Consider the following 57,027-nt stretch of genomic DNA (forward strand, 5'->3'; position numbering starts at 1 on the left):
GAAGTGCCATCGGACTGCTCGATTGCCGTGGCATTGATTCGCGCGGGTATCGATGTGCCCCTTTCCTGCGAACAAGGCGTTTGCGGCATGTGCCAGACGCGTGTGCTTGATGGCATCCCGGATCACCGCGACGACGTGCTCACGGCAATGGAGCGCGCTGCTAACGACGTCATCCTGCCTTGTGTTTCACGTGCGAAATCCAACTTGCTGACGCTGGATCTATAGACCCGGCGGCATTCCTTACGACACACTCAGGAGAGACGATGAGACTTGCCATGTTTCGTGAAGGCGGCACAGACCGCATTGGCATCGTTGAGGCGGACACGATCATCGATGTCACCGCCGGATTGTCATCGCTGTCGCGAGAGCTTACCGACTGGTTGCCCGGGCTTTCCACCTCATGGCAGATCCTGGCGTTGCTTGCCCGCGAATCGCAGGTTCGATTTCCGCTGTCTGATGTTCGGTTGCTACCACCGGTACGACGCCCGTCGGCGTTTCTGGCCATTGGCGGCAACTATGCGTCGCATATCCGCGAGATTTCCCACTTGAACGTCAATGTCGGGGAGCATCAGATCTGGTTCAACAAGCAAGTCTCTTGCATCACCGGCCCGTTTGACGAACTCGTCATCCCGGCAGGAACTTCGACACTCGATTACGAAGTGGAGCTGGCGGTGATCATCGGGCGGCGCTGCCGCAATGTTTCTGCTAGGGACGCCATTGATTACATCGCGGGATACACGGTCTGCAACGATGCCAGTATTCGAGAGCGGCATACCCGAAGCCCCACCATCACACTCGCGAAATCGTTCGATTCGCTCGGTCCGCTCGGTCCATGGATGGTGACGGCCGACGAGATCGCCGATCCGCATGCGCTTCAGGTGCGCACATGGGTCAATGGCGAATTGCGGCAAGACGGTAATACGGCAGAAATGCGGTTCAACATCTTCGAGCAAATCGAGGAAGTCAGTCACGCTATGACCCTGGAGCCAGGTGATGTGTTGGCCACGGGCACCCCGGCCGGTATTGGCGCCGCGCGCCTACCCCCCATTTTCCTCTCACCCGGCGATGTCGTACGCATGCAGATTGAAGGGATTGGCGACATCGAAAACCGCGTGGCGGCGCACTCCGTGAGCCCCTGAGGGAGCTGCCGAGTCTTTGTCGTAGCTTAATCGCGGTAGGGAGAAACATATAAATTAGGAATATTAATTATGCTGTGCATTACATTTGACAATTTTGGCAGATCGTCCGGCGATTTGCTGCCGTGGCAGTGCCCTGCCGAGATTCCGCTGGTGGAGTGGGCTACCTACAATCAGATCGGTCTGGAGCTGGGGCATCCGCGCATCCTGAAACTTCTCGACGATCTGCAGATTCGCTGCACCTACTTCGCCGAAGGATACGCGGCAGTGCTCCACCCGGACGAGATGAGGACCTGGCATGCCGCCGGACATGAAATTGGGGTTCATGGCTGGAAACACGAGCATTGGTCAGGCATTGCCTCGCGTGACGAAGAGAACCACCTCATCGAGCTGGCCGTCACGAGCATTCAAGCGCTGACCGGGGAAGCGCCTGTGGGTTTTCGTCCCCCGGGATTGGCCATCAATTCGTGGACAGACGACGTGCTGGCGGCGCACGGCATCCGGTACGTCTCGCAAGCCGTTCCGGTAGTCAATGCCAAGACCCCAGGCACGTCTCGTGAGGACGGTGAGACGTCGCCGGTGGTGAGTCGACTCGCTGTGCTGTCGACTGATCCCACGCTGATCGACGGTGCGGTGATCCACCCGCGATTCGGCGGGATTTTCGGCACGCTCGATGCAACGGCGGCCTACGACAAGCTCTATCGACTCGCCGTGGCCCACGAGAGCACGCGCCCGGACGAGCCTTGGGTGCTGGTTGTGCATCCGTTCACGTCGGGTAATCGAGCGTGGTTCGCATTCGAGGACTTCATGAGACGGCTCGCGGGCGAGTTCGGTGAGTCGCGCTTCCTCCGGGCGAAAGACGTGACCTTTACTACGAACGCCTGACGTCAAACAAACGCCGTGCGCCGGCCCACTGAATCCCTCGCAAGGCGCTTTGCGCGCATTTGCGATGCAGGATGTATCAAAAAAACAAAACATGACACACAGGAGACATGGAGTGAAACGCATTGTTCTTATCGGAATTTTTCTCTGGGCAGTATCGCGTGGCACGATGGCTGCGCAAGGCGTGACGTACGGCGGCCCAGTCGGCGGCACCGACATACAGAATGCGTACTTGCCGCCGGAGTCGGGGCTGTATGGGACGTTCATTGGTGTGGGGGCGTACGGCGACAAGTTTTACGACAACTCGGGAAGAAGTCCCACAACCTCCGTCAGATTGCCGGGCGGGATTGCCGAGTTCGGTTTGCTCTACGTCTATCCGTTCAAGCTGTTCGGTGGGACGCTAGGGAGCTCTGTCGCCACAGGCTACGGATGGGGCAACATCACAGTCAATGGTCAGCGTCGGAATTTCAAGGGCATCAACGATCTCTATACCGATATCCTGACGTGGAGCAAACACCTCGGGTCGTTTGAGGCAGGCATGCCGCGAGGCCTGACGGTGAAGCTCGGCTACTCGATGATGATCCCGATCGGCAAATACAACACTACCGATCTGTATACGACAGGGCAGAACACCCTCTACTACATACCGAATGCAGCCCTGACCTATTTGACGGGACCCAACATGCTGGGCGATGGCACGGAATTCAGCGCGCACTTCTTCCTGGATGTTGCTGGCAGCAACGCCGCGACTAACTACAGAAACGGTCTGGTGGGTGATGTCGACGTCGCAATCAGTGAAGTGATTGGCAGATGGCAAGTGGGTGTGGCGGGCTACTACGCCCGGCAATTCACCGATGACAAAAGAAACGGTCAAACAGTGCCCGGCAATCGGTTTGCCAGTGCAGCCGTTGGCCCCGTTGTCGCGTACAACATCCCTCAATGCAAGTGCAGCGTGAAGCTCAAGGCACAGTTCTCAGTGCTTACGCGCAATTCGCTTGCTCCCAACGCCGCCTATCTGTTCATCAGCAAGGCGTTCAACTAGTCAGGAGGGCGGACGGGCGGCAGATCACGTCTCAACGCTCCGTCTTTCGGAGGACTGCGACGGGATTGTTCCACATCTACTGACCGTTGATATTTCACCGTAGGAGCTCAAAAAATGTGTTTGGCACGATTGCGAAGGCTTTATCCGGCCTCCGCAATCATGCCACTGGACCGGCCAGCCTTCCGCAGACATCTTCGAACCATAATTTATGGAAACCGAGGAGGTCAGTATGAGCGGCAAGCGGTACACCGATGAGTTCAAGATCGAAGCAGTCAAGCAAGTTACCGAGCGAGGCCATTCGGTAGCAGATGTGGCCCAGCGTTTAGGCATTACGACGCATAGCCTGTATGCCTGGCGAGCGAAGTTCGATAAGCCGGATGTCGAGCGGCAGACGGAATTGGACCAGAGCGCCGAGGTGCGGCGACTGAAGGCCGAACTCAAGCGGGTGACCGAGGAGCGCGACATTCTAAAAAAGGCCGCCGCGTACTTTGCAAAGGGATAACGGCAAGGTACGCGTTCGTGCGGGCGCATATCAACGAGCATTGTCTGCGCACGATTTGCCGCGTTCTCGACGTTCATCGCAGCGGCTATTACGTCTGGCAGCGTCAGTCGGGCAGTGCGCGCGAGCACGAGGATGAACGACTGCCGGGTCTGATCAGGCATATTGGCTGGCCAGCGGCGGCGTCTACGGTTACCGCAAAGTCACGTTGGATTCGCGTGAATCAGGCGAGACGTGCAGTCGTCACCGCGTGCTCCGGTTGATGCAGATCGGAGGTTTGCGCGCCGTGGTTGGCTACGGTAGCAAACCGCGATATCGCGGTGGTCCACTCGGCGTGGTTGGCAACGTATTGAACCGGGACTTCGCGCCTGACGCGCCAAACATGGCTTGGGTAACCGACACACCTACCTCCGGACCTGCGAGGGCTGGCTGTATCTGGCGGCGGTCATGGATCTGTACTCGCGACAGATCGTCGGCTGGGCGACCCGCTCCACGATGACCCGTGACCTGGTGTTGCAGGCTCTGTTGGCAGCGGTATGGAAACGCAAGCCGGAACCGGGCGTCGTGATTCATTCGGATCAAGACAGCCGGTTCACCAGCAATGACGAGCAATCGTTTCTGAAGGCCCGCCACATGGTGCCGAGCATGAGTCGTCGCGGTAACTGCCACGACGATGCCGTGGCGGAAAGCTTCTTCAGTGCGCTGAAAAAGGAACGAATCAAACGGCGAATTTATCCGACCAGGGCGACGGCAACCACAGATGTGTTCGATTACATTGAGATGTTCTACAACCCCATTCGCCGGCACGGTTTCGCTGGCAACCTGTTACCTGTAGAGTTTGAGCGGTGCTATGCGCTAAACGGCTCGTGAGTGACTATGAAATTCTGGCCGGTCCACCACGGAATCTTGGGAAATCCACAAGTGAGTATTTCAATGTCCACCTCAATTCTAAAAAGTAATAGATACATATTTGAGCCCGCTGGCCAAAATCTCATAGCCAAGTGCCCAGAGCCCGTGACTCGAGTTATTGTTGTTGGCGCTGGGTTTTCGGGAGTTGCGGCGGCCAATTCGTTGCAAACGAGTGGTGTGGAGGTCGTAGTTCTGGAGGGGCGCTCTGGTATTGGCGGGCGGACGCACACGGTGCCTATGCAAGGTGCCAGCGTGGAGGCGGGCGCCGCGTGGATTCACGCACCGATCGGCAACCCCTTGACCGAATTGGCTGACTTTCTTTCGCTCGGGCAGCGAGAGTTTGCGATCAGCGACATCTTTTCAGATATTCGACTGGTGGGCAAATGCGGAGACGTGCTGGGTACGCCTGAGCGTGATCGGGTAATGGGGTTGGCCGATGAGATCGAGACGGAGCTGATTGAATCTGCTGGCTCCTATGCGCCGACGCAGACCGTGGCCGAGTTGCTCGAAACCCGACTACTCTCAATCACCGATCCGGCCCTGCGGGAGTGGGTGCGTTTTGTCCTGTACACGGGATTTCAGGCGGATTTGGCTAGTCCGGCAGAAGATATTTCCATCGTAAACTATGCCGTGGATGCCGGATTCAGCGGGGGAGACAACTGCATTGTAGGAGGCTACGGCACGATGCTTTTTCGGCTTGCAGATGGATTGAAAATCCACTGCGACTGTCTCGTGAATGAGGTGCTGCAAGACGCCGAAGGCGTCACCGTATGCTGTACCAACGGCCGCGTTGAGCGGGGTTCGCATGTGGTGATGAGTGTGCCGCTGGGAGTTTTGAAGGCCGGTGATATCCGTTTCTCACCGGACTTGCCAGCGGTAAAGAAAACAGTCATCGAGCGCTTGGGTTTCGGGTCATTCGAGAAACTCATTCTCCAGTTTGAGCAAGCATTCTGGCACTCGGGGAATGCTTGTTCCCGCGGGGTGCTGATTCAGGATCACCCGGTCTTTCCGTACTGGATTGATGTGTCTCTCAGTGCCGGTCGTCCGACTTTGGCTGCGCACATCTCAGGGCCACCCGCCTTCGCGTTGGCTCGGTTGAGCCGTGATGCCGCCCTTGCGATGGCTTTGTCGGCACTCGCCAAAGCCTTTGGATGTGACATTCCGCACCCTACGGCCGTCCACCAGACCAACTGGCTTGGCGATCCGTGTAGTCGCGGCGGGTATACACATCTGCCTCCTAGTTCAGGGGTTCCGGATATACAGACACTCAGCGAACCCGTAGGGCGTCTGCTTTTCGCCGGCGAGGCTACTTCTACGCAACGCTTCGGCTATGTAGACGGGGCATTTGTCTCAGGCCTTCGTGAGGCCCAACGGCTGATCGGTGGCGCTCATGTGCAACTGTCGGCTACTTGCTACGATGCATAAGGAGATCGAGACCCGGACATTCGGACTTATTGGTGGCATGGGTTGGGAGTCCAGTGCCGACTATTACCGGATCATCAATCGAGAGGTACGCTTATCTCTGGGCCGTAAGCGCTCGATATGTACCGTCTGGTCATGAGAGTGATTTTAAAAATATGCCATTCGTCTACTTTATGCCAGGCATGAAAATAGAATGTGATCTCTCGATAATTCCAGATTTTCATCTGGAAAAACGTTAGCTTCCTATCCATGCGTAGCAATCGACATTGACCTGGGACGTTTCTTGTAGCCATTTTGCAAGTGAGTTCTCTTTTATCCTGGAGGCAAGGAGAACTCGATGAAGAAGCGATTTGCCGACGAGCAGGTCATCCGCATCTTGCGCGAGGCCGAGAGCAGGGACGAGCCGGTGAAGGATCTGTGCAAGCGCTACAACATCTAGGAACAGACGTTCTATCGTTGGCGCAACAAGTTCGGCGGCATGGATGTGGCCGACGCCCGCCGGCTCAAGGATCCGGAATCGGAGAACGAGCGGCTCGAGCGCCTGATCGCCGAGCAGATGCTGATGATCGACGGCCTGAAGGAATTCAGCCGAAAAAAATGAGTACCCCAACGGGCCGGCGCGAAGCGCTGGAAGTCCTGACTCGGTGGGGTCTCTCGCAACGCAAGGCATGTTGCTATCTGGGGCTGAGTCGCCGGGTGGCAACCTATACGCTCAAGCAACCGGAGAAGGATCGGAGCCTGGGTGCGCGACTGATTGCGGCCTTTCAGGAAGTGCCACGCTTCGGCTACCGGCGGATGTCGGCCTGGCTGGCGCTGGGCGAATCGCGTGTGCGGCGAATGTGGCGAGCCTTGCAGCTCAACACTTCGCGACGGTGTCCTCGCCGTCGTCGTTGTGGCAACGAGATTCGCCTGCCCGGTGCGACACGGCCGAATTCGGTATGGAGCTACGACTTCGTACACGACCAGTTGGTGGACGGGCGGGCGTTGAAGATGCTTTGCGTGATCGATGAATACGCCCGCGAGTGCCTGGCGATCGAAGTCGGCGCCAGCTTGCGGTCGCAGGATGTGATCTTGAAGCTGTCGCGACTGATGCGGCTGTACGGCAAGCCCGCATTCGTTCGGTCTGACAACGGCGCTGAATTTACTGCTGCCAAGGTCATGCAGCTGGCTGCGAGACGCCGCTATCGGTCCCGCCTTCATCGCGCCTGGCCAGCTCGCCTCGGGGCAATGGGTCGACACACTGTCGGGCTGGCGCAAGACGTTCGAGCCGTACTCCCTCGATTACCGGAGCCGTCGTCATGCGTCGCCCACGTTTGCGCTGCTGGTCGACGCGCTGTGCGACAGCGCCAGGTGCGCGCTACAGCGCCATGTCCTGCGCAATTTCCGCGATTTGCCGGCGCAGCCACCCGTGCGCCGGATCGTCGTGCGTGCGCTCGTGCCAGATCATCGTCAACGCGAAAGGGGCGACTTCGACCGGCAACGGCACCAGCGTGACCGGCATCGACAACGCGACGTGCTGCGCGAGACGGCGCGGCAGCACCACCGTCATGTCGCTTTTCGCGACGACCATCGGCGCCACCAGAAAATGCGGCAACCGCATCGCGATGCGCCGATGCAGCCCTTGCCGCGCGAGCGCCGCGTCGACGAGCTCGCCACCACGGCCGCCGATCGTCACCAGCACATGCGACAGCGCCGCGAAGCGCTTCGGCGTCAGTCGGGCGGATAGCGCCGGATGCCCGTTGCGCACGATGCAGACCAGACTGTCGTCGTAGAGTTTTCGACGATAGATACCGGCAGGCAGGGTGTCATCGTCGAACGCGCCGAGCGCGATACCGGCCGTGCCGTTCGCCACGAGTTCGACGTTGTTGCCGCGCGACGGCGGCATGTCGAGATCCATGCCCGGCGCGCGCTGTTCCAGCCGCGCAATCACGTCAGGCATCAGCGTCAGCGCCATGTGATCGAGGCTTGCGATCGAGAACTGCCCGCGCGTGGTGGCCGGATCGAATACGGCAGGCGCGACGATGCCGGCCGCTTCCGTCAGCACGCGCGACACGCGCAGCGCGAGCGATGCCGCGCGCGGCGTGAATTCCAGCCCCTTCGGCGTGCGCACGACGACGCGATCGTCGAGCAGCGTGCGCAGCCGGCCCAGCGCGCGGCTTGCCGCCGGCTGCGTCAGGCCGAGCCGCACACCGGCGCGCGTGACGCTGCGCTCCTTGAGCAACGCGTCGAGCAGCTTGAGCAGGTTGAGATCGACGTCACGCAAATCCACTTCGTGCATGCTGGACATGATCGGTATGCATTTGAGTTATGAGATGCCAGCGTACATCATCGAAGCCATCGCTCCAACGGGTGGAGCGGCTGTCGGGAGAACACATGTTCGTTGTTACGGGAGTCACCGGGCGCACGGGAGCCGTCGCGGCCCAGGCCCTGATCGATGCGGGCGTCGCGGTGCGCGTGGTCGTGCGCGATCGCGCGAAGGCGGCGCGTTTTGCCGCGCAGGGTGCGGAAGTGGCGGTCGCCGATCTGGCCGACGCCGACGCATTGACGCGTGCCTTTGCCGGCGCGCACGGCGCGTATCTGGTCAAGCCGCCCAACTATGCGCTGGAGAACCTGTTCGAACACGCAGACGTCACGGCGCGTGCCGTCGCCGAAGCAGTGCGTGCGGCGGGCTTGCCTAAACTCGTGCTGCTGTCGTCGGTAGGCGCCGACCGGCCGGACGGCACCGGCGTGATCGCGACCAACCGCACGGCCGAGCAACGTCTGGCGGAACTGGGCATTCCGGTCGTGTTCCTGCGCGCGGCGTACTTCATGGAGAACTGGGCGCGCGTCGTCGAGCCGGTCCGCACGCAAGGCATCCTGCCGAGCTTGCTCGTGCCGGTCGAGCGTGCCGTGCCGATGGTCGCGACCGAGGATATCGGCCGCATCGCGGCGGGCCTCCTGCGTGAAGAGTGGGCGGGCATCCGGAAGATCGGCCTGGCGGGGCCGATTGCGTATTCGCCCGGCGACATCGCGGCGATCTTTGCGCGCGCGCTGAATCGACCGGTGCGGCCGGTGGCGCTCGAGCCTTCCGCGTGGGCCGGGGTACTCGCGATGAATCCGTTCTCGACCGCGGCGATCGATGGCTTCATCGAAATGAATCGCGGGCTGAACAGCGGCCACATCGACTTCGGGAGCGACGACACGGTCGAGCTTCGACAAGGGCGCGTGCCGTTCGAACAGGTCGTCGAGGAGATCCTGCGGGCGTGACGCCGCGCATCGCCGCGGCATCGCGGCGTTCGTTGCCCGGATACGGGCGCCATCGCGTGTGTCGAACGGCCGCAACGGACCGAACGGCGTCACGCGCGATCCGGCTCCGCCGCGGCGCCGGTCATTTTCTCTTCGACCGCGACCTTTCCGGTCCACCCACCTGCGCGGCCGTGGCCAGCAGGCTGCGCAGGAACACCATGATCATGTGCCCGATCGGCACCTCGGACAGGATCGACTGCTGCAGCGACAGGCCCTGCGAGAGCCCCATGAACGAAATGGCCAGGACGGCCGGTGGTTCGGGCGGCACTTTCTTCAGCCGCGCGAAAATCTGTTCGATGCAATAGGCGAGGCCATCGCGGTGGGCGTCCAGCAATGCCTGCGACGCGATGGCAAAAGCGGGGTTGCGCCGCCCCTGAAGCTTGAACTCGACGCCCAGCACCGACCACTCGGGCTCGGCATCGACGGTTCGCGACCAGACATCCAGCGCATTCAATATGTCCTCCCCGGACGCGGACGGGTCGCTCAGTACCCGGGCGATGTCGGCCACTTGCGCCTTCGAACGCTCCCGCATCAGCTCGACGAACAACGCCTCCTTGCTCGCGAAATTCGAATAGAACGCGCCCTGCGTATAGCCGGCCTCGGCAGCGAGATCCCTGAGCGACGTGGCGCCGAACCCGCGGTCGACGAACAGCCGCTTCGCCGCGGCGAGCAAATGCGCGCGGGTCTGCAACCGGCTTTCTTCGCGGCTCAGCCGCGGGGGAAGGGGAACCATGTTCATGGCCGAAAGGATATCAGTTGATATTTGAGATAGATACCATTACGATCCGATTTCGGATATCACTCGATATGTGGAATGCGGCGCGCGATTGTGCACCTCATTGTCGGCAATGGGCAGGGATCACACGGACCAATGCCGGCCGCTTTGCCGCGGCAATCAAATGCGGTGGGTCGGCCGCACGGCGAAGCGCACCGCGCTTTTGGCCGGACGGGTATCGGTTGATATTTGAGATGGATGTCATTGTTATTGCATTTGCAATTATCGATTGGGCAATGAAACAGGCGGCGCGCTGGTGCGCCTGACTGTCCGCATCGGGCGGGGACCGGGCGGACGATCGTTCCGGTGTGGGGCGTCGATGCGGCGCCGGTACGCCAGGGATTCGCGCTTTTGCCGCATCGCGTGGCCGATGCGCGGAGCGCGTCGCCTGCCGATCAGGTAAAGGTCACGCCCACGGGACGTGATGAATCATTCTGTTAGTCATGCGAATCATGTGGATTCGTATGCGGATGCATGATGGGAAGCAGAAGATGAGCGTGAGCAAGACCTATGCGCAGCTCGTAGTCGAGCTGGCCGAACTGGACGAGGAAATCGAGCATGCACGTGCCCGCGAGCGCGTCGATGCGATCGAGAAGGTTCACTCGCTGATGGATACCTATGCGATCAAGCATCGCGACCTGGTCGGCCGCAACGGCAGCCGGGGTTCGTACATCGTGAAAGTCCTGCCGGCGCGCTATCGCGATCCGGCGAGTGGAAAGGAGTGGAGCGGGCGCGGCAATGCACCGCTCTGGATCAGGGGCAAGGATCGTCGTCAGTTCGTCATCGTCAAGCCGCTGGCCACCGGCAAGAAAACCAGGGCCGGCTGACAGAGGGCGCAGGGCCACGGCGGCGTATGACGCCGGCGGCGGCTGCACCACGAGCAGCGTGGCGCCTTCAGGCGACGGCGCCACGGTCGCATGCAGCCCGAACGGGATTCGGCGTCGCGCGCGCCTATCCCCGCCCGACGAACGGCATGGCCGTCGCCATGATCGTCATGTTCAGGATGTTCGTGTCGAGCGGCAGGTTCGCCATCTGGACGATCGCGTTCGCGACATGCGTGACGTCCATGCGCGCCTCGGGCGCGAGGCTGCCGTCGGCTTGCGGGACGCCTTGCGTCATCCGTTCCGTCAGCGACGTTGCTGCGTTGCCGATGTCGATCTGGCCGCACGCGATGTTGTACCGGCGGCCGTCGAGCGCCAGCGCCTTGGTGATTCCGGTCACCGCATGCTTGGTGGCCGTGTAAGCGATCGTATCGGGGCGCGGCGCATGTGCGGAGATCGAGCCGTTGTTGATGATTCGGCCGCCCTGCGGCGTTTGCGCTTTCATCAGGCGCCAGGCCGCCCGCGCACACAGAAAGACGCCGGTCAGGTTCGTCGCGACGACGCTGTTCCACAGGTCGAATTCATATTCGTCGAGGGAAACCGCAGGGGCGTTGCGGCCGGCATTGTTGAACAGCACGTCGAGCCGGCCGAACTGCTGCGCGATTTGCGCAAACGCGTGGTCGACCGATGCTTCGTCGGTGACGTCCGCAGGAAACACGTGCGCGTCGCCGCCGGCGGCGCGGATCGCGTCCTGCGTTTCGCGCAACGAGGCCTCCGTGCGCCCGAGCAGCGCGACGGTGAATCCCGCCTGGGCGAGCGCGACGGCCGCCGCGCGACCGATGCCGGCGCCGGCGCCCGTGACGGCTGCGAATTTCTTCGAGACTGACATGGCTTGATTTCCTGCTGGTTGAAAGAGGGCGAGGCGGCCGATGACCGGGATCATCGCCGCATCCGGCAATGTAGTCGAAATGCGCGGCGCGCATGTTCGAGCGACATCGTCAGGCACGCTCGATTGCGCGATGGCCGCGACTACTTCTTCCGGCCGGGCGTGGCCCTCCGTGCCCGCGTGCCGGTTTGCGCGAACAGATCGACCACCACGTCGCGCAGCCACCGGTTCCCTTCGTCCTGGTTGACGCGCGCATGCCAGAGCATGTGAATCGGCGTACCCGGCAGCGCGACGGGCAGCGCGCGCCAGCCCAGCGAAAACGGTGCGGCGAGCTGCTGCGCGAGATGCTCGGGCACCGTCGCGATCAGGTCGGTGCGCTGCAGGATGTAGCCGACGCTCATGAAATGCGGCACCGTGAGCCGCACCTGGCGCTTCACGCGGCGGCGCTTCAGCCATTCGTCCACCTGCCCGTGACCGGTGCCGGCCGACACCACGACCAGATGTTTGGCATTGCGCCACGCGTCGACCGTCAGCGGCGCGTCCTCGAGCGGATGCCCCCGACGGAACAGGCACACATAGCGCTGATCGAACAGCCGGCGCTGATAGAAGCCGCCCTGGAGCTGCGGCAGCAGGCCGATCGCGAGATCGACACGGCCGTCGGCCATTTCGTCGCCGAGATTGATGCTCGTGTTGCGCACAGTATTGAGCGCGATGCCCGGCGCCGCTCGCGACAGGTGTTCGAGCAGCGCGGGCAGGAACACGACTTCGCCGATGTCGGTCATGCCGATCGTCAGCGTGCGCGTGGCGCGCAGCGGATCGAAACCGGTCTCGGGATTGAGCGCGGCGTGCAGGGTCGCGAGCGCGTGCGACACGGGTTCCGCCAGGCGCAGCGCGAACGGTGTCGGCACCACGCCGCCCGGCCCGCGCACGAACAGCGGATCGCCGAGCCGGCGGCGTAGCTTCGCGAGCGCATTGCTCACGCCCGGCTGGCTCATGTTCATCTGCTCGGCAACGCTCGACACGCGCCGTTCCTGCATCAACCGCTGGAAAAGCAGCAGCAGGTTGAGGTCGACATCGCTCAATTCCATGGGTTTTGCCTCGCCGGGTTCATTGCATCCAGTGATGATGCAGATTCCTTTCATTTTATTGCGGGATGAAAGTCCGCTCCCGAGAATACCGATACGGCCCATGCAATCGACATGGCCGCTGCGCAAGCCGCAGACCCCACATCGGAACATCGGAGACACCTTCATCATGCAGACGAACCTGAAGATTGCGATCGTCGGCGCCGGGATCGGCGGCCTGACGCTCGCGCTTGCCCTGCGCGAGCACGGCATCGACGCGCAGCTCTACGAACAGACGGAGGTGTTGCGCGAAGTCGGCGCGGCCGTCGCGCTGTCGGCCAATGCGACGCGCTTCTACGAACGCATGGGCTTGCGTGCGGCCTTCGACGCGGTGTGCGCGGACATCCCGGGGCTCGTCTATCGCGACGGCCGCAGCGGTGCGGTGATCGGCCATCATCGCGGCGCGCCCGACTATCGCCGGCAATTCGGCGGCGCGTACTGGGGCGTGCACCGCGCGGATCTGCAGGCGGTGCTGTCGAAGGCGGTCGGCCTCGAATGCATCCATCTCGGCCATCGGTTGACCGATCTCGCGCAGCATGCCGATCGCGTCACGCTGGCGTTCGACAACGGTGTGCGCATCGACGCGGATCTCGTGATCGGCGCGGACGGGGCGCGCTCGATCACGCGGCGCTGGATGCTCGGCTACGACGATGCGCTGTATTCGGGCTGTTCGGGTTTTCGCGGCGTGGTGCCGGCTGCGCGGCTCAGCCTGTTGCCTGATCCCGAAACGCTTCAGTACTGGATCGGGCCGCACGGGCACCTGCTGCACTATCCGATCGGCGACGACGGCGACCAGAATTTCCTGCTGGTCGAGCGTCATCCGTCACCGTGGCCGTCGCGCGACTGGGTGATGCCGGCGGAAGAGGGCGAGCAACTGCGTGCGTTCAGGGGCTGGCATCCGGCGGTGGTGCAGATGATCACGGCGATGCCGATCAGCCAGCGCTGGGGGTTGTTCCATCGGCCGCCGCTCGGCCGCTGGAGCCGCGGGCGCGTGACGCTGATCGGCGACGCCGCGCATGCGCTGGTGCCGCACCACGGGCAGGGCGCGAATCAGTCGATCGAGGATGCGGTGGTGCTGGCGGCGCAACTGGCGCAGGCCGGGCCGGGCAACTGGCGTGAAGCGCAGGAAGCGTACGAGCGGCTGCGTCGCGGCCGCACGCGCAAGGTGCAGTACGCGTCGATCTCCGTGGCCGACGTGCTGCACCTGCCCGACGGGCCGGCCGCGCAGGCACGCAATGCGCGTCTGGCCGAGCGCGACAGCGTGCTGCATCACCTGGACTGGATTCACGATTTCGATGCGCTGGCCGGGGAGCCGAGCGAACGACAGGGCGGTACGTGGCTTTGAGCCGGGCATGCCGGAGGCGGCGATTTCCACGTGGACGTAGCTGGGTGAAGTCGGGCGGCAGTCCTTTGCAGCCCGGCACGCGCCCCCGGCGTATTGCTTCATGCGGCAGCATGGCTCAACCCAGCAACGGCGGCAGTTCTTCCTTCAGAAAATCGACCAGCGCGCGCACGGCCGGCATCATGCCGCGCCGCGTCGGGAACAGCAGCACGAGCCGTCCCTCCCGCGAGCGCCACGTCGGCAGAACAACCTGTAGCGCGCCGGACGCGATCTCGGCGCGGCATGCATAAAGCGGCAGGCTTGCGATCCCCAGCCCGGCCAGCGCCGCTTGCTTCAGCGTTGCGACATTGTCGCTCTGCACGCGCGGCCGGATCGTTCGCGTGACGACGTCGGCGTTGGCGCCGATCAGCCGGAGCGCGGCGGCCGGGTCGCCGATCGGCGCATGGATCAGGAAATCGTCTTCGGGGAGCGTGTCGGGCGTATCGATCGGACCGGTTGCGGCCAGATACGCGGGGCTCGCGATCAGCCCCCAGCGCGCGGTGCACAGCGGAACCTGGACGAGGCTCGACGATTCGACGTCGAAACCCATGCCCCGTACCACTACGTCGATGTGTTCGTCGACGAGATCGACTTGCCGATGGCTGGCCTGCAGCGCGAGCCGGACCTTCGGATAGCGCTGCATGAAACGGGGCAACAGGCCGGCCAGTACGATATCCGTGATCGCGATCGGCATGCTCGCGCGCACCAGCCCCGACGGCTCGGCGGTGCGGCGGCGCACGGCGTCCTCGCCGGCCAGCGCCTCGTCGATCATCGCGCGGCAATGCACGTAGAGTGCTTCGCCGGCGTCCGTCAGGCTGAGGCGGCGCGAGGTGCGCTGCAGCAGCCGGGTGCCGAGACGGGTCTCCAGATCGGTGATGCGCCGGGAAATATGCGACTTGCTGACGCCGAGCGCGTCGCCGGCCGCGGTGAAGCCGCGATGCTCGACGACCTTCGCGAACAGGTAGAGGTCGTTCAGATCGGAGGAAGCCGGATTCATTCGGGATTCGCCAGGGGAAAACGTCGACATATCGTTTCCACATGGAAACGATGGGTTGATTTGAAGTGTATTTATCGTTTGTCGTTGCGTAAATATCATTCTTTCCAACCGGCGCTGACAAGCACCGGGCGATTCGGCCGGCACATCGGTCCCGCCGATCCGTCACCCGACATCATCGTGAGGAAAGACATCATGAAACGCTTCTCCCTTCTGAAAGCCGCGGCTGCCGCCATCGCCATCGCCTTTGCCGGTACGGCCGGCACGGCTGCGCTGGCTGCTGAAGCCGCACCTGCAACCACGCCCGCGTCAGCACCCGTCGCCGTCGCACCGTCGGGCGCGCCGTATTCGCTGCTGTCGCGCGACAACACCGTGCTGCTGCTGGTCGATCACCAGGTCGGCCTGTTCACGGGCGTACGCGACATCGACGTCGGACAGCTTCGGCACAACGTGGTCGCGTTGGCGAAGGCCGCGAAGACGCTCGGCATCCCGGTCATCGTCACCGCGACGATGCCCGACGGCATGTGGGGGCCGACCATCCCCGAACTGAAGGCGGCGCTGCCCGGCGTGCCGGTGATCAGCCGCACGTCGATCAATGCGTGGGACGACCCGAACGTGCGGGCCGCGATCGAGAAGACGGGCCGCAAGCAGGTGGTCATCGCGGGTGTGTCGCTGGAGGTGTGCGCGACGTTCCCGGCACTGACGCTCAAGGCCGCCGGCTACGATCCGCGCGTGGTGCTCGACGCGTCAGGCACGTTCAGCGACGCGAAGCGCACGGCCGGGCTGCAGCGCCTCGCGGGCGCCGGCATCCCCGTGACCGACTACGCGACGGTCGGTGTCGAATTGCTGCACAGCAACGTCGATCCGAAGGCGCAGCAGGTGTATGCGGATCTCGACATGCCGTTCGCGAACCTGGTCTGGCAGCTCAAGAGCGCATCGGGCAAGTGACGGGGCAAGCGGTTTCGCGGGGCCGGCGAGGGCGCGTGCCGTCGTCGCCGGGCCATCGTGCAGGAAAAGGCTATCCAGCCAGGAGCACCACGATGAACGAATATGTGCGGATGTCGCGCGTCGTTACCGGTCGCGATCTGATCATCGGCGAATCATTCAGCGCCAGGAATTTCGACGAGGGCAGGTTCGGCGGGGCGATGGACCCGGTCATCATGCTCGATCACTTCGAGATGACGGCGCCGACCTTCGACCCGCACCCGCATGCGGGTATCTCGGCCGTGACGTACGTGTTCGAAGATGCAACGGGCGCGCATGTCAATTACGACTCGCTCGGCAACCACGGGCCGATCGAACCGGGCGCGCTGCACTGGTTTGCCGCCGGCCGCGGCGCCGTGCATACGGAGCAGCCGGAAGGCGACGGGCATCGTGTCCATGCGCTGCAGATTTTCGTGAACCTGCCGGCCGCGAAGAAGTACGACACGCCCTATGCCGTCCATGTCGAGCCGCATGACATCCCGGAGTTCGCGGCGCCCGGCGTGCGGGTGCGTGTCGTCACGGGCAGCAGCAACGGCGTGAGCGCGCCGGTCACGGAGAAACTGCCCGAGCCGTTCACGTTGCTGGACGGATTCCTGTCGCGTGCGTCGTCGTTCGACCATGTGTTGCCGCGCGGATGGAATGCGACGATCCATGCGGTTTCCGGGACGCTGCGCGTGGAAGTTGACTCGACCGCGAGCAGCCTGAAGGCCGGTGACGCGGTCGGCGTCATGTTCGACCGCGACGCGCCGGGCGACCGTGTGCGGATCCGCATCGTTGCCGACGACGATGCGCACTTCGTCGTGCTGTCCGGTGCCGCGTTACGGGAGCCGATCGCCAGGCACGGCCCGTTCGTGATGAATACGCGCGCGCAGCTCGACGAGCGGATCAGCGCCTATCAGAAAGGGGCATTCGGACAACTGGCCGCGCCGTTCGTCGCGCGGTGATCGGCGCAGGGCGGGACGGCATCGTCGTGCCGCGGGTTCCGTGCGTTGATGCCGGGAGACTGCTTGCGTCCGCACGACGGACGCAAGCAAGCGCGCGCCCGACCGGGGCGGCCATCACTTCACGCACTCGAGCGCGTACTTCAACCCCTGCCCGAGCAGCCCTCGCCATACGTCCCACGTATGCCCGCCGTCGACGATGCGCAGTTCGGCCGGGTTCTGCGCGCGGCGCAGGTGCGTGTACAGCACGCTCGATTCGGCCTGGATGGTCAGGTCGTCGTCGCCGGCCGCGATGAACATCGGGATCCGCCAGCTGCGCGCGAAATAGCCGCGCATCAGCGCCGGGTAGTTGAGCTCGTGCCACACGCGCGGGTCGAACTGCCGGTCGCCGAACACGCCGACGTAGCGCGCGGCGGAATTGAGCGGCGGCTCGTTTGCGTAGATCGCGGGGCTCAGCAGCATCGCGCCGCAGAACAGCCCGGGTTCGAGCAGCGAGAAGCGCAGCGCGCCGAAGCCGCCCATCGACACGCCGCCGATCGCGCGGCCCGCGCGCTGGTTCGACACCGCGAAGTGCGCTTCGACTTCGGGCAGCAGGTCGTTGAGGAACGCGCTCTGCATCTTCTCCTTGCGGTCGACGTACCAGTCGGTGCCGCCCTGCGGCATCACGATCACGACGGGCGGAATCTCGCGGCGCTCGATCAGCGTGTCGGCGGTGGCCTGCAGCCGGCCCTGCGTGACCCAGTCGTTCGCGTTGCCGGCATTGCCGTGCAGCAGGTACATCACCGGGTAGCGCGCGCCTTCCGGGTTGTAGCCGGGCGGCAGGTAGACCGTGTACGACCAGTCGCGCTTCAGCGAAGCCGACCGGAACGAGCGCAGCACGACGCTGCTGCCCGGATTGAGCGCGGGCTCCTGGGCGGCCGACGGGGTTGTCGCGGTCTGGAGGGCCGGCGGTGGCACGGGCGATACCGTCGGCGCGGCCGGCGTGGCGCGGGCGGTGGCGATGGAGCCGGCGATCAGGGCGATGGCGAACGGAAGGGCGAGTCGGCGCATGTCGAATCGTTTCAGGAGAGGCGCCGGCTATCGTAGCAGCGGCGCATGACGGCGCGGCATGTCATCGCCGCGATCGGAACGGCAGCCGCGCGACGAGCGGCCCGTAGAGTTTGGCGACGAGATACAGCAGGCCCATCGCGACGACGTCGGCGGTCAGCCCGAGCTTCACGTCGAGATAACCTTCGGTCGCCTGGTAAAGCAGCGAATCGACCGCGAGCGAGATGCCGGTGCCCGCGACGAAGCACAGCAGCCCCTGCCGGCCGATCGTGCCGATCCACGGCATCGCGTGCGCGACCTTCTTCATCCAGCCGAGGTGGACGAGCTTGGCCGCGAGCCACGCGATCGCGAGGAAGTTCGCGAGCCGCAGCGCGCCGAGGTTCTGCTTGATCGACGGATCGGTCGGGAACGGTTCGATGCGCAGCCGGTAATACGCGCCGGCCGCGACGATCGCGAGCGAGACGGCCGTCAGCAGCCAGCCTTGCGGCTTGGGCGCGAGCGTCTGGTAGACGGGCTGGCAGCGCGCGATCACGCCGAGCACGAACAGGAACTGCCACGCGAACGGATTGAAATCCCACGGCGCGCCTTCGACGGTCGGCAAGAAGCGCGCGACGTGCGGCGCCGCGACCCACAGCGAGCCGCTGAACGCGAGCAGCAGCCACGGCTGCGTGCGCGCGAGCGGCAGCGTGAGCGGGACGAGCAGCGCGAAGAACGCGTACATCGGCAGTACCGATGCGAGGTACGGCTGGCGGCGGAACAGCAGGATGTCGCGCAGCGCGGCGAGCGGCTTGTGGAGCAGGCCGTCGAGGTCGTTGGTCGGCATGTTCGGGCCGTCGATCGCGAACGCGTTCAGCGCGGCCGTGATCAGCAGCATCAAGCCGGCCGTCACGAGGAACGCGCGGTAGATCTCGAACGCGCGCCGGATGAAGCGCTGGCGCGCGGCGGCTTCGTCGTGCCGCTCGGCGAGCGAGTTGTACGCGATCGCGGTCGCGAAGCCGCCGAGGAACACGAACACCTCGGCCGCGTCGCACAGCGCGTACGCGTGCAGCGTCACGCGCGACAGGATGCTGCCGCCGATGTGGTCGACGACGATGACGAGCAGCACGAGGCCGCGGAAGAAATCGAGCTCGGCGTAGCGGCCGGCCCGGGCCGGTGCGGTCATCGGACCGCCTCCCGGCGCGGGCCGCGTGCGCGGCCGGCACGCGCCGCGCATGAATCGGGGTGAAGCATGACTTCGTGAAGAAATGACGAACGGATGCGCATTGTGCCACCGATGCGCCACCTCTCGGGTTTACGCGGATGGCGGGCCGTCCTGCCGCTGCCGATAAGCCGGGTCAGGCAGTCTGCGCGGCAGGGCAGTTGGACGAGCGCAACGTTTTGCGCCGGGTTCACATACCCCGATGGACGGACGGTTTGCGACGTGACACCATTTTGTCCTCACGCGGCCGCACACCGCGTCGTCCGCCCTGCGGGCCACACATACAACAGATCAAACATTCGCCGGGCGCTCGACCTGCCCGGCCCCGGCTCCGGAGATCCGTCATGAAGAAGCACGTCATTTTTACCGCCGCGCTGGCCGCTTTCGCCGCGCCGGTCTTCGCCCAGAACAGCGTGACGCTGTACGGTGTGATCGACGAAGGCTTCAATTACACGAACAACGTGAACGTCAATGGGGTCGGAAAATCGAATTACCAGCTCGCGAGCGGCTATGCGCAGGGCAGCCGCTGGGGCCTGAAGGGCAGCGAGGATCTCGGCGGCGGGCTGAAGGCGATCTTCACGCTGGAAAACGGTTTCGACGTGAACAACGGCCGGCTCGGTCAGGGTGGCCGCATGTTCGGCCGCCAGGCATTCGTCGGGCTCTCCGAGTCGCGCTTCGGCACGCTGACCTTCGGCCGCCAGTACGACTCGGTCGTCGACTATCTCGCGCCGCTCACGGCCAACGGCAACTGGGGCGGCACGCTGTTCTCGCACCCGTTCGACAACGACAACACGGACAACTCGTTCCGCGTCAACAACACGGTCAAGTATGCGAGCGCCGACTGGAACGGCCTGACGTTCGGCGGCACGTACAGCTTCAGCAACAGCACCGGCTTCTCGAACAACCGCCAGTACAGCCTCGGTGCGCAATATTCGCTGGCCGGGCTGCAGGTCGCGGCGGCGTACCTGCAGGCGAACAACCCGGGTGTCGGCAGCGCGGGGGCGATCGCGGCGGATGACGCGAACTTCATCGCCGACCGCCTGCGGATCTTCGGCGGCGGCGTCAACTACACGTTCGGCCCGGCCACGGTCGGTTTCGTCTACACGAAGACGGACGTGAAGAATCCGGTGTCGACCGTCTACCTGCCGGCATCGACGTTCGCCGGCCTCGGGCTGACCGCGACGAAGTTCCAGAACTTCGAGATCAACGGCAAGTACCAGCTCACGCCTGATTTCTATCTCGGCGCGCAATACGTGTACACGGACGGCAAGTTCGATGCCGCGGCCGGGTCGTTCAAGCCGAAATACCACACGGTCGGCCTGATGGCCGACTACAGCCTGTCGAAGCGCACTGACGTCTACCTGCAGGGCGCATGGCAGAAGGTTGCCGGCGACAAGACCGGCACGGCGGCCGATGGCGGCTACGTGGTCGGGACGGACGGCCCGTCGGCGTCGTCGAACCAGTTCGCGGTGCGTGCCGCGATCCGCCACAAGTTCTGATGTTCTGATCGGGTGGCGCCGGGGCCGCGTGCTTCGGCGCCGGCTGCCGTCACGTCGCCCAGGGCGTGGCGCCGAGCGTTTCCGCGAGCCAGTCGACGAAGATCCGCACGCGCGGCGCGAGATGCCGCCCGGTCGGAAACACCACCGACACCGGCAGCGGCTCGGCATTCCATTCCGGCAGTACCTCGACCAGCGAGCCGTCGGCCAGCAGCGGCGCGAGCCCTTCGCGCGGTACCTGGATCAGCCCGAGGCCCGCAAGACAGCACGCGAGATACGCCTGCGAGCTGTTGACCGATACGACGCTGCGCATCTTGACCGCGTGCAGCTCGCCCGAATCCATGTCCGCATATTCCCAGTCCAGCTCGCGGCCCGTGCGGCTCGAGACATAGCCGACCGCGACGTGGTCGGGCAGCTCGTCCGGCGAGCGCGGTGTGCCGTACCGTTCGAGATACGCGGGCGCCGCGCAGTTGACCTGCGCCAGTTCGCCGATGCGCCGCGCGACGAGCGACGTGTCGGACATCGCGCCGATTCGCACCGCGCAGTCGATCCCGTCGGCGACGAGATCGACGAAGCGGTCGGTCGTGCCGATCACGACGCGCAGGTCGGGGTAGCGCGCGTGGAAATCCGGTAGCGCCGGAATCATCTGGTTCACCGCGAAGCGCTCGGGCAGGTCGACGCGGATCGCGCCGCGCGGCGTCGTGCCGGCATCCTCGAACAGCGTTTCCGCGTCGTCGAGATCGGCCAGCAAGCGCATGCAGCGCTCGTAGTAGGTCGCGCCCTCGGTTGTCAGCGCGACGCGCCGCGTCGTGCGCTGCAGCAGGCGGACTTTCAGGTGTTTTTCCAGATACTGGACGGCGTTGCTGACCGTCGGGCGTGGCAGTTGCAGCTGCTCGGCCGCTTTCGTGAAGCTGCCGAGATGGGCGACGCGCGCGAAGATGCGCATTGCTTGCAGATGGTCCATGCGGGGCGGGTGCGTTGGCGGATGGGGCAGGCTCCATTGTTAATCAGCGTCGAATGGATTGGTTGAGTGTTTCGCATTTATCGTGCGCCGCGGTGCATCCAGAATCCGGCCTGTCGATTCATCACTCGAGGAAACGGACATGGATACGCGTGAACTGGGCCGTACCGGCCCGCGGGTGTCGGCGCTCGCGCTCGGCTGCATGGGGATGTCGGACTTCTACGGGCCGGCCGACCGCGACGAGAGCATCGCGACGCTGCACGCGGCACTCGACCACGGCATCACGATGCTCGACACCGGCGATTTCTACGGAATGGGCGACAACGAGATGCTGATTCGCGATGCGCTGCGCGGCCGCGCACGCGACCAAGTGCTGATCAGCGTGAAATTCGGCGCGCTGCGCGACCCGGCCGGCGGGTTTGCCGGCTACGACGCGCGGCCGGCGGCGATCCGCAACTTCGTCGCGTACTCGCTGAAACGGCTCGGCACCGACTACATCGACATCTATCGGCCGGCGCGCGTCGATCCGGCGGTGCCGATCGAGGAGACGATCGGTGCGATCGCCGATCTCGTGAAGGCCGGCTATGTGCGCCATATCGGCCTGTCGGAAGCCGGCGTCGACACGATCCGCCGCGCGGCGGCCGTCGCGCCGATCTCCGACCTGCAGATCGAGTATTCGCTGCTGTCGCGTGGTATCGAGGCCGGGATCCTGCCCGCGTGCCGCGAACTCGGGATCGGCGTGACGGCCTACGGCGTGCTGTCGCGCGGGCTGCTCGGCGGGGGCTGGAGCACGGCACGGCAGGGCGAGCGCGATTTCCGCGCGGCGAGCCCGCGCTTCCAGGGCGAGAACCTCGCGCACAACCTCGCACTCGTCGACGCGCTGCGCGCCATCGCCGACGAGAAGGGCAGCAATCCGGCGCAGGTCGCGATCGCGTGGGTGCTGTCGCGCGGCGGCGATATCGTGCCGCTGATCGGCGCGCGCAAGCGCACGCAGCTTCAGGACGCGCTGCAGGCGGCAGAGATGCAACTAACGGTCAAGGACATCGCCCACATCGAAGCGGCGGTTCCCGCCGGGGCGGCTGCCGGTGAGCGCTATCCGGCCGCACAGATGGCGCACCTCGACAGCGAGCAGGGGCGGGGGAGATCTCACGGGGACTGATCGGTTCAGATCGGCTTCTGTTTCGGAACGGGTGCGGCATTCGACTCGGAATCGGGTGCCGGGGCGGGGTTCGGCAACCCGGATGCATGGTCCGGCCTCGCCTGCCTTGACGCCGGCGGCGCGAGTTTCGCCGGCCCGTGGCCCGCGGCGCGACATCACATCGGCACAATCGCGCGACCGGCTCCGTCCGGCAAGCCCTAGCCAGCCTCAGGCAAAGCCAGATGGCGGGCGGCGCGATCGGGGTTCACCATCGGCGCCGTACTCAACCGGACGGAATGCCTTTCATGCACATTCATACGCTGACCATCATTGCGGTGGTGTTCCTGCTGGCCGGCGCGGTCAAGGGAATGATCGGGCTCGGCCTGCCGACCATCGCGATGGGGCTGCTGACGCTCGCGATGCCGCCGTCGGCCGCCGCGAGCCTGCTGCTCGTGCCGTCGTTCATCACCAATGTGTGGCAGTTGTGGCTCGGCCCGTCGTTCGGGCCGCTGTTGCGCCGCCTGTGGCCGCTGCTCGCCGGTCTGACGATCGGCACGCTGACGGGCGGGCTGCCCGCGCTCGCGGCCGGCAGCACCTGGACACACGCGGCGCTCGGCGTGGTGTTGATTCTCTACGGGCTGTGGGGGCTGGCCGCCATGCGATTGCCCGCGCCGGGGCGCCATGAAAAATGGCTGTCGGCCGTGGTCGGCTACCTGACCGGTGTCGTGACGGCCGCGACCGGTGTGTTCGTCGTGCCTGCCGTGCCGTACCTGCAGGCGCTGCGGCTGTCGAAGGACGACCTGATCCAGGCGCTCGGGCTGTCGTTCACCGCATCGACGATCGTGCTCGGCCTGCAGTTGCGCGTGACGGGGGCGCTGGAGACAGTCGATCTCGGCGTGTCGGCGCTCGCGCTCGTGCCCGCGCTGGCGGGTATGGCCGGCGGGCAATATGCGCGGCGCGTGATGAGCGAGAAGGCGTTCAAGCGCTGCTTCTTCGTCGGGCTGATCGCGCTCGGCGCGTATATGGCGGCTTCGGGGTGGCTGTGAGCGGGCATCGCCGGCGTGCGTGATGCCCGCTGTCCGTGACGATCCCGAAGCCGGTTTCGACAACCGGCTTCGGGTGCATTCACCGGACGTGGGTCACACCGCTCAGGCCGGGTCGGCGTACTTCAGCGTCCACCCGAACGTGCGGGTCGCGCCTGTGCCGAGTGCGAACGGCTTCGTCGTGCACGCGAAGTTCGAATGCAACTGGCCGATCGGCGTCGTCGACAGCGGATTCGTCGTGCCGTTCACCGTGTCGAAGGCGGACAGCGCGCAGTTGTCGAACCCGGACGCCGCATAGCCGGTCGCGGCGCTGTTCGCGTACGTGACCGACACGCCGTCGCCGTTGGCCTGCGTCGACGCGAAATCCGCGAACGACGTGAAGTCCGTCTCGACCGACAGGTTGCCGGTGAGCGTGCCCGTGCTCAGCGTATCGCTGCGTGAGACCGAGCCGTGCGCGAACGTCAGCACCGTGTGCACCTGCAGGTCGAGATCCGTCGTATACGCCGCGTTCTTCGATGCGAGCCGGAACTTCGCGGTATCGAACGACACGATCACCTGCCCGTTGCCTTGCTGGACATTCAGGTTCTTGTAGTACGTGACGGGAATGTAGGTCTTGCCGTTGTACGACACCTGCGGAATCAGCAGCGCGTAGCCGAGATCGGTCGTGCCGTAGGTCAGCTTGTCGGAGGAAGGCACCGGGTAGTACGGCGTGAACGAGTTGTAGTCGGGCGCCTGGCTGAGGTTCAGGTTGATCACGCGCCGGCCATCGCGCACGGTCACCAGCGCCGCGCTGTACGGATGCGCGGGATCGTTCGGCTGGTTGTACCAGGTGAGCGTGTAGTGCGGCAGCGCGTCGAGCCACGCGTTGTAGTCGGCATCGGCCATCGGCGCCTTGCCGCCGAAGCCGAGCTTGTTCCACCACGCGTTCACGTACAGGTACTGGTGCAGCAGGCTGAAGTTCTCGCCCATCACGCGCGGCTTGCCGCGATACGCGTCCGTGCCGCGGCCCTTGACCCACATGTTCACCGACGGCGTCGGCAGCGACGGGTCGTACCAGAACGTGTCGAAGCGATGCGCGGCCTTCGAGATGAACGTGTACGCGATCTGCTTCTCCTGATCGGACAGCACGCCGGCGTTGGCGGCCGCCGTCAGCACTTCCATGAACGCGGAATCGCCGTACGGGCCGATCGAGCGGCCGTAGTTGAAACCTTCGCCGTCGCCGTTCAGCTGCGGCAGGATCAGGTCGACGGACTTGCGCAGATACCCCTTCAGTTCCGGTGTGAGATTCGCTTCGTTGCCCATCTCGAGCGTGCGCTCGGTGACTTCGCCGATCAGCAGCGTGCTGTAGCGGTCGAAGCGCGCCTGGTCGTAATAGGTCGTGTGCGTGTTCGACGCTTCGTCCGAGAACCCGCCCGACGAATCGTTGCGGATGTGGTTCGTGAGCGTGTACAGCAGCGCGTCGCGCGCGCCCATCGTCGCGACCGACGGATCGGTCTTCGATGCGAACGAAGGGCTGCTCCAGCCGAGCTTCTGGCGCAATCCGGCGATTCCGTAGGACACCGCATAGTAGTTCTGCGCGGTGTTCAGCGACGCGATGTCGATCGGCGTGCCGGCGGCCGGGCACGTGTCAGTCTTGCCGCTCGCGTCGGGGCCGAACATGTCGCAGAACCGCAGCCGCTGCTGCAGCGTCGCGAGCATCGCGTCGCTGAAGACTTCGTTGAGCATCCCGTGCGCCTTCAGGTTGTTCAGCGCGACGAGGTAGTAGTACTCGCCCCAGGACGTATTCGCATACGTGTAGTTGCCGCCCGACTGCGCCATCATCGCGGTCGTGATCGTCTGGTACGTCGCGAGGTAGCTTGCGTATTGCGGATCGTTCTTCGACTTCATGTCGATCAGGATGTACGACAGGCCGAGCGCGAGCTTGCCGGGCAGGAATTTGTCGCCGGTGTTCGTGTCGAGCACGTGGACCGGCGTGCCGTCGCCGAGATCCATCACGACCTGCGTGAAGTCGGGCGACTTCCGGATCAGGTCGAACAGCGCGCGCATCTGGCCCATCATCGTGATCGGCGTATCGGTGCCGGCCGGCACGCTCGTGTCGGCCGCGCCGTAGACGAGCGCCTGCAGCGAGCTCGCCGCGAGCGTGGCGGCGGGCGGCGACGTCGGCGTCGAGCCGGACGGCGGGGACGACGAAGACGGCGGATCGGTGATGTCGTTGCCGCCGCAGGCACTGACGAACACGACGGAAAGGGCGCTGAGCGCGGCGCCGAGCGCGAATCTGCTGCGCGGATGCATTGTGTCTCCAGTTTGAATAGTGATGAGGAACGGGCGGGTGTGGCCGTTGCCGCGCTCGATGCCCGTGCCTGGTCTCCGTCTTGAACCCTGATCCCTGAAGACGGACGGCCTGAATCACCACTCGAGCGGGCAAGCGTTCTCCCTGCACGGGCCGTGACCGGCGTCGCGCGAATACATTGGAAAACGTTTTCCAAATTTAGGCATCGAGCGGCATGATGTCAATGAACTTTCACGCTGGATGCGCCGGGACAAACCCGGATGGTGGAAAGGAGGGAATGGCGCGCGAGCTTGGAATGTCGCGAAAATTACCGGGATTTTTTCCGGCTGAGACGAGATGCAGTGCGGGATGTTGACGCGGACGCGTCGAGCAGAAGGGTTATCCAGCGATGTGCGTTTGCCGGAATTTTAAAGAAAACGTTATCCATAAGGATCGAAGCGAATCGTGCGGTGCATCGCGACATCGACCGCGAACGGCGCGCGTCACTGCAGCGTGGTTTCGCCGGACAGGAACGCGACGAACTCCCGCGTGTATTTCGGCAACGCGTCGAACGACCGCGCGCACAGCGTCAGTCGGCGGTGACTCCACGGATCGGACAGCTCGACGAGTCGCACGTCCATCGTCTGCATCGCACGCTCGGCCGCATGGCGCGACACGATGCCGATGCCCACGCCGCTGGCGATCACGCGGCAGATCGCATCGAAGCTCTTCAGTTGCACGCGATAGCGGATCCGCTTGCCGAGCGCGCGCGACTGGTCGGCGAGATGCACCTGCAGCGCGCTGCCGTCGGTGAGGCCGATGAAGTCGGCATCGGCGATCGTGTCGAACGCGACCTTGTCATGCGACGCGAGCGGATGCGCGGCCGGCACGACGACGATCAGCCAGTCCTCGCGGAACGGCTTCTGTTCGAGCCCGCCGAGCCCGACCGAATCGGCGACGATCCCGACCTCGGCCGTCTTGTTGCGGATCGCATGCACGATCTCCTGGCTCGAGCGCTCCTCGACGCTGATCGACAGCTTCGGATGATGCGGCAGGTAATCGGCCAGCGCATCGGGCAGGTATTCGCTCAGCGACGCCGTGTTGCACAACAGCCGGATATGCCCGCGCAGCCCCTGGCCGTATTGCTGCAGTTCGCCGCGCATGTGGTCGATCTGTTGCAGCACGGTGCGCGCATGGTGTTCGAGCGCGCGGCCTGCGTCGGTTGCCTGCGCGCCCGACTTGGTCCGGTGCAGCAGCGGTACGCCGAGCTCGTCCTCCATGCCGCGGATGCGCTCGCTCGCGGCCTGCAGCGTGATGTGGGTCCGCTCGGCGCCGCTCGTGATCGTGCCGGCTTCGCAGATGTTCAGGAAGAGCCGCAGGTCGGTCAGGTCGAAGCGCATGATGGTTGGGGGCGATCGTATTGGAATGGCCGATAAGTTAGCAGGGAACCGCAACCGTGGTCTCAGGCGCAGCCTGAGGCCCGATTCGCCGGTTCCGCATTTTCGGGGCGCGATCGATGGCGGATCATGGCCGCACATCAACCGGGGAGCCTGTCATGCAGATCGATTCGTCGTGGGGCGTGTCGTTCAAGATCGCGCTGCACGTGCTGTTCCTGTGTATCGGCATCGCGTGGGCCTGCTCCGAACTCGCCGCGTGGCTGCGTTGAGCGTCGCGGCGGACGCGCGCCGCAGTGGGCGTGGGCGGTAATCGCACGCTTCGTGCCTATCGAAACAGATCCGCCATAGTTTCCTGAAACGAAAATTCTTCCGTTTTCGCGTAAAAGACCATCAAGTTTTTCTGGATCGGACCGTATTACCGGTAGCGAATGCCGGCCGGCATCCGGTTCGTGATCGTTTGTCATCATTGTTTGCATCCGGTTACACGTCGGCCGTTCCGTTTTTGAGATGCTTGAAAGATTGTCAAACCGGAGTCGGATCGTCCATGAAAACGCGCGAGATTCACCGTCACGCGGCGTGGCTGCCAGGCCTGGCAGCCGTGCTCGTCATGGCCGGTTGTGCAGGCACGCAGTCCGTTCCGCCGAGCGACACGCAGGCGGGACAGCCGTCGCCGTCGAGCCCGCTCGCCATTGCGCCGTCGGCCGCCACCCCGCCTCCGGCGCCGATTCTCGTCGCGCAGAAGTATGTCGTGAAGCGCGGCGACACGCTGACGGGCGTCGCGACCGCGAACGGCTGCAGCGTGGCCGACCTGCGCACCTGGAACAAGCTGGGCGCGAACGGCAGGCTGCGCATGGGGCAGGTGCTGCGTATCGTCAAGCAGCAGCCGTTGCCGCCGCCGGGCTCGGGCGGCACGCAGGTGGCCGCCTCGTCGGCCACGAGCAATGGCGCAGGGAGCAACCCGGCGTCGGCGCAGGCCACCGCGTCGACCGCGAACGACCGTCAGGTCGTCAAGGAGACGAAGCGGCATGCAGGCGGTGTCGCGCTCAAGTGGCCCGCCAGCGGCAAGATCGTCGACGGGTTTCGGCCGGGGCAGAACCGCGGCATCCAGATCGCCGGCCGGCCGGGCGACCCGGTCCGCGCCGCGGCCGACGGCCGCGTGATGTACGCCGGCACCGGCCTGAACGATTACGGCAGCCTGATCATCGTCCAGCACAACGCGGATTTCCTGACCGCGTATGCGCACAACCGCAAGCTGCTCGTGAAGACGGGCGATATCGTGCGCCAGGGCGACGAGATCGCCGAGATGGGCGATCTCGACAACTCGCGTGTCGCGCTGCTGTTCGAAGTGCGGCGCGACGGCAAGCCGGTCAATCCGATGCCGTATCTGCCTTCGTCACAAGGGTGAAGCAGGGCCGTTTCGCTGGAGCGTGGCGGCGGTCGCTGCTACGCTAGGGCCTGTTCATGCGAGTCCCGCGCGTCGCGGGGCCGACGGTCGTCTTTCGGGGATGCGCGGCGAATGCCGTCGCGGGCCGGCCGCCGGCGTGAACGGGTGCGCCGTTTCGACGCGCGCCCGCGTCGCTTCGTGCCACCGTTTCCGACAGAAGACAGAACCCACCTCATCCATGGAACACTCTCCGACACGCCGCTCGCTGTTGCTTGCCGCCGTAGCCGCGCCGTTCGTCGCCGCGTGCACGTCCGCGCCGGTCGCCGACCAGGGGCGCGCGCACACCGCCCAGGCCGAACTGACCGCGCTCGAGAAGGCCTCGAATGGCCGGCTCGGTGTCGCCGCGCTCGATACGTCGAACGGCGTGCGCATCGCTCACCATGCGCGCGAGCGCTTCCCGCTGTGCGGCACGTATGCCGTCGTCGCGGCCGCCGCGATGCTTGCGCGCGGCTCGCTCGACGCGTCGCTGCTGCCGCGCCGCATCCTTTACCGCCGCTATGAAATTGTGTCGGGCTCGCCGATCACGGAAAGCCACGTCGACACGGGCATGACGATCGAGCAGCTGTGCGTGGCGATGCTGCAATCGGGCGACAAGGGGGCCGGCAACCTGCTGATGGGCGTGCTGGGCGGCCCGCAGGCCGTCACGTCGTTCGCGCGCACGAGCGGTGACATGACGTTCCGCCTCGATCACTGGGAACCCGAACTGAACAACGCGGCGCCCGGCGACGAACGGGACACGTCGACACCGGTCGAGATGGTCGACACGCTGCAGCGGCTGCTGCTCGGCAACACGCTGCACGAACCGCAGCGTGCGCAACTGACGGAATGGATGGCCGGCGGCGCGCGTGGTGCGACCGGCATCGCGGCGGGCGTGCCGCCCGGCTGGCGCATCGCAGGCAAGGCCGGCACGGGCGGTTACGGCACGACGACCGACATCGCGGTGCTGTGGCCGCCGTCGCGCGCGCCGATCGTGATGGCCGTGTCGTTCACGCAGCCGCAGGCCGCCGCCGCGGCCCGCGCGGACGTCGTCGCTTCCGCGGCGCGTATCGTGGCGGGCGCGCTCACCGCGACGGCCTGAGCGCCTCGCGCCTCGCGCAAAACCGGCGTTTGGCTTATCGTGTCGGACAGCGCGCGCCGGGGTCGGCGCGCGGTCCTTCCGCGCCGTTTTTCCGTTTGCCTTCTTCATGCGCCGACTTCCGCCCCTGCACGCGCTGCAGATCTTCTCGATGGTGGCCCGCCACCGCAGCTTCACGCGCGCGGCCGAGCAGCTGTGCATCACGCAGGGCGCGGTGAGCCGGCAGATCCAGACGCTCGAGGCGCATTACGGTTTTCCGCTGTTCAAGCGGCATGCGAAGGGCCTCACGCTGACGGCGGAGGGCGAGCAGTTGCTGCCGGTCGTCAACGAGAGCTTCGCGCGGATCGAGGACATCTCGATGAAGCTCACGCGGCAGCGCACCGATCTCGCGCTGAAGGTGCCGACCTGCGTGATGCGCTGGATGCTGCCGCGCATCATGCGCTTCCAGGGCGAGCATCCCGATCTCCACGTGCAGATCACGACCGCGTGGCAGCACGTCGTCGATTTCTCGACCGAGCCGTTCGACGCGGCGATCGTCTACGGCACGCCGCCGGGCGCCGGCGTGTTCGCGCTGCCGCTGTTCGACGAGCGGCTGACACCCGTATGCGCGCCCGAATTGCGGCAGGCGTCGCCGCTCGACTCGGTCGGCGATCTTGCGCGCCATACGTTGCTGCATCCGACCCGCGACCATCGCGACTGGCGCGCCTGGCTTGATCACGCGGGCGAGCGTAGCGTCGATCCCGCACGCGGGCCGACGTTCGACACGCTCGATCTCGCGACGAACGCGGCGATGCAGGGCTTCGGCGTCGCGATCGGCGACGTGACGCTCGTCGACGACGACGTCAGCGCGCGCCGGCTCGAACGGCCGTTCGACATCGTGCTCGAGACGGGCGCGCGCTACTTCTTCGTCTATCCCGAGAACATCGGCAACCAGCAGAAGATCCGCGCGTTCAGCGACTGGATCGCACGCCATCGCGATTGACCGGCGAAGCGCACACGTGCGCCGAACCGGTCGCGGAACCCGTCGGGTGCCGCGTCGGCGAACGGCTTTACTGGTAGGTCACGACGGCGATCATCGGTGCCTGATTGTTGCCGGGACGGTTCGGTAAAACGATTGCGCGCGAGGCCTGAGTAAAGGTCGTGGTCTTGATGGCCTGCTGGCTCGCTGCGTCGACGAACGCGATCTGGCCGGTTGCCGGGCGCGGACAGTCGGCGCGCACGTGCCCACGGGCGAGATCGGTCGTATCGAGCGCGAACGAGCAGGGCGGCTCGACGATCATGCCGGAGAAGTGGATGACGCCGGACGCGCCGGCGGCAAAGGACGAGGAAGTGGCCAGAAGCGAGGCAGCCAGGGCGAACGAGGCGGCAATATGGCAATGCTTCATGACAGGCTCCAGAGAGGAAGCGCGTCGCAGCGGGGCCGCTCGGGTGGCAGTCCGTCAACGCTGCGATGCTGTATGCGTAAACGGCAAAACCATTGGACCTCTTGAATGAAAAAATCGAAATAATGGCTATAAGCAAACGATTGCGTATTGCTTAAACCAATGTAGGCCGAATCTGCGCAAGCGCAAGTCAGGGAAATGCCGGGTGGCATAAGATCGAAGGACGAACGGTCGTCATGACTGTTGTGTGGGCAACGGCCTTGTGCCGCCCGGAAAGCAAAACGGCCGCTCGTCTCGAGCGGCCGTTTTGCGTCGGAGCCGAAGGTGCGCGGTTCAGTTCATGCGCTTGCGTACCGCGCCGACGATCACGAGCAGCACGATCGCGCCGACGATCGACGCGATCCAGCCTGCGCCCTGGCCCGGCGCGTACCAGCCGGCGGCACGGCCGACGTAGCCGGCGAACAATGAGCCGACGATGCCGAGCACGATCGTCATCAGGATGCCCATCTTGTCGTCGCCGGGCTTGAGCGCGCGGGCGAGGAGGCCGACGATGAGCCCGACGACCAGGGTTTCGATGAATTGCAGCATGAACGCCTCCCTATTGCGGTTGAGCTGTTGACGAAAGCAAGTTGACCCGTGCGGCGCACAAGGGTTCCATGCAGCGGCAAGCCGGCGCGTGGCGTGGCGAGTATCGCATGGCGGCGCGACGTACAAATGTCACGCGGCCGGCGCGCCCGGTGCAGGCTCGAGACGACGATAGCCTTCGGTTGCGTTCAGCAGCGTGCGTGTGTAGTCGCGCGCAACCTGCCCGGCGCGCACGTCCTCGATCCGGAGCTGCTCGACGATCTCGCCGTGCTGCATCACCGCGACGCGCTGGCACAGGAAGCCGATCACCGCGAGGTTGTGGCTGACGAGGATCATCGTCAGGTTGCGTTCGCGATGCAGCCGGCGCAGCAGGTTCAGGATCTCGGCCTGCACCGACACGTCGAGCGCGGACGTCGGCTCGTCGAGCAGCAGCACGCGCGGCTCGACGATCAGCGCACGCGCGATCGCGACGCGCTGCCGCTGGCCGCCCGACAGCTGGTGCGGATAGCGGAAGCGGAACGTGGGGCCGAGGCCGACTTCGGACAGCGCGCGGGCGATGCGCGCATCGGCGTCGCGAATCCCGTGGATCGACAGCGGTTCGCGCAGCGTCTGGTCGACCGTGAAGCGCGGATGCAGCGATGCGTACGGATCCTGGAACACCATCTGCACGTGGCGGCGAAACGCGCGGTCAGGCGTGCCGCCGACGGGGCGACCATCGATCGACAGGTTGCCGGACGCGAGCGGCACGAGGCCCGTCAGCGCGCGCAGCAGCGTCGATTTGCCGGAACCCGATTCGCCGACGAGCCCGAACACCTCGCCATCGCGCACCGCGAAGCTCGCGTCGCGCACGGCGTCGACGTGACCCGTGCGGGTCGGGAAACGGATCGATGCGTGATCGACGTCGATCATCGTGCGGCCTCCTGTCGATCGGCGGGCGTGCCGGCGTGCGGCGCGGGATCGAGCCACGCCGGATCGCGCCGCAGCACGGGCAGTTCGTCCGGCGGGTTCGCGAGCGGCGGGTTCGCCGCGAGCAGCCCGCGCGTATAGGGATGCGAAGCGTGGCGCAGGTCGCGCGCGGCGCAGGTTTCGACCACGCGGCCCGCGTACATCACCGCGACGCGATCGCAGAACGACATCACGAGCGGCAGGTCGTGGCTGATGAACATCAGGCCCGTGTCGTGCCGCGCGATCATCGCGTCGAGCACCGCGAGCACCTGCATCGACACGGCGACGTCGAGCGCGGAGGTCGGCTCGTCGGCGATCAGCAGGCGCGGGCCGGTCGACACCATCATCGCGATCATCACGCGCTGGCCCATGCCGCCCGACAGCTCGTGCGGATACGCATCGGCCACGCGCGCCGGGTCGCGGATCTGCACGGCCTCGAGCGCGGCGACGATCCGCTCGCGCAGCGCGCGGCCGCGCAGCCCGGGCTCGTGCAGCCGGAATGCTTCGCCCATCTGCTTCGCGACCGTCATCACCGGGTTCAGCGAATATTTCGGGTCCTGCAGGATCATGCCCATCTGGCTGCCGCACAGGCGCCGGCGTTCGCCCGGCGACATCGCGAGCAGGTCGCGGCCCGCGAAGCGCATCGTGCGCGCCGACCAGCGTGCGGCGTCGGGCAGCAGGCCGAGCAGCGCACGGCCCGTCAGCGACTTGCCCGAGCCCGATTCGCCGACGATGCCGAGCCGTTCGCCGGGAACAAGCGTCAGCGACAGGTCGCGCACGGCGTCGGTGACGGTGCCGTCGTGCCCGCGAAAGCCGATCTTCAGGCCGTCGATCTCGCACAGCGGTGCGGGCGTGGGGGCGGGGTTCAGCGGCATGTCACGCTCCATGGCGGGGATCGAAGACGTCGCGCAGCCCGTCGCCGAGCAGGTTGAAGGCGAGGCTCACGAGCAGGATCGCGATGCCGGGCAGCGTCGCGACCCACCACGCGTCGAGCAGCACGTTGCGGCCCGACGCGACCATGAAGCCCCACTCGGGGCTCGGCGGCTGCGCACCGAGGCCGAGGAAGCCGAGGCCCGCGACGGTCAGGATGATGCCGGCCATGTCGAGCGTCGCGCGCACGATCACCGACGACATGCACATCGGCACGATGTAGCGCAGCAGGATGCGTGGGCCCGATGCGCCCTGCAGGCGCGCGGCGTGGATGAAGTCGGCCTGCGCGATGCGGATCGTCTCGGCGCGCGCGAGCCGCGCATACGCGGGCCACGCGGTGATCGAGATCGCGACGACCGCGTTGATCACGCCGGGCCCGAGCGCGGCCGCGAACGCGAGCGCGAGCACGATCTTCGGGAACGCAAGCGCGATGTCGGTGACGCGCATCAGCGCGCTGTCGACGAAGCCGCCGCAATAGCCGGCCGTCGTGCCGATCGCAAGCCCGATCGGCACGACGATTACGACGACGAGCAGCGCGATGCCGAGCGTCAGGCGCGAGCCGTCGATCAGCCGCGAGAGGATGTCGCGGCCGAGCTGGTCGGTGCCGAACCAGTGCGACGGCGAGCCGGGCGGCAGCAGCCGGTCGGACAGCACCTGGCGCAGCGGATCGTGCGGCATGATCAGCGGGCTGACGATCGCGACGACGATCAGCGCGACGAGGATCGCGAGCCCGAACAGGTTGAGCGGATTCGTGGCGAAACGGCGCCAGCGTCGGTACGCGAGGCCGAATGCGGCCTGCGAGCGCGATGCGGGCGCGTCGGATAGCAGCCACGCGCGCAGCGTGAGACGCTCGGCGTTCATGATTGGACGACCTTCGGCATGAGCGAGGAAAGAGGCAGGGTGGAGGCGGTCATGTCGGGGCGGCCCTCAGCGCGCACGCGGATCGAACACGCGGTACAGCGCGTCGGTCAGCAGGTTGACGGTGATGAACATCGCGCCGATCACGAGCGTCGCGCCGAGCACCGCGTTCATGTCGGCGTTCAGCAGCGCGCCGGTCAGGTACGAGCCGAGCCCCGGCCATGCGAACACGATCTCGGTCAGCACCGAGCCTTCGAGCAGGTTGCTGTAGGTGAGCGCGATCACGGTCAAGAGCGGCACCGCGATGTTGCCGAACGCATGCCGCCAGATCACGCGCCGCTCGGACAAGCCTTTCGCGCGTGCGGTGACGATGTATTCCTGGCTCAACTGGTCGAGCATGAACGAGCGCGTCATGCGGCTGAGATACGCGACGGAGTAGTAGCCGAGGATCGCGGCCGGCAGCGCGATGTGCGACACCGCGTTGCGGAACACATCCCACTCGCCGGCGAGCGCCGAGTCGATCAGCAGGCTGCCCGTGCGCGTATCGACCATCCCGTCGTACACGGGATCGAGCCGGCCCGGCCCGCCGACCCAGTGCAGCCGCGCGTAGAACAGCAGCAGCCCCATCAGGCCGAGCCAGAACAACGGCACCGAATTGCCGATCAGCCCGACGAAGCGTGCGATGTGATCGATCGGCCGGTTGTGCTTCACGGCGGCCGCGACGCCGAGCGGCACGCCGACCGCGATGCCGATCAGCGTCGCGATCGTCGCCAGTTCGAGCGTGGCCGGGAACACGCGCTTGATGTCGTCGAGCACCGGGTTCGCCGTCAGCAGCGACATGCCGAGATTGCCGTGCAGCACGTCGCGCGCATAGATCAGGAATTGCGTGACGAGCGGCTTGTCGAGCCCGAGCGCGATGCGTTCGGCCGCGTACGCCTCGGCCGACGCGCGATCGCCGAGGATCGCGAGCACGGGATCGATCGGCACCTTGCGGCCGATCACGAACGTCAGCGCGAGCAGCCCCGCGAACGTGACGGCGAGCGTGAGCACCCAGCGCAGCACGCGCAGTGCCCAGCGCACGGCCGGGCGCCGGGCGGGCAGCGTGCGCAGGGCTTCGAGGGAGGAGGCGGGAGTCGACATGCGGCGAATCTTATTGCTTCTTCAGGTTGCGGTACGACACGAGATCGTTGATCGGCCCGACTTCGAGCCCGCTCACGCCGGGCCGCGTCGCGACCTGCGCGACTTTCTCGAACATGATCACGAACGGCGAGCGCGCGAGCATTTCCTTCTGCATCGCCTGATACCGTTGCGCGCGTTTCGCGGCGGTCGGTTCGGCGAGCGCGGTGTCGGTTTCCTTGGTCAGTTGCGGGATGTCCCAGCTGTTGCGCCAGGCCAGCATTTTATAGCTCGACTTGTCGGAATTGTCGGGATTCCACGCAAAACCCTGCGCGTTGCTGTGCGGATCGATGTAGTCGGCCGACCATTCGCCGATGTAGATGTCGTGCTGGCGCGCGCGGTATTTCGCGAGCGTCTGCTTGTTGTCGCCGGGGATCAGCTGCACCTTGATGCCCGCCTGCGCGAAGTTCGCCTGCACGGCCTGCGCGATTTCGGTGTACGGATAGTCGTTGCGCACGTCCATCGTCACCGAAAAGCCGTTCGGCACGCCGGCCTTCGCGAGCAGCGCCTTCGCCTTCGCGACATCGAGCTTGTACGGGTTCGCGTTCAGCGTGCCGAGGAAGCCTTCGGGCAGGAAGGTCTGGTGGACCTTGTAGGTCGTCTTCACCACGTTGCCCTGGATGCCGGCATAGTCGACGAGCCACTTCAGCGCTTCCTGCACGTCGGGCTTCGCGAGCGTCGCATTCTTCGTGTTCAGGCCGAGATACAGCAGCGTCGCCTGCGGCGATGCCGTCACCTTCGCCTTGCCGGATTTCGCGACCGACGCCAGATCGTCGGGGCTCAGGTCGCGCGCCGCATCGACATCGCCGTTCTCCAGCAGCAGGCGCTGGCTCGCGGCCTCGGGCACGTGGCGCAGCACGATGCGCTTCATCGCGAGCGGCAGCCGGTAGCCGTCGAAGCGCTGCAGCACGACGCTGTCGCCGGCGGTCCACTTGACCAGCTTGTACGCGCCGGAGCCGGCCTCGTTGGTCTTCAGCCATGCATTGCCGAAGTCGCTGCCCTGCTGGTGCGACAGCAGCAGCTTCCTGTCGAGCACCGACGCGGGCCACGAGCCCAGCACGTTCAAGACGAAGGTCGGCGCGTACTTCTGGTCGGTCGTGACCGACACCGTCAGGTCGTCGAGCTTCTTCACATTGGCGACGACGTTCGCCTTCGTGAGCCCGATGCCGGTCAGCACGGCGGCCGGGCCCTTGTCGAGCAGCACCGCGCGCTGGATCGACCACGCGACATCGTCGGCCGTCAGCGGATTGCCCGAGTGGAACTTGAGTCCGGGGCGCAGCTTGAACGTATAGGTCAGCCCGTCGGCGCTCACCGTCCACGACTGCGCGACGTCGCCGTTGAATTTCGACGGATCGCGCAGGTCGACGCGCACGAGCCGGTCGTACGTGTTCGCGACGTATTCCTCCGGCACCAGCTCGTAGATCTCGCCCGGATCCAGCGTCGTGAATTCGTCGAGCAGCGTGGCCATCACGAACAGGTCCTTCGGCGTTTCCGCGCGCGCGGCGGAAAGCGGAACGGCGGCGAGAACGGATGCGGCGGCCAGCGCCGCGACGAGCCGGGATGTCAGGGGTTTCATCTGCGCTCCATGTGTCGTTGAAGTCGTTGAAGTCGTTGAACGTGAACGGTGAGGGGAATGCGTCTGGCCATCACATCAGGCGCCACGGGCCGCTTGCCGCGTTGTCGATCTGTGGCAACGCGTGCGAGCCGGGCAGTTCGTAGTGCCACCACTCGTCGTCGACGTGCGAGAAGCCGGCCGCGTGCATCACGCCGAGCAGCAGCAGGCGGTTGCGCTGCACGGCTTCGGGCAGCCCCGCGTGGAAGTGGCCGGATGCGGCGACCATCTCGTCGAAGCCGGTGCCCATGTCGAGCGGTTCGCCATTTGCGCCGACGAGCGTCAGGTCGAGCGCGGTGCCGCGGCTGTGATTCGAACCGCCGCCGAGATCGGCGACGAAGTTCGGGTCGGGCAGGAAATCCCACAGCACCTGCTGCGCCTGCGGCGGCCGGTACGCGTCGTAGATGCGCAGCGTGAAGCCGGCCTGCGCGGCGACGTCGACCGCGCGGCGCAACGCCGCTTCGGCCGGTTCGAGCAGCAGGCAGTGCGCGCGGCGGTAGATCGGCTTGCCGGTCAGGTTGCGGTCGGTCGCGTAGACGAGGTCGATGTCGACGCGATGCGTGGCGGGCGTGATTTCGACGAGGCGGTGGTCGTTCATCGGCGGTTCGGGTTCGGTCGGGTTCGCTCAGGATTCGAATTGGTCGAACGTGTGCTGCAGTTCGCGGTTGCGCGCGACACGCCGGTCGATTGCGGGGCCGAGGCGATCGACCACGGCCGTGATCAACAGGTTGAACAGGCAGGTAAGCGGCGCAAGCGAATCCCAGAACTGGCCGACGTCGGTCTTCACCTGCAGCAAGTCGGCCGGCCATTCGCGCGCCCACGGGCACGACAGGTCGGTGACCAGCGCGAACGGCTGCCCGCGCTCGGCGGCCGCCTGGCAATAGCGGCGCGCGCTGCGCGAATATGCGCGGGTGTCGGTGACGATGCAGTAGGGCCGCTCGAATTCGGAGTTCAGCGAATCGACGTACGAGCCCGACTGGCCGTCCGAGTAGAACACGCGCGGGCGCAGGTATTCGAGATAGCTGCTGAACGCGTTGCTGATCCCGCGCGTCGACTGGATGCCGAGGATGAATACCGCATCCGCATGCGCGATCCGGTCGGCCACCTGGGCGAACACCGGGCCTTCGGCGAGGCGGTACACGTGGCGGATCGCATCGAGCTCGCGTTCGAGCGACGATGCGAGCGGGCCGTCGCTGCCGTTTGCGTTTCCGTTGCCGTGTGCGGGTTGCGTACCCGCGGCGCGGCGGTATTCGTCGAGCCGGTCGGTGATCATCCACGGGCGATCGCCGCCGCCGCGCAGCTCGCGTTTCAGGTCGTCGAGATTGCGGTAGCCGACGCTTCGCAGGAAGCGCCCGACCGAGATGCCGCTGGTGCCGGCCTGCTGCGCGATCTGGTCGGCCGTTTCGAGCCCGAGCCGGTCGAGGTTCGCGAGCATGTAGCTCGCGATGCGCTTCGCGGTCGGCGTGAGCGCGGCATAGCGGGATTCGACGGTACGGGCGAACGCGCAGGTCATCGGCTGTTAGATCGTTGTCGTCTGATGATCGAATGTCATCCATCTAACGAAGCCAAAATCATTCGCGCCAGCGGATAAAAACTATGGTGTGAGGATAGGTGATAGGGTCGGAAGTGTGTTCCAGGGTGGGCAGTAGGGAGCCAGAAGGGCGTGTTTTATCTCTGTCAGACATATTTTGCGTTTATGTCTGTCAGGCATGTTGGCCGAATCGAATCGCGATCGTCCGTTACGTGCCTCCATCTCCTCTTGCCGTCAATCGCACATCACGACCGGGCGCGGTCGTATTGCCGCATTCACCGGATCTGACCGATTTGCCAACCTCTATCGTCGCCTGCCATTCCGCTGCATCGCAATAATTACAAAATTAAAGTCGATCAGATTAAATCATTAATTCAGGTTAATAATTCATTTAAATTATTCGTCGAATTGTATTTAACTTGCGTGACGGGATGTTCGATTTTCGATAATCCGAAAAACGGCATGTGTTCCGTAATGGGAATTCACTTGATCGCAGGAATGAAGGAGAAAACATGACGAATCTTTCTCGACGCAAGATGCTGGCGAATACGGCCGGCGCCATTGCTGCCGCGGGTATCGCGGTATCGGCGAAGGCCGCCTCGTTCGGCAATCCGGACCGTCCGCCGGAAGGCGCGGTCAATGCGAGTAACCGCCAGAGCCTGACCGATCCAGGGCCCAAAAATCCGGCAATCGCCAATCAGTTTCCGTCCTTTCAGGATCCACCGGCCACCGATATCAACGGCATGCCGTTATTCTGGGCCTCGTTCAATAATGCCCATAAAAGAATTCAAAATGGCGGATGGGCGCGTGAAGTCACTCAGGACGATTTTGCGATTTCCGAAACCATTTCCGGCGTCAACATGCGCCTGACGCGCGGCGGCATTCGCGAGATGCACTGGCACCAGCAGGCCGAGTGGGCCATCATGCTCGACGGCCGCTGCCGGATCACGGTGCTCGACGAACTCGGGCGGCCGTCGGTACAGGACGTGAAAACCGGCGATCTCTGGTATTTCCCGCCCGGCCTGCCGCATTCGCTGCAGGGCCTCGGCACCGACGGTGCCGAATTCCTCCTCGCGTTCGATAACGGCCGCGCATCCGAATTCAACACGCTGCTGCTGACCGACTGGGTCGCGCACACGCCGCCCGACGTGCTCGCACTCAACTTCGGCGTGCCGGCCGAGGCATTCCGAAACATTCCGCTCGACAACCTGTGGATCTTCCAGGGCGACGAACCGGGCCCGCTCGCGGAAGCCCAGCGCGCGTCGGCGTCGTCGGCAGGGGCGCCGCCGCATCCGTTCATCTTCTCGCTCGGCGACATGAAGCCCGTCAAAAAGACCCGCGGCGGCGAGGTGCGGATCGCGGACAGCACGAACTTCAACGTGTCGACGACGGTCGCGGCGGCGCTCGTCACCGTGCATCCGGGCGGCATGCGCGAGCTGCACTGGCATCCGAACGCGGACGAATGGCAGTACTACCTGCAGGGCGAGGCGCGGATGACCGTGTTCGACACGGGGCCGAAGGCGCAGACGGCCGACTTCCGCGCGGGCGATGTCGGCTACGTGAAGAAGAGCCTCGGGCACTACGTGCAGAACACCGGCAACACCGATCTGGTGTTCCTAGAGATCTTCAAGACCGACCGCTATGCGGAAGTGTCGCTGTCCGACTGGCTCGCGCACACGCCGCCACAGCTCGTCGAAGCGCACCTGAACGTCGCGCCGGACGTGATCGCGCAGTTTCCGCGCAACCGTCCCGACGTCGTGCCGCTGTAACGCCGCCGCCGCGGCCGACCCGCGACATGCCGGCCGGCCGCGGTGCCCGAACTTCAGGAAGCCTTCCTCATCCGAACGGAACCCCATCATGATTCCCGTCACGAGCAAACCTGCCGGCGGCTTCGCGCTGCCGGGCCTGTCCACCGGGCACACCGACGGCGCGGCGCGCGCCGCGCTGGAAGGGCGCCGCACCGGCGTCGCCGCACTGCTGCCGTTCGTCGGCCCGGCCGTGATCGCGTCGATCGGCTATATGGACCCCGGCAACTTCGCGACCAACATCCAGGCCGGCGCCGCGTACGGCTACCGGCTGCTGTGGGTCGTGCTGGCCGCGAACGCGATCGCGATGCTGTTCCAGGCGATGTCGGCGAAGCTCGGCATCGTGACCGGCCGCAATCTCGCGGAGCTGTGCCGCGACCGGTTTCCCGCGCCGGTCGTATGGGGCATGTGGATCGCGTCCGAGATCGCCGCGATGGCGACCGATCTCGCCGAATTCCTCGGCGGCGCGCTCGCATTCGGGCTGTTGTGCCACCTGTCGCTGTTCGCGGGGATGATCGCGACGGCGCTCGCGACCTGCGCGATCCTCGCGTTCGAAAAGCGCGGCTTCCGGCCGCTGGAAGCGGCGATCGCGGCGCTGGTCGGCGTGATCGGCGCGTGCTATCTCGGCGAACTGCTGATCGCGCCGCAGGACTGGCACGCGGCCGCGTTCCACCTGGTCGTCCCGCAGATTCCGGATCGCGCGGCGCTGACGATCGCGGTCGGGATCATCGGCGCGACGATCATGCCGCACACGCTGTATCTGCATTCGGGGCTTACGCAGAATCGCACCGCGCCGCGCGACGACGGGGAGCGGCGGCGGCTCGTGCGCTTCTCGAATCGCGAGGTCGTCGTCGCGCTCGGGCTGGCCGGGTTCGTGAACCTCGCGATGGTGATGATGGCGTCGTCGGCGTTTCACGCGAGCGCGCCGGGCATGACCGACATCGCCGACGCGTATCACACGCTGATCCCGGTGTTCGGGCCGGCGGCCGGCGCGCTGTTTCTCGTCGCGCTGCTGACGTCCGGCGTATCGAGTTCGGTGGTCGGCACGATGGCCGGGCAGGTCGTGATGCAGGGCTTCATCCACCGCCGCATGCCGGTCTGGGTGCGGCGTGCGGTGACGATCGCGCCCGCGTTCGCGGTGGTCGCGCTCGGCTGCGACGTCACGCGCGCGATGGTCGCGAGCCAGGTCGTGCTGAGTTTCGTGCTGCCGATCCCGATGATCGCGCTGCTGATGCTGTCGGCGCGTGCGGACGTGATGGGGGCTTACGCGATGCGGACGCCGCTGCGAATCGTCGCCGGTGCGGCGACGGTCGTGATCGTCGGGCTGAATGCGTACCTCGTGTGGGCGGCATTCAATTGACCGGCAGCGGGCCGCCGCCTACTGCTGCATGTCCGGCGCCTCGCGCAGCCGCCAGATCGCGTTGCACTGCTGGCCGCCGAGGCTCGTCGAGCGCAGCGTGATGACGGTGCCCGCCGCGATCCGATACGAGAAATGCGCCATCAGCTCGGTGCCTTTCCGCTGCGACTGCCCGTCGACCAGCACTTCGCACAGCAACGGCGATGGCGAGCCGGACGGGTGTGTGACGTACACGTTCAGGCGCGCGATGTCGCGTGTCGCGGTGAACACGACCTCGTGGTTCCCGCTGCCGATCAGCATCGTGCCGCCGGGTTCGTCGATCGCCTGCAGGTAGGCGCCCGCACTTCCCTCGATCGCCGCGGCCGCAACGTTCAGCCCGGCCGAGCGCACGTAGTCGGCCGCCGCGATGCGCGCGGCGGCCGCGTCGGACTGCGCCGGCGTGCCGTCCGACAGCGCGAACGGCACCCCGTCGCGCAGCGCGGCGTCGATGTGGTTCGCGTAGTAGCGCCAGCGGTCGAGGAAGCGGATGTCGCCGGTCATGTGCAGCGCGCGGATCGGCTCGTCGTGATACCGGAGCGTCGTCGTGCCGGTGCCTGCGTCGAATGCTTCGTGAATGCCGTACTTGCTGACGAAGTTCTGGACCGGATCGAGCAGCGCGGTCTCGCCCTGTGCGCTCCACAGGTGCAGGAACGTCGTATCGATTCCGAAGCACTCCTGGAAATCGGTGCCGATGCGGGCGATGCAGTCGCGCAGGTGGCTGGCGTAGCGTGCCCACGCGTCGGCGGTTCCGGCAACGAGCCCGGCCTGCAAGGCGCCGCCGTGGCGTGCGGAGACTTCGTCGACGACGAGGCGCCAGTGATGATCGCGCCGCTCGCCGATCAGCGGCGTGACGACGAACGTGCAGAACAGCGGGTCGGGGCAGGCGTGAAGCCGGTCGTCGCCGATCTGCGAGAACAGGTCGAACCCCGGCGCGCAGAACCAGATGTCGGCGTCGTACAGCGCGAGCTTGCGGATCTGCGGGTTGCGTGCGCAATATTCGGCGGCCTCGATGAAGCGGCCGACCGGCAGCGCATACGCACCCGACGCGTCGATCACGTCGACCGACTGGCTCGCGAGGATTTGCCGCTTGCGCTCGGAGAGCCTGTAGCCGATCACCGCGATCCGCCCGTCGTAGCCGGTGTGCCGCAGCGACAGCAGGAACGGCACGAGCATCTCGTACCACGCGCGGTTGTTGTCGTTGATCGCCACGCAGACCGCGTGTTCGCTCGAGTGCATGTTCTCCCCCCGTTGCGTGCGCCCGGCTCAGTAGCCGACGTGGCGCTCGCAGACGACCGCGCCGCAACCGCGGCTGTCGTGATACGTAATATGAAACTGCTTGTTGTCCCACAGCCACTGGAACACGGCCTGGTACACGCCGGCCACGGTCATGTCGTGCAGCACGATCTTCTTGCGCGCGAGCGGGCCGAACCGGTTCAGTTCGGCGAGCGTCTGTTCGTACGTATGCGTGGTATCGATGAACAGCAGGTCGGCGGCCAGCGGCTCCATTGCCAGATCGTCGGCGATCCTGAATTCGAAGTCGATCGACAGTTCTTTCGCCGCCTGCTCCAGTTCGGGCCGGATGTGGAAGTACTCGTCGGAGATGTCGACCGACACGAGGCGTTTCGGCTGCGCGAGCAGGAAGGCCGTCGTGGTCAGCCCGGTAAACACGCCGAGCTCCAGGATGGTGTCGCATCCGGCGGCCGTTTGCGTATAGAAGTCGAAGCGGGAAGGGCTGTCGCCGAGCCAGCCGATCGGCTCGATCTTGTACTGCAGGAACTCCATTCGCAGTTGCTGTAGCGTGCGCATCCTGTTTTCCTTGGCGAAGCGGATTCGATGGTCTCGATCGTCGCCGGTCGCGGCCGGCGTACGTGGCGTCGGGCATTGTAGATCGCCGCTGCCGCACGGCATAGCACCGGCGCGGCGGCCCGCGGCGATTACCCGCGCGCCGGCATCGCCGGGCGCGCGGGTAATCGCCATTATTTCGCCAGCGTGCGGTATGACACGAGGTCGTTGATCGGCCCGATTTCCGGCCCGGTCACACCGGGGCGTGTCGCGACCTGCACGACCTTCTCGAACATGATGATGAACGGCGAGTTCGCGAGCACGGCCTTCTGCAGCGCTTCGTAACGCTGCGCGCGCTTCGCGGGCGACGGCTCGACGAGCGCGGCCTCGGTGTCCTTCGTCAGTTGCGGAATGTCCCAGCTGTTGCGCCACGCGAGCATCTTCGTCGGCGACTGGTCGGAGTTGTCCGGATTCCACGCGAAGCCGCGCGCATTGCTGTTCGGGTCCATGTAGTCGGGCGACCACTCGCCGACGAAGATGTCGTGCTGGCGCGCGCGATACTTGCCGATCGCCTGCTTCGCATCGCCCGGAATCAGCTTCACGCGGATGCCGCCCTGCGCGAAGTTCGCCTGCAGCGCCTGCGCGATCTCGAGGTACGGATAGTCGTTCGGCATGTCCATCGTCACGTCGAAGCCGTTCGGCAAGCCGGCCTTGGCGAGCAGCGCCTTCGCCTTCGCGACGTCCTGCTTGTACGGCCGCGCGTTCGACGCGCCGAGGAAGCCTTCGGGCAGGAAGGTTTCATGCACCTTGTAGGTGGTGCTGACGATGTTGCGCTGGATGCCGTCATAGTCGACGAGCCATTTCATCGCCTGCTGCACTTCCGGTTTCGCGAGATTCGGGTTCTTCGTGTTCAGGCTCAGGTACAGCAGCGCGGACACCGGCCACGACGCGACCTTGATCTTGCCGGCCTTCGTCAGCGCGGCGAGGCTGTCGGGGCTCAGGTTGCGCGCGGCGTCGGCGTCGCCGTTCTCCAGCAGCAGTCGTTGCGCGGATGCCTCGGGCACGTGGCGCAACACGATGCGCTTCATCGGGTACGGCGTGCGGTATTTCTCGAAGCGCTGCAGCACGATGGTCTCGTTGGGCGTCCACTTGACGAGCTGGTACGGGCCCGAGCCCGCGTCGTTGGTCCGCAGCCAGCCGCTGCCGAGATCGTTGCCCTGCTGGTGCGACAGCAGCAGCTTCTTGTCGAAGACGGATGCCGGGCATGCGCTCAGCACGTTGAGCACGAAGCTCGGTGCGTACTTGCGGTCGGTTTCGAGCACGACGGTCTGCGGATCGACCACGCGCACCTTCTGCATCACGTTCGCCTTCGTGAGGCCGAGGTCGGCGAGCACGCCGGCGGGCCCCTTGTCGAGCAGGATGGTGCGCTGCAGCGACCACGCGACGTCGTCGGCGGTCACCGGGTTGCCGGAATGGAACGTGAGGCCGGGGCGCAGCTTGAACGTGTAGGTCACGCCGTCGGCGCCGACCGTCCACGATTGCGCGATCTGCCCGTCGAAACGCGTCGGGTCTTTCAGGTCGACGCGCACGAGCCGTTCGTAGGTATTCGCGACGTATTCGGACGGCACCAGCTCGTAAATCCCGCTCGGGTCGAGGGTCGTGAATTCGCCGAGCTGCGTGGCGACGACGAAGATGCCGGGCGGCGTGGCCGCCTGCGCCGGCAGCGCCGGAACAAGCGCGACGAGCGCGGCGCTGACGAACAGGCGGGACAGCAGGTGCTTCATGCGGGCTCCGTTGAAAGGGAATCGTGGGTGCGATTCTCTCATCGACGGCCACCCGGATGAAAATATTCAGCGTGCGCGCCGGCGGGCTGGCGCGCAGGAGCGAGCCGGGCGGGCGCCCGGCATCGGCAGGGTTCGGATCAGATCAGGCAGCGCGCGAGCGCGAAGCGCATCGCTTCCTCGGGCGGCTCGTTACCCGAGCCGCGCACGACCTTGACGACCGAACCGTTGCCCGACGGCGTCAGCGTGACGAAGTACGAGTTCGAGCCGACGGCGATATCGGTCACGCCGTTGTGCTGCGATTGCTCGGTGCCCGGCAGGCGGCTGTCGAGGCAGTTGGCGATCGCGTAGGCCGGACGTTGCGACGACACGTACATCATCGGCGCCGCGCCGGACGAGCCGGCCGAGTCGGACGACGGCGCGGAACCGCAAGCGGCGAGCAGGGCGGCGGGAAGGAGCAGCAGGAATCGTTTCATGGTGGGTCGTCGTGTGTCTCGTATCGAGGCTGGGGCGCGGGGTAGGCGAAACGCGAAGCTTCGCGACGAAACCGCCCGGAATCGGGCCGTTTTTGACGGATGACGATGCGACAGGCGGCTGACGACGGAGTATACCCGCAGCGTTTGAAGCCGTTGGCGCGTTGAAACGATTCGATACACAACAAGCACCCGCCGCCGCGCGGCGGCAGCGGGCGTTTCAGGTGGTGGCGAATGGGCACTTGCCGGTGTTGTCGATCTTATTGGCCGATCTGGTGGCTGACCGCATTTTCCTGCTGGTTCAGCACGTGCTTTTCGCTCTTCGTGATGTGGCTGTGATCCTGCGCAGCCATGTCCCGCTCTTCCTGGCGGATCTTGTGGTCGTCACGATGCAGGCGCGCGGCCTGTGCGTGCGACATCTCGCCTTCCTTCACTTCGTGATGGATCCGGCGATTCTGGTTTGCGAGGCGCTGGTTGACCTCTTCGCGGCGCGGATGCGCCTGTTGCCACGGCGTGTCGGCGAACGCGGTGCCGGTCAGCACCGACATCAGGGTGGCGGCAATCGCGAGATGGCGGGTAAAGGCTCGCATGGTGTTTTCTCCTGTCGTTGCGCGTCCGGATCGTGGGCGCTTGTACAAAAAACGCGGAGCGGGCACCGGCTGTTGACGTTTCCGCCTGTATCGATTGCAAGTCTTTATTACGTCGGCGCGTGGCGGCACGGGCCCCGGCGTGCGCAGCACGGGGGCCGATCGTCGCGCACGCGGATCAATGCGCGCCGGCCGCCGCCGCATCGGCATCGCCGCCGCCCGAGCGCGACGGTTTCGTGATCCAGATCAGCGGAATGATCGCGATGAAGATGATCGCCGATACATAGAAGATGTCGTTCAGCCCCATCACGGCCGCCTGCGAATCGACCGACGCGTTGAAGAATGCGAGCGCCGAATCGGGGCTCAGATGCAGCAGCGAGCGCGTCGTGTCGACCTGCTGCGTGAAGGTCGGGTTGTTGATGCTCGCCTGTTCGGTGAGCCGCGCGTGATGCAGGATCGTGCGGTCGTTCCATGCGTTGCTGATCAGCGACGTGCCGACTGCGCCGCAGAACGTGCGGCCGAAATTCGACAGGCCGGCGGCGGCCGGGATCTTTTCCGGCGGCAGCCCGGACAGGATGATCGCCGTCAGCGGCACGAAGAACATCGCCATCGGGATGCCCTGCAGCAGCGTCGGCAGCACCAGATCCCAGCGCGACACGTCGGTGTAGAAGGTCGTGCGCATCATGAACACGACCGCGAAGCCGACGAACGCGAGCGTCGCGATGTAGCGCGGGTCGGTGCGCGGCAGCAGGCGCCCCATGACCGGCGTGAGCAGGATCGCGAACACCCCGAGCGGCGCGGTGGCGAGCCCCGAATCGACCGCGCGGTAGCCGAGATAGCCCTGCATCCACTGCGGCAGCAGCACGAGCGTGCCGAAGAACATCCCGTAGGCGACCGAGATCGCGATCGTCCCGCCCGCGAAATTGCGCTGCGTGAAGAGCCGCAGGTCGACGATCGGGTTGGCCTCGTGCAGTTCCCACACGAGGAAGAACACGAAGCCGATCAGCGCGACGATGCCGAGCGCGACGACGACGGGCGAGTTGAACCAGTCGAGATCCTTGCCCTTGTCGAGCATGATCTGCAGCGAGGCGACCCACAGCACGAGCAGCAGCAGGCCGACCTTATCGATCGGCAGGCGGCGCGTGGCCGATTCGCGATCCCGGAACACGATCCACGTGACCGCGGCCGCGAAGAAGCCGACCGGGATGTTGATGTAGAAGATCCACGACCAGTTGTAGTCGTACGTGATCCAGCCGCCGAGCGACGGCCCCGCGATCGGGCCGACGAGCGCCGTCATCGACCACAGCGCCAGCGCGCTCGCCGATTTCTGCCGCGGCCACGCGCCGAGCAGCAGCGCCTGCGACAGCGGCGCGAGCGGCCCGGCGACCGCGCCCTGCAGGATCCGCGCGGCGAGCAGCGTCGGCAGGTTCGGCGCGATTCCGCACAGCCACGACGCGAACACGAACAGCAGGATCGACGTGACGAACAGGCGTACCTGGCCGAAGCGCTGCGTGAGCCAGCCCGTCAACGGAATCGACACCGCGTTCGCGGCCGCGAAGATCGTGATGACCCACGTGCCTTCGTCGACCGACACGCCGAGGTCGCCCGAGATGGTCGGAATGGCGACGTTCGCGATCGACGAGTCGAGCACGTTCATGAACATCGCGAGCGATACCGCGATCGTGCCGATCGCGAGCTTGCCGCCCGACAGCGGGGCTGGAGTTGACGGAGAGGACATGGGTTTCCTGCGTAATGGGCGTAATGTGGGCGTAATGTGCGAAACGGATGCAGCCCGTTGCGGCGGGCACGGGCCACCGCGCACGCGCGCGCGAAGGCGACGCAGGCGCGGCTCGGCTGCTGAACGGAAGGGCGCACGGCGCGGGCGATGCGGCCCGTTACATCGGGCCGACGCGTGCGACGGGCTGCTCGATCGGGTGCACGAAGCCGTGGCGGGCTTCGGAAGGCGGGATGCGGCCGGTCAGGAAGGCGGGACGCGGGTGACGCGTCTGCGGGCAGCGGTCAGGCGGCTGCCGTCGCGGGTGGAGTCGTTGTGCATCGCGACAGGCTAACGATGTGGCGAGCCGCCATCAACACGGGCCGGCTCATTAATCGATTTCGCGTCGCGCAATAATCGGTGTGCGAACCGTGCTGGTTACGGTGCGGTTCGCCATGCGGTGAACAGTTCCGCGAGAAAATCGACGAACGCGCGCACCTTGCTGTCGAGTGTCGCGCGCCGCGGGTACAGCACGTGCAGCTCGACGTCGTCGGTCCGGTGCCAGTCGGGCAGCACGATTTCGAGTTCGTTGCGTTCGAGCCGGCGGGCCGTGTAGTGCGTCGAGACCAGCGCGATGCCGCCGCCGCTCGCGGCCTGGCGCAGCACCGTCACCGATTCGTTGGTGATCAGCACCGGCCGCACCGGCACGTCGGCGACTTCGCCCGCCGCGTTGGTGAGCCGCAGCGTCAGGCCGGGCGCGTCGCGGCCGACGAGCAGCAGGTCGTGCTGCGCGAGGTCCTGCGGCGTGGCGGGCCGGCCGACGCGGTCGAGATAGGCGGGGCTCGCCGCGAGCTTCGCCTGCGACCAGCCGAGCGAGCGCGCGATGTAGCTGGAGTCGGTCAGCTCGCCCGCGCGCAGCGCGACGTCGAAGCCGTGCTCGACGAGATCGAGCGGGCTGTTGTCATAGATCAGCACGAGCTGGACGAGCGGGTAGCGCCGGCGAAACTCGGCGAGCGCCGGCTCCAGTTCGAACAGGCCGATCGAGTACGGCACCAGCACGCGCAGCGTGCCCTCCGGCGCCGTGCGCAGCGAGCGGGCCTGGCGGTCCGCGTCGAGCAGGATGTCCTCGGCGCGCAGGCAGCGCTCGTAGTAGTCGCGCCCGGCCTCGGTGACGGAGACGCGCCGTGTGGTCCGGTACAGCAGCTGGACGCCGAGATCGTCCTCGAGCTGCTTGATCTTGCGGCTCACGCTGCTGAGCGGCATGTCGAGGTGCGTGGCGGCGGCGGTGAAGTTGCCGCGCTCGACCACGCGCAGGAAGATGCGGATGCTTTCGAAGTCCATACGGGGTGCTTCAGTGTTCGGCCTGCGCGCATCTTACCTTCGCCGGACGGATCGCTTCGTGCGGCGGCGATTATCCTGCCCGGTGCAATAACGCATCCCGTCCGCGCCTCTTAGTGGCGGCGGCGCGCGCCCGTATGCTCGCCGCATGAAATTCGCCTTACCCCATCTGCCGCTGCTCGCGGCCGCCCGCACCGCGCTGCGCGACGCACGTCCCACGCTGCCGCCCGGTGCGGTCGGCTTCGCGTTGCGAAACACGGCCGCCTCGCTGCTCGCGCTCTACATTGCCTTCCGGATGAATCTCGACGATCCGAAATGGGCCGCATCGACGGTGTGGATCGTCGCGCAGGGCAGCCGAGGGATGGGCTTGTCGAAGAGCCAGTACCGGATTCTCGGCACCGCGATCGGCGCGGCCGTCGCGCTCGTGCTGACCGGGGCATTCGCGCAGACGCCCGAGCTGTTCCTGCCGGCGCTCGCCGCGTGGATCGGCCTGTGCGCGGGCGTCGCGACGTTCCAGCGGAATTTCCGCGCATACGCGGCGGTGCTCGCCGGCTATACGGCCGCGATCATCGCGATGGATGCGGTATCCGCGCCGCTGCATGCGTTCGACATCGCGGTCGCGCGGTTCCTGTACGTGGTGGTCGGCATCCTGTGCGGCGCGCTGTTCGATACGGTCTTCGCGCCGGGCGCGCCGCTGAACGAGGTCCGTACGCGGCTCAAGCGCTATCTCGACCGCGCGGTGGTGGTCGGCGCGGGCGCACTGCGCCGCGAGCCGAACGGCGCGGACGTGCACCGGCTGTTCGCGGACGCGCTCGAACTCGACACGGCGGCCGAGTATGCGGCCGCCGGTGCGCCACCGGTGCGCAACGCGATCGGCCATTTGCGCGCGGCGGTGCTGGGTGTGCTGTCCGCGCAGGCCGCGGGGCAGGCGCTGCACGAGCACGCGGCGCGCAGCGGCGGCACGCCGGACCCGCTGGTCGACGATGCCGCGCAGGTGCTCGACGGCGTGGCGGCGTCGGGCGAAGCGGGCGCCGCGCTGACCGCATTGCGGGCGCGCGTGGACGACGCGGTGCGCGCCGAGGCCGCGGAGCCGGCCGGCTCGGACCCGTCGCGCCTGCTCACGCTCGACCGGCTGGCGGCGCTGCTTGCCGGGTTCGACGCCGCCTTTGCGGGCAAGGCGCAACTGGACCGGCCGGATCCGCTGGCGTCGCGCGTGCGCTATGCGTTCCACCGCGATCCGGTGCTCGCGTGGCACAACGGGATTCGCGCGTTCATCGCGGTGCTGGTCGCGTCGGCGCTCTGGATCGTGACGGCGTGGCCGTCGGGCGCCGGGTTCGTCGCGATCACGGGCGTGGTCTGCGCGCTGTTCTCGACGCGCCCGAACTCGGTGGGCGCCACCGTCGGCTTCCTGAAAGGGGCCGTCTGCGCAGCGGTCGCGGGCGCCCTCTGCAATTTCGTGCTGCTGCCGGCAGTGTCGGGCTTCGAGATGCTCGCGTACATCCTCGGCGTGTTCATGGTCGGCACGGGCATCGCGATGCGCCATCCGCGCACGGCCGGCATCGGCAGCGGCTTCTCGATCTTCTTCTGGAATTTCACGTCGCCGGACAATACGGCGCGCATCGGCGACGCCGCTTTTCTCAATTCGGCGCTTGCCACGCTGCTCGGCATCGCGTTCGGGGCGATGGTGTTCGCGCTCGTGTTTCCCGGCGATCCCGGTACGAGCCGGCGGCGCCTGCATCGCGCGGTGCGCGGCGACCTGGCGCGCATCGCGCGCAATCCGCGAGACTGGCAGGCGAGCGCGTGGCTGAGCCGCACGGCCGACCGTCTCGGGCGTGAGCTCGGCTTCGCGGGCCGTCTGCCAGCGACCCTCATCGAGCGCGACCTGCGCGATTTGCTCGCGACCTGGACGATCGGCGACAGCTTGCTGGCGCTGGCCGAACTGGCGGCACGCAAGCCGGCTGCGCGCCGTGCGGTCGCGTTGGTGCGGGGGCGGGTCGGGCACGCGGATTTCGCCCGGCTCGAGCGGGCTTGCGATGCGGCGGCCCGCATGATGTTGCGGCGCGTGACCGAGGTCGACAGCGACGACGGCCGCGCGTTGCTGCGCGGCGTCGTGCTGCTGCGGACGATCGCGGAGACGGCGGCCGCGCACGACGGCTTCCTGCGCGGTCGCCGGGATTGACGGGTGGATGGACGCGTGAGAGGCGGCCCGCGCGTCAACTGAGGCGATAGGCCTTGCCGGGCGTCACTTCCGCCGGCAGCGGCTCGCGGTTCAGTTCGAGCAACGTGCGCTCGATCATCCGCGTCATCGCATCGAGCGCGAGATGGTTCGGCCCGTCACCGAATGGTTCGGCGATCGCATGTGCGATCGCGTCGAGCGCGATCAGCGTATAGGCGACGAACACGGTCACGAACGGTGTGGCCGCGCCGATCGAGTCGACGAGACCGAACGGCAGCAGCACGCAGTACGCATAGATGGTCCGGTGCAGCAGCACGTCGTACGAGAACGGGATTGGCGTCGATGCGATGCGCTCGCAGCCGCTCACCATCGCGACAAGCTCGTCGAGGCGCGCGTCGAGCATCCATAACCGCGTATCGGCAAGACGGCCGGCGTCGGCGCGCGCGGCGAATGCTTCGCGCAGTTCGTGAACGATCGCGACCGGCGCATACCGGGCGGCGGCGATGCGCGTACCGGTGGCGCCGTCGAGCAGCGTGCGCAGGTCGGCTGCCGGATCGGTGCCGCGCAGTTGATGCTTCAGCGTATAGACGAACGCGACGACCTTGCGCACGAACGCCTGCCGCGAGGCGTCGTCATCGTCGATCGCGCCGTAGCAGAGCGCCTGCGACACCAGCGTGCGCGTGGCGGTCAGCACGCCGCCCCACAGCTGCCGGCCCTCGCGGTAGCGTTCGTAGCTCGCGTTGTTGCGAAACCCCGCGAAGATCGCGAGCGTGAGGCCGATCAGCGTGAACGGCGTCGGGTTCAGCGGCACCTTCTCGCCGAGCACGCGGCCGCCGCCCCACACCGCGACGACGCTGATCGCGAGCGTCAGCACGAGCTGCGGCAGGATGGTCGGCAGCACCGAGCCGTTCCAGACGAGCAGCATCCGCAGCCAGTGCTCGCGCGGACGAACGATCATCGTCGTGCTCCGTCAGGCGGCGATCGACGCCGGCGCGGCCGCGCGATGCAGCAGCACGGGCACCGACTTCGACGTCGGCGTGTTGCACACGTCGCCGACGCTGTCGAGCGGCACCAGCGGGTTGGTTTCCGGGTAGTACGCGCCGATGCAGCCGCGCGGGATGTCGTACTCGACGAGCAGGAAGCCGTCCGCGCGCCGCTCGATGCCGTCGTGCCACACGGTTTCCATGTCGACCCATTCGCCGGCCTTCAGGCCGAGCATCGCGAGATCGTCGCGGTTGGCGAACACCACGCGGCGCTGGCCGAACACGCCGCGATAGCGGTCGTCGAGCCCGTAGACGGTCGTGTTGTACTGGTCGTGCGAGCGCGTCGTCATCAGCGTCATCAGGCGTTCGCCGTGCTGTGCGCGGGCGCGCTGGATCGGCGTGTCGGTGGGCAGTGCATGTGCGATGAAGTTCGCCTTGCCCGTCGGCGTCAGCCATTCGCGGTCGCGCGACGCGACACGCAGGTGGAAGCCGCCCGGTCGCGCGATGCGCGTGTTGTAGTCGTAGAAGCCGTCGAGCGTCGCCTCGATCGCGTCGCGGATCTTCGCGTAGTCGTCCTTGTAGGCGAGCCAGTCGATCTTGCCGCTGCCGAACAGCGCGTGGCCCATATGCGCGACGATGGCAGGCTCCGACATCAGGTTCGGCGACGCCGGCTTGTTCATCCCGTACGACACGTGGACCATGCTCATCGAATCCTCGACCGTCACGCCTTGCGCGACGTTGTCCTGCAGGTCGATCTCGGTGCGGCCGAGCGTCGGCAGGATCAGCGCGTCGCGGCCGTGGATCAGGTGGCTGCGGTTCAGCTTCGTCGTGATGTGCACCGACAGGTCGCAGCGGCGCATGCCTTCCCACGTGCGCGGCGTGTCGGGCGTCGCCATCGCGAAGTTGCCGCCGAGGCCGATCAGCACCTTCACGTGGCCTTCGAGCATCCCTTCGATCGTCTCGACGACGTCGAGGCCGTGGTGGCGCGGCGGTTCAAAGTCGAACACGTGGCCGAGGCGGTCGAGGAACGCCTGCGACGGCTTCTCCTCGATGCCGACCGTGCGGTTGCCCTGCACGTTCGAGTGGCCGCGCACCGGGCACAGGCCCGCGCCGGGGCGGCCGATGTTGCCGCGCATCAGCATCAGGTTGGTCAGCATCTGCACGGTCGCGACCGAATGCTTGTGCTGCGTGATGCCCATGCCCCACGTCGCGATCACGCGTTCGCTGCGTGCATAGAGCTGTGCGAGGCTGTCGATCTGTTCGTACGGCACGCCGCTTTCGGCCGTCAGCGCGGACCAGCTTTCGGTGCGAAGATCGTCGGCGAACGCGTCGAAGCCGGCCGTGTGCTCGCCGATGAACGCGGTGTCGAGCACGCGCGGCGCACCGGCGGCGCGCGCGGCGTCGTCGAGTTCGAGCACGCGCTTCGCCATCCCCTTGATCAGCGCGAAATCGCCGCCGATCGTCGGCTGGATGAACGTCGATGCGATCTTGGTGCCCGACATCGTCAGCATCTCGATCGGGCTTTGCGGATCGGCGAAGCGTTCGAGGCCGCGTTCCTTCAGCGGGTTGATCGACACGATCGTCGCGCCGCGCTTCGCGCATTCGCGCAGCTCGCCCATCATTCGCGGGTGATTGGTGGCCGGGTTCTGGCCGAAGATCAGCAGCGTGTCCGCGTGTTCGAAATCGTCGAGCGTGACGGTGCCCTTGCCGACGCCGACCGAGGCCGGCAGCCCGCGGCTCGTCGCCTCGTGGCACATGTTCGAGCAGTCGGGGAAGTTGTTCGTGCCGTACCGCCGCACCAGCAATTGGTACAGGAACGCCGCTTCGTTGCTTGCGCGGCCGGACGTGTAGAACGCGGCCTGGTTCGGGTCGGGCAGCGCGCGCAGGTGGCGCGCGATCAGTTCGAACGCGTCGTCCCACGCGATCGGCACGTAGCGGTCGGTCTGCGCGTCGTACACCATCGGGTCGGTGAGGCGGCCGTGCTGTTCGAGTTCGAAGTCCGACTGTTCGAGCAACTCGGTGACCGTGTGCGCGGCGAAGAATTCGGGCGTCACGCGCTTGCTGGTCGCTTCGGCGGCTACCGCCTTCACGCCGTTTTCGCAGAATTCGAACGTCGATGCGTGCTGGCGGTCGGGCCACGCGCAGCCGGGGCAGTCGAAGCCGTCCGGCTGGTTCTGGCGCAGCAGCGTGCGGTAGTTGCCGCCGGCGACCTTTTCCTTGATCAGGTTGATCGTGACGGCTTTCAGTGCGCCCCAGCCTGCGGCCGGGTGAGTGTACGGTTCGATGCGCGCGGTAGCGGATTTCTTTTTCATGATGCAGCGGGTGTCGGGGTCGATGGCTGCAGAGTACGCGCGGCCCCCGTCCGGCTGTGTGTACACCTGTTCACTTCAAAAAAGAGTACAGTTTCGGCAATTCAGACAGTGCGGATCGCAACTGTGTTGTTGAATGGAAGTTGAAAGGGAGGCGCGTGAAGCGTTACGAACAACTGGCCGACGATCTCCAGGCGCAGATCGAGCGTGGCGTGTACCGGCCCGGCGAGCGGATTCCGTCGGTGCGGCAGGCGAGCCGGCAGCAGCAGCTCAGCGTCACGACCGTGCTGCGCGCGTACCTCGTGCTGGAAAGCCGCGGGCTGATCGAGAGCCGGCCGCAGTCGGGCTATTTCGTGCGGGCGCGCGCGGCGGCGCCGGCCGAGGCCGAGCTGCACACGTCGGCGCCGACGGCCGAGCCGTCGGCCGTGGACGTGAGCCGGCTCGTGCTGTCGACGCTGCGCTCGATCGCGCGCGACGACGCGGTGCCGCTCGGTTCGCCGTATCCCGATGCATCGCAATTCCCGGTGCAGCGCCTCGCACGCTATGCGCAGGCGATCGGGCGGCGCCGCACGCGCTGGGGCGTGATCGACGATCTGCCGCCCGGCAACCAGGAGCTGATCCGCCAGATCGCGCGGCGTTATGCGGAGCGCGGGATCGCGGTCGAGCCCGGCGAGATCGTGATGACGATCGGCGCGACCGAGGCGATCAACCTGTGCCTGCAGGCCGTTGCGAAGCCGGGCGACACGATCGCGGTGGAGTCGCCGACGTTCTACGCGATGCTGCATGCGATCGAGCGGATGGGTATGCGCGCGCTGGAAGTCGCGACGCACCCGGGCGACGGCATCGATCTCGACGCGCTCGAACGGATCCTCGAACGCGAGCGCATCGCCGCGTGCATGGTGATGCCGAATTTCCAGAATCCGCTCGGCTTCCAGATGCCCGATGCGCGCAAGCGCGCGCTCGTCGAGCTATTGGCGAAGCATGGTGTGCCGGCGATCGAGAGTGATGTCTATCACGAGCTGCATTTCGGCGACACGACGCCGAGCGCGCTGAAGTCGTTCGATCGCGACGGGCTCGTGCTGCATTGCGCGTCGTTTACCAAGAGCCTGTCGCCGCGCTACCGGATCGGCTGGGCGATGCCGGGCCGCTACCGCGACCAGGTCGAGAAGCTGAAATTCCTGAACACGCTCGCGACGCCCGCGATCGAGCAGCTGGCGATCGCCGAGTACCTGAAATACGACGGCTACGATTTCCACCTGCGGCGCATGCGCAAGCAGTACGCGCAGCAGGCGAGCCTGATGAGCGCGATGGTGCGGCGCTTCTTTCCGGAGGGCACGCGGCTGTCGCAGCCGCAGGGCGGGTACGTGCTGTGGGTCGAGCTGCCGAAGCAGGTCGATGCGATGAAACTTTACACGCTCGCGCTTGCGCAGCGGATCACGGTCGGGCCGGGCCACATGTTCTCGGCGGGAACCGATTACCGGCATTTCATCCGGCTCAACTACAGCTATTCGTGGT

Annotated in this window: 48 protein-coding genes and 2 pseudogenes (2 of these 50 cut by a window edge); 22 read left to right on the forward strand and 28 right to left on the reverse strand. The window is 66.0% G+C overall.

The window, feature by feature from the left end; genetic code table 11:
- The 7 genes and pseudogenes from HAV18_RS01265 to HAV18_RS01295 all read left to right on the forward strand — a co-directional run.
- A protein-coding gene (locus HAV18_RS01265) for a PDR/VanB family oxidoreductase (RefSeq protein ID WP_166951631.1) crosses the window boundary here: on the forward strand, positions 1-225 show its 3' end. It extends 738 nt beyond the left edge of the window; only the last 225 of its 963 coding nucleotides appear in the window; its start codon lies beyond the left edge, outside the window; its stop codon occupies positions 223-225.
- Positions 226-263: 38 nt separating this feature from the next.
- Positions 264-1,139 (forward strand): fumarylacetoacetate hydrolase family protein, encoded by an 876-nt coding sequence (locus tag HAV18_RS01270; RefSeq protein ID WP_166951634.1) that lies wholly within the window; start codon positions 264-266, stop codon positions 1,137-1,139.
- A gap of 69 nt (positions 1,140-1,208) precedes the next feature.
- On the forward strand, positions 1,209-2,021 hold the full coding sequence (locus HAV18_RS01275; RefSeq protein ID WP_166951636.1) for a polysaccharide deacetylase family protein: 813 nt from the start codon (positions 1,209-1,211) through the stop codon (positions 2,019-2,021).
- A gap of 112 nt (positions 2,022-2,133) precedes the next feature.
- Positions 2,134-3,060, forward strand: coding sequence for a transporter (locus HAV18_RS01280; RefSeq protein ID WP_166951638.1), 927 nt, complete (start codon positions 2,134-2,136; stop codon positions 3,058-3,060).
- Between the two features lie 229 nt (positions 3,061-3,289).
- Positions 3,290-4,429: pseudogene (locus HAV18_RS01285) on the forward strand (IS3 family transposase).
- A gap of 144 nt (positions 4,430-4,573) precedes the next feature.
- Positions 4,574-5,893, forward strand: coding sequence for an NAD(P)/FAD-dependent oxidoreductase (locus HAV18_RS01290; RefSeq protein ID WP_166951641.1), 1,320 nt, complete (start codon positions 4,574-4,576; stop codon positions 5,891-5,893).
- Positions 5,894-6,227: 334 nt separating this feature from the next.
- Positions 6,228-7,139: pseudogene (locus HAV18_RS01295) on the forward strand (IS3 family transposase); the annotation flags it as partial.
- 108 nt (positions 7,140-7,247) lie between these two features.
- Here HAV18_RS01295 and HAV18_RS01300 read toward each other — a convergent pair.
- Positions 7,248-8,177, reverse strand: coding sequence for a LysR family transcriptional regulator (locus tag HAV18_RS01300; protein WP_243771517.1), 930 nt, complete (start codon positions 8,175-8,177; stop codon positions 7,248-7,250).
- Between the two features lie 86 nt (positions 8,178-8,263).
- Between HAV18_RS01300 and HAV18_RS01305 the strand changes: the two genes are divergently transcribed.
- Positions 8,264-9,136, forward strand: a complete 873-nt coding sequence (locus HAV18_RS01305) for an NmrA family NAD(P)-binding protein (RefSeq protein WP_166951643.1) — start codon at positions 8,264-8,266, stop codon at positions 9,134-9,136.
- Positions 9,137-9,257: 121 nt separating this feature from the next.
- Here HAV18_RS01305 and HAV18_RS01310 read toward each other — a convergent pair whose 3' ends face one another.
- Entirely contained in the window at positions 9,258-9,914 is a 657-nt protein-coding gene (locus tag HAV18_RS01310) for a TetR/AcrR family transcriptional regulator (RefSeq protein ID WP_166951645.1), read from the reverse strand.
- Between the two features lie 527 nt (positions 9,915-10,441).
- Here HAV18_RS01310 and HAV18_RS01315 point away from each other — a divergent pair.
- Positions 10,442-10,777 (forward strand): H-NS family nucleoid-associated regulatory protein, encoded by a 336-nt coding sequence (locus HAV18_RS01315; protein ID WP_243771518.1) that lies wholly within the window; start codon positions 10,442-10,444, stop codon positions 10,775-10,777.
- A 124-nt stretch (positions 10,778-10,901) separates the two neighbouring features.
- Here HAV18_RS01315 and HAV18_RS01320 read toward each other — a convergent pair whose 3' ends face one another.
- Both HAV18_RS01320 and HAV18_RS01325 read right to left on the reverse strand, forming a co-directional pair.
- Entirely contained in the window at positions 10,902-11,660 is a 759-nt protein-coding gene (locus tag HAV18_RS01320) for an SDR family oxidoreductase (RefSeq protein ID WP_166951650.1), read from the reverse strand.
- A gap of 140 nt (positions 11,661-11,800) precedes the next feature.
- Complete coding sequence (locus HAV18_RS01325; RefSeq protein WP_166951653.1) at positions 11,801-12,745, reverse strand: LysR family transcriptional regulator; 945 nt, start codon at positions 12,743-12,745, stop codon at positions 11,801-11,803.
- 166 nt (positions 12,746-12,911) lie between these two features.
- On the opposite strand from HAV18_RS01325, the gene HAV18_RS01330 reads away from it, so the two are divergent.
- Positions 12,912-14,126: an FAD-dependent monooxygenase gene (locus HAV18_RS01330; RefSeq protein WP_166951655.1), complete on the forward strand. Its 1,215-nt coding sequence runs from the start codon at positions 12,912-12,914 to the stop codon at positions 14,124-14,126.
- Between the two features lie 115 nt (positions 14,127-14,241).
- Here HAV18_RS01330 and HAV18_RS01335 read toward each other — a convergent pair whose 3' ends face one another.
- Positions 14,242-15,159, reverse strand: coding sequence for a LysR substrate-binding domain-containing protein (locus tag HAV18_RS01335; RefSeq protein WP_166951657.1), 918 nt, complete (start codon positions 15,157-15,159; stop codon positions 14,242-14,244).
- 192 nt (positions 15,160-15,351) lie between these two features.
- On the opposite strand from HAV18_RS01335, the gene HAV18_RS01340 reads away from it, so the two are divergent.
- Positions 15,352-16,104 carry an isochorismatase family protein gene (locus HAV18_RS01340; RefSeq protein WP_166951659.1) on the forward strand — a complete coding sequence of 251 codons (753 nt, stop codon included), beginning with the start codon at positions 15,352-15,354 and terminating at the stop codon, positions 16,102-16,104.
- Between the two features lie 92 nt (positions 16,105-16,196).
- Positions 16,197-17,084 (forward strand): pirin family protein, encoded by an 888-nt coding sequence (locus tag HAV18_RS01345; RefSeq protein WP_166951661.1) that lies wholly within the window; start codon positions 16,197-16,199, stop codon positions 17,082-17,084.
- Positions 17,085-17,198: 114 nt separating this feature from the next.
- Here the strand turns inward: HAV18_RS01345 and HAV18_RS01350 are convergent, their stop codons facing one another.
- Both HAV18_RS01350 and HAV18_RS01355 read right to left on the reverse strand, forming a co-directional pair.
- The gene (locus tag HAV18_RS01350; RefSeq protein WP_166951663.1) at positions 17,199-18,131 is read right to left on the reverse strand and encodes an esterase family protein; all 933 of its coding nucleotides are present in this window, start codon (positions 18,129-18,131) and stop codon (positions 17,199-17,201) included.
- Positions 18,132-18,192: 61 nt separating this feature from the next.
- Positions 18,193-19,290 (reverse strand): OpgC domain-containing protein, encoded by a 1,098-nt coding sequence (locus HAV18_RS01355; protein WP_166951665.1) that lies wholly within the window; start codon positions 19,288-19,290, stop codon positions 18,193-18,195.
- A gap of 380 nt (positions 19,291-19,670) precedes the next feature.
- Between HAV18_RS01355 and HAV18_RS01360 the strand changes: the two genes are divergently transcribed.
- On the forward strand, positions 19,671-20,825 hold the full coding sequence (locus HAV18_RS01360; protein ID WP_166951667.1) for a porin: 1,155 nt from the start codon (positions 19,671-19,673) through the stop codon (positions 20,823-20,825).
- Positions 20,826-20,874: 49 nt separating this feature from the next.
- On the opposite strand, the gene HAV18_RS01365 is transcribed toward HAV18_RS01360, so the two are convergent.
- On the reverse strand, positions 20,875-21,786 hold the full coding sequence (locus tag HAV18_RS01365) for a LysR family transcriptional regulator (protein ID WP_166951669.1): 912 nt from the start codon (positions 21,784-21,786) through the stop codon (positions 20,875-20,877).
- A 139-nt stretch (positions 21,787-21,925) separates the two neighbouring features.
- Here HAV18_RS01365 and HAV18_RS01370 point away from each other — a divergent pair, with 139 nt between their 5' ends.
- A complete protein-coding gene (locus HAV18_RS01370; protein WP_166951672.1) occupies positions 21,926-22,942 on the forward strand; it encodes an aldo/keto reductase in 1,017 nt (338 codons plus the stop codon).
- 284 nt (positions 22,943-23,226) lie between these two features.
- The gene (locus HAV18_RS01375) at positions 23,227-23,967 is read left to right on the forward strand and encodes a sulfite exporter TauE/SafE family protein (protein WP_208101631.1); all 741 of its coding nucleotides are present in this window, start codon (positions 23,227-23,229) and stop codon (positions 23,965-23,967) included.
- 102 nt (positions 23,968-24,069) lie between these two features.
- Here the strand turns inward: HAV18_RS01375 and HAV18_RS01380 are convergent, their stop codons facing one another.
- Both HAV18_RS01380 and HAV18_RS01385 read right to left on the reverse strand, forming a co-directional pair.
- Positions 24,070-26,256 carry a hypothetical protein gene (locus tag HAV18_RS01380; RefSeq protein WP_166951677.1) on the reverse strand — a complete coding sequence of 729 codons (2,187 nt, stop codon included), beginning with the start codon at positions 26,254-26,256 and terminating at the stop codon, positions 24,070-24,072.
- Positions 26,257-26,736: 480 nt separating this feature from the next.
- Positions 26,737-27,633: a LysR substrate-binding domain-containing protein gene (locus tag HAV18_RS01385; RefSeq protein WP_166951680.1), complete on the reverse strand. Its 897-nt coding sequence runs from the start codon at positions 27,631-27,633 to the stop codon at positions 26,737-26,739.
- A gap of 541 nt (positions 27,634-28,174) precedes the next feature.
- Between HAV18_RS01385 and HAV18_RS01390 the strand changes: the two genes are divergently transcribed.
- From HAV18_RS01390 to HAV18_RS01400, 3 genes are all read left to right on the forward strand, one after another.
- Complete coding sequence (locus HAV18_RS01390) at positions 28,175-29,035, forward strand: peptidoglycan DD-metalloendopeptidase family protein (protein ID WP_166951682.1); 861 nt, start codon at positions 28,175-28,177, stop codon at positions 29,033-29,035.
- Positions 29,036-29,252: 217 nt separating this feature from the next.
- Complete coding sequence (bla, locus tag HAV18_RS01395; RefSeq protein ID WP_166951685.1) at positions 29,253-30,152, forward strand: class A beta-lactamase; 900 nt, start codon at positions 29,253-29,255, stop codon at positions 30,150-30,152.
- 106 nt (positions 30,153-30,258) lie between these two features.
- On the forward strand, positions 30,259-31,131 hold the full coding sequence (locus tag HAV18_RS01400) for a LysR substrate-binding domain-containing protein (RefSeq protein WP_166951688.1): 873 nt from the start codon (positions 30,259-30,261) through the stop codon (positions 31,129-31,131).
- A 67-nt stretch (positions 31,132-31,198) separates the two neighbouring features.
- Here HAV18_RS01400 and HAV18_RS01405 read toward each other — a convergent pair whose 3' ends face one another.
- From HAV18_RS01405 to sapR, 9 genes are all read right to left on the reverse strand, one after another.
- Positions 31,199-31,534 carry a type 1 fimbrial protein gene (locus HAV18_RS01405; protein WP_166951691.1) on the reverse strand — a complete coding sequence of 112 codons (336 nt, stop codon included), beginning with the start codon at positions 31,532-31,534 and terminating at the stop codon, positions 31,199-31,201.
- Between the two features lie 330 nt (positions 31,535-31,864).
- Positions 31,865-32,119, reverse strand: a complete 255-nt coding sequence (locus tag HAV18_RS01410; protein ID WP_166951694.1) for a GlsB/YeaQ/YmgE family stress response membrane protein — start codon at positions 32,117-32,119, stop codon at positions 31,865-31,867.
- 129 nt (positions 32,120-32,248) lie between these two features.
- Positions 32,249-33,025 carry an ABC transporter ATP-binding protein gene (locus HAV18_RS01415; RefSeq protein ID WP_166951697.1) on the reverse strand — a complete coding sequence of 259 codons (777 nt, stop codon included), beginning with the start codon at positions 33,023-33,025 and terminating at the stop codon, positions 32,249-32,251.
- Positions 33,022-33,936, reverse strand: a complete 915-nt coding sequence (locus tag HAV18_RS01420) for an ABC transporter ATP-binding protein (RefSeq protein WP_166951700.1) — start codon at positions 33,934-33,936, stop codon at positions 33,022-33,024. Before HAV18_RS01420 ends, HAV18_RS01415 begins: the two co-directional genes overlap by 4 nt.
- 1 nt (position 33,937) lies before the next feature.
- The gene (nikC, locus tag HAV18_RS01425; RefSeq protein WP_166951703.1) at positions 33,938-34,852 is read right to left on the reverse strand and encodes a nickel transporter permease; all 915 of its coding nucleotides are present in this window, start codon (positions 34,850-34,852) and stop codon (positions 33,938-33,940) included.
- A gap of 66 nt (positions 34,853-34,918) precedes the next feature.
- A complete protein-coding gene (locus HAV18_RS01430) occupies positions 34,919-35,989 on the reverse strand; it encodes an ABC transporter permease (protein WP_166951706.1) in 1,071 nt (356 codons plus the stop codon).
- 10 nt (positions 35,990-35,999) lie between these two features.
- Entirely contained in the window at positions 36,000-37,601 is a 1,602-nt protein-coding gene (locus HAV18_RS01435) for an ABC transporter substrate-binding protein (protein ID WP_166951709.1), read from the reverse strand.
- Positions 37,602-37,671: 70 nt separating this feature from the next.
- A complete protein-coding gene (gene ddpX, locus HAV18_RS01440; RefSeq protein ID WP_166951711.1) occupies positions 37,672-38,235 on the reverse strand; it encodes a D-alanyl-D-alanine dipeptidase in 564 nt (187 codons plus the stop codon).
- Positions 38,236-38,262: 27 nt separating this feature from the next.
- Positions 38,263-39,150 carry a sap1 transcriptional regulator SapR gene (gene sapR, locus HAV18_RS01445; RefSeq protein WP_166951715.1) on the reverse strand — a complete coding sequence of 296 codons (888 nt, stop codon included), beginning with the start codon at positions 39,148-39,150 and terminating at the stop codon, positions 38,263-38,265.
- Positions 39,151-39,680: 530 nt separating this feature from the next.
- Here sapR and HAV18_RS01450 point away from each other — a divergent pair.
- Entirely contained in the window at positions 39,681-40,937 is a 1,257-nt protein-coding gene (locus tag HAV18_RS01450; RefSeq protein ID WP_166951718.1) for an oxalate decarboxylase family bicupin, read from the forward strand.
- Between the two features lie 88 nt (positions 40,938-41,025).
- On the forward strand, positions 41,026-42,333 hold the full coding sequence (locus HAV18_RS01455) for an Nramp family divalent metal transporter (RefSeq protein ID WP_166951721.1): 1,308 nt from the start codon (positions 41,026-41,028) through the stop codon (positions 42,331-42,333).
- 18 nt (positions 42,334-42,351) lie between these two features.
- Here HAV18_RS01455 and HAV18_RS01460 read toward each other — a convergent pair whose 3' ends face one another.
- The 7 genes from HAV18_RS01460 to HAV18_RS01490 form a co-directional block, all read right to left on the reverse strand.
- On the reverse strand, positions 42,352-43,605 hold the full coding sequence (locus HAV18_RS01460; RefSeq protein WP_166951724.1) for a hypothetical protein: 1,254 nt from the start codon (positions 43,603-43,605) through the stop codon (positions 42,352-42,354).
- Positions 43,606-43,632: 27 nt separating this feature from the next.
- Positions 43,633-44,175, reverse strand: a complete 543-nt coding sequence (locus HAV18_RS01465; protein ID WP_166951727.1) for a class I SAM-dependent methyltransferase — start codon at positions 44,173-44,175, stop codon at positions 43,633-43,635.
- Between the two features lie 170 nt (positions 44,176-44,345).
- Positions 44,346-45,935: an ABC transporter substrate-binding protein gene (locus HAV18_RS01470; protein ID WP_166951730.1), complete on the reverse strand. Its 1,590-nt coding sequence runs from the start codon at positions 45,933-45,935 to the stop codon at positions 44,346-44,348.
- A 137-nt stretch (positions 45,936-46,072) separates the two neighbouring features.
- Positions 46,073-46,408 (reverse strand): sugar ABC transporter ATPase, encoded by a 336-nt coding sequence (locus tag HAV18_RS01475; protein ID WP_166951733.1) that lies wholly within the window; start codon positions 46,406-46,408, stop codon positions 46,073-46,075.
- Positions 46,409-46,665: 257 nt separating this feature from the next.
- Entirely contained in the window at positions 46,666-46,995 is a 330-nt protein-coding gene (locus HAV18_RS01480; protein WP_166951736.1) for a hypothetical protein, read from the reverse strand.
- Positions 46,996-47,170: 175 nt separating this feature from the next.
- Positions 47,171-48,730 (reverse strand): DHA2 family efflux MFS transporter permease subunit, encoded by a 1,560-nt coding sequence (locus HAV18_RS01485; RefSeq protein ID WP_166951741.1) that lies wholly within the window; start codon positions 48,728-48,730, stop codon positions 47,171-47,173.
- Positions 48,731-49,144: 414 nt separating this feature from the next.
- The gene (locus tag HAV18_RS01490; protein WP_166951744.1) at positions 49,145-50,047 is read right to left on the reverse strand and encodes a LysR family transcriptional regulator; all 903 of its coding nucleotides are present in this window, start codon (positions 50,045-50,047) and stop codon (positions 49,145-49,147) included.
- Between the two features lie 145 nt (positions 50,048-50,192).
- Here HAV18_RS01490 and HAV18_RS01495 point away from each other — a divergent pair, with 145 nt between their 5' ends.
- The gene (locus HAV18_RS01495) at positions 50,193-52,223 is read left to right on the forward strand and encodes an FUSC family protein (RefSeq protein ID WP_166951747.1); all 2,031 of its coding nucleotides are present in this window, start codon (positions 50,193-50,195) and stop codon (positions 52,221-52,223) included.
- A gap of 34 nt (positions 52,224-52,257) precedes the next feature.
- Here HAV18_RS01495 and HAV18_RS01500 read toward each other — a convergent pair whose 3' ends face one another.
- Positions 52,258-53,178: a bestrophin family protein gene (locus HAV18_RS01500; protein ID WP_166951750.1), complete on the reverse strand. Its 921-nt coding sequence runs from the start codon at positions 53,176-53,178 to the stop codon at positions 52,258-52,260.
- 12 nt (positions 53,179-53,190) lie between these two features.
- Positions 53,191-55,515 (reverse strand): FdhF/YdeP family oxidoreductase, encoded by a 2,325-nt coding sequence (locus HAV18_RS01505; RefSeq protein WP_166951753.1) that lies wholly within the window; start codon positions 55,513-55,515, stop codon positions 53,191-53,193.
- A gap of 155 nt (positions 55,516-55,670) precedes the next feature.
- Here HAV18_RS01505 and HAV18_RS01510 point away from each other — a divergent pair, with 155 nt between their 5' ends.
- Positions 55,671-57,027: the 5' portion of a PLP-dependent aminotransferase family protein gene (locus HAV18_RS01510; protein ID WP_166951756.1), read on the forward strand. 65 nt of this gene lie beyond the right edge of the window; the window shows 1,357 of its 1,422 coding nt (coding positions 1-1,357); its start codon is at positions 55,671-55,673; its stop codon lies beyond the right edge, outside the window.

Source organism: Burkholderia sp. D-99 (genome assembly GCF_011605345.1).
Classification (GTDB): domain Bacteria; phylum Pseudomonadota; class Gammaproteobacteria; order Burkholderiales; family Burkholderiaceae; genus Burkholderia.

Excerpts from the sequence above, each read along its gene's own strand:
- HAV18_RS01430 (WP_166951706.1), bottom strand. The coding sequence starts at position 35,989 with ATGTCGACTCCCGCCTCCTCCCTCGAAGCCCTGCGCACGCTGCCCGCC.
- bla (WP_166951685.1), top strand. The coding sequence starts at position 29,253 with ATGGAACACTCTCCGACACGCCGCTCGCTGTTGCTTGCCGCCGTAGCC.
- HAV18_RS01305 (WP_166951643.1), top strand. The coding sequence starts at position 8,264 with ATGTTCGTTGTTACGGGAGTCACCGGGCGCACGGGAGCCGTCGCGGCC.
- HAV18_RS01415 (WP_166951697.1), bottom strand. The coding sequence starts at position 33,025 with ATGATCGACGTCGATCACGCATCGATCCGTTTCCCGACCCGCACGGGT.
- HAV18_RS01475 (WP_166951733.1), bottom strand. The coding sequence starts at position 46,408 with ATGAAACGATTCCTGCTGCTCCTTCCCGCCGCCCTGCTCGCCGCTTGC.
- HAV18_RS01495 (WP_166951747.1), top strand. The coding sequence starts at position 50,193 with ATGAAATTCGCCTTACCCCATCTGCCGCTGCTCGCGGCCGCCCGCACC.
- HAV18_RS01490 (WP_166951744.1), bottom strand. The coding sequence starts at position 50,047 with ATGGACTTCGAAAGCATCCGCATCTTCCTGCGCGTGGTCGAGCGCGGC.
- HAV18_RS01390 (WP_166951682.1), top strand. The coding sequence starts at position 28,175 with ATGAAAACGCGCGAGATTCACCGTCACGCGGCGTGGCTGCCAGGCCTG.
- HAV18_RS01350 (WP_166951663.1), bottom strand. The coding sequence starts at position 18,131 with ATGCGCCGACTCGCCCTTCCGTTCGCCATCGCCCTGATCGCCGGCTCC.
- HAV18_RS01375 (WP_208101631.1), top strand. The coding sequence starts at position 23,227 with ATGCACATTCATACGCTGACCATCATTGCGGTGGTGTTCCTGCTGGCC.
- HAV18_RS01340 (WP_166951659.1), top strand. The coding sequence starts at position 15,352 with ATGAAACGCTTCTCCCTTCTGAAAGCCGCGGCTGCCGCCATCGCCATC.
- HAV18_RS01405 (WP_166951691.1), bottom strand. The coding sequence starts at position 31,534 with ATGAAGCATTGCCATATTGCCGCCTCGTTCGCCCTGGCTGCCTCGCTT.
- HAV18_RS01310 (WP_166951645.1), bottom strand. The coding sequence starts at position 9,914 with ATGAACATGGTTCCCCTTCCCCCGCGGCTGAGCCGCGAAGAAAGCCGG.
- HAV18_RS01325 (WP_166951653.1), bottom strand. The coding sequence starts at position 12,745 with ATGGAATTGAGCGATGTCGACCTCAACCTGCTGCTGCTTTTCCAGCGG.
- HAV18_RS01315 (WP_243771518.1), top strand. The coding sequence starts at position 10,442 with ATGAGCGTGAGCAAGACCTATGCGCAGCTCGTAGTCGAGCTGGCCGAA.
- HAV18_RS01370 (WP_166951672.1), top strand. The coding sequence starts at position 21,926 with ATGGATACGCGTGAACTGGGCCGTACCGGCCCGCGGGTGTCGGCGCTC.
- HAV18_RS01275 (WP_166951636.1), top strand. The coding sequence starts at position 1,209 with ATGCTGTGCATTACATTTGACAATTTTGGCAGATCGTCCGGCGATTTG.
- HAV18_RS01345 (WP_166951661.1), top strand. The coding sequence starts at position 16,197 with ATGAACGAATATGTGCGGATGTCGCGCGTCGTTACCGGTCGCGATCTG.
- sapR (WP_166951715.1), bottom strand. The coding sequence starts at position 39,150 with ATGACCTGCGCGTTCGCCCGTACCGTCGAATCCCGCTATGCCGCGCTC.
- HAV18_RS01460 (WP_166951724.1), bottom strand. The coding sequence starts at position 43,605 with ATGCACTCGAGCGAACACGCGGTCTGCGTGGCGATCAACGACAACAAC.
- HAV18_RS01485 (WP_166951741.1), bottom strand. The coding sequence starts at position 48,730 with ATGTCCTCTCCGTCAACTCCAGCCCCGCTGTCGGGCGGCAAGCTCGCG.
- HAV18_RS01320 (WP_166951650.1), bottom strand. The coding sequence starts at position 11,660 with ATGTCAGTCTCGAAGAAATTCGCAGCCGTCACGGGCGCCGGCGCCGGC.
- HAV18_RS01480 (WP_166951736.1), bottom strand. The coding sequence starts at position 46,995 with ATGCGAGCCTTTACCCGCCATCTCGCGATTGCCGCCACCCTGATGTCG.
- HAV18_RS01505 (WP_166951753.1), bottom strand. The coding sequence starts at position 55,515 with ATGAAAAAGAAATCCGCTACCGCGCGCATCGAACCGTACACTCACCCG.
- HAV18_RS01355 (WP_166951665.1), bottom strand. The coding sequence starts at position 19,290 with ATGACCGCACCGGCCCGGGCCGGCCGCTACGCCGAGCTCGATTTCTTC.
- HAV18_RS01500 (WP_166951750.1), bottom strand. The coding sequence starts at position 53,178 with ATGATCGTTCGTCCGCGCGAGCACTGGCTGCGGATGCTGCTCGTCTGG.
- HAV18_RS01380 (WP_166951677.1), bottom strand. The coding sequence starts at position 26,256 with ATGCATCCGCGCAGCAGATTCGCGCTCGGCGCCGCGCTCAGCGCCCTT.
- HAV18_RS01420 (WP_166951700.1), bottom strand. The coding sequence starts at position 33,936 with ATGCCGCTGAACCCCGCCCCCACGCCCGCACCGCTGTGCGAGATCGAC.
- HAV18_RS01470 (WP_166951730.1), bottom strand. The coding sequence starts at position 45,935 with ATGAAGCACCTGCTGTCCCGCCTGTTCGTCAGCGCCGCGCTCGTCGCG.
- HAV18_RS01270 (WP_166951634.1), top strand. The coding sequence starts at position 264 with ATGAGACTTGCCATGTTTCGTGAAGGCGGCACAGACCGCATTGGCATC.
- HAV18_RS01455 (WP_166951721.1), top strand. The coding sequence starts at position 41,026 with ATGATTCCCGTCACGAGCAAACCTGCCGGCGGCTTCGCGCTGCCGGGC.
- HAV18_RS01465 (WP_166951727.1), bottom strand. The coding sequence starts at position 44,175 with ATGCGCACGCTACAGCAACTGCGAATGGAGTTCCTGCAGTACAAGATC.
- HAV18_RS01450 (WP_166951718.1), top strand. The coding sequence starts at position 39,681 with ATGACGAATCTTTCTCGACGCAAGATGCTGGCGAATACGGCCGGCGCC.
- HAV18_RS01385 (WP_166951680.1), bottom strand. The coding sequence starts at position 27,633 with ATGCGCTTCGACCTGACCGACCTGCGGCTCTTCCTGAACATCTGCGAA.
- HAV18_RS01360 (WP_166951667.1), top strand. The coding sequence starts at position 19,671 with ATGAAGAAGCACGTCATTTTTACCGCCGCGCTGGCCGCTTTCGCCGCG.
- HAV18_RS01330 (WP_166951655.1), top strand. The coding sequence starts at position 12,912 with ATGCAGACGAACCTGAAGATTGCGATCGTCGGCGCCGGGATCGGCGGC.
- HAV18_RS01400 (WP_166951688.1), top strand. The coding sequence starts at position 30,259 with ATGCGCCGACTTCCGCCCCTGCACGCGCTGCAGATCTTCTCGATGGTG.
- HAV18_RS01335 (WP_166951657.1), bottom strand. The coding sequence starts at position 15,159 with ATGAATCCGGCTTCCTCCGATCTGAACGACCTCTACCTGTTCGCGAAG.
- ddpX (WP_166951711.1), bottom strand. The coding sequence starts at position 38,235 with ATGAACGACCACCGCCTCGTCGAAATCACGCCCGCCACGCATCGCGTC.
- HAV18_RS01300 (WP_243771517.1), bottom strand. The coding sequence starts at position 8,177 with ATGTCCAGCATGCACGAAGTGGATTTGCGTGACGTCGATCTCAACCTG.
- HAV18_RS01410 (WP_166951694.1), bottom strand. The coding sequence starts at position 32,119 with ATGCTGCAATTCATCGAAACCCTGGTCGTCGGGCTCATCGTCGGCCTC.
- HAV18_RS01435 (WP_166951709.1), bottom strand. The coding sequence starts at position 37,601 with ATGAAACCCCTGACATCCCGGCTCGTCGCGGCGCTGGCCGCCGCATCC.
- HAV18_RS01365 (WP_166951669.1), bottom strand. The coding sequence starts at position 21,786 with ATGGACCATCTGCAAGCAATGCGCATCTTCGCGCGCGTCGCCCATCTC.
- nikC (WP_166951703.1), bottom strand. The coding sequence starts at position 34,852 with ATGAACGCCGAGCGTCTCACGCTGCGCGCGTGGCTGCTATCCGACGCG.